Consider the following 45958-nt stretch of genomic DNA (forward strand, 5'->3'; position numbering starts at 1 on the left):
AAATTCCATGACACCCTCGGGAAGCGGAGCGATAAATCCCTCCTGCCGGTGCAGATCCCGCAGTCCGTTGATTCCGGTCACCTCTGCAATCTTTGCAAGATCCTGCGCATGTTTCTCCGTAATGGTATATTTTTCCGAAAAGCGCAGCGGATTTAAGCCCGGCCTGCCAGGCTGCCGTTCCGTCTGGCTTCCCGCCCTGGCTGCATTTTCAAACGTAGAACAGATATCAATCACCGCAATCTGTCCCGCTGTTGTGTCCAGAATGGCAGGACGCGATGCTTCGTAAAGATTTTTGCCTGCTCCGGCATATGCCACATCCTTTTTTTTCAGTTCGCTGATCGTAGATGCAAGTCCTTCGTAGGAATAATCCATCGTATGATTATTCGAAATCCCAAGAAAATTAAAACCGTAACGCAGGGTATCTTCCAGACACTTCGCATCTGCAGTCAGCCATGTTCCGCCGGAATACGCCGATGCGTAACAGCTGCCGTCCGATATCGTTGTTTCCAGATTCGCCATCCGAACCTCTCCCTGCATCAGAAATTCGCGAATCGGCAAAACATCCTGATATCCCGGCAGAAGCCGTTTCATAATCAGAATATCACCCGCCGCCGATACTCTTATTGTTCTGTTCATTCTTTTTTTGCCTCCCGAACGATTCCTGCTCTCTGCTTTTAGAATCGCATCTTTATCCATTCTTATTTTTTCGTAACGGTTCAAAAGTCCCATCCCGGTTTTTCTTTCCTTTTACATGGTTCCAAATCGTTACTTTTTCTCTCTGTATCTGCTGCTTCTTTCTACCAGATCCGCAAAAAGGCGGTTCATCTCCGGCGCTGAGTGGATCAGCCCTTCCGGATGCCACTGTACGGCCACAATCTGTCCGTTGCGGCTTTCTATCGCCTCGATGGTTCCATCCGGCGCCGTTGCTGAAACCACGATGTCCTCTCCCGGCGTACGCACTGCCTGATGATGCATGGAGTTTACCGCATGGGTTCCCGCCCCAAGGATTTCTGCCAGATGGGTTCCCTCTTTAATTTCTACATGGTGATGCAGATACGACCGCTCCAGGGACTGCAGATGCAGAATTGTAGTTTCCTTCTGTGTATAGATATCCTGGTACAGATCACCGCCGCACAGGACATTTAAAAACTGAATTCCTTTGCAGATGCCAAGCATAGGCATTCCCATCTCTTTTGCTGCCCGTCCAAGTGCAAACCATGCCTCGTCGATCTCCGGGCGGATGGTCTGGATCTGCGGTTTTGGCTCTTCCCCATAATACCACGGATTTAAGTCCTCTCCGCCGGGAACCAGAATTCCGTCGCACACAGCAAGTATGCCTTCTGGATCCGCTTTCATGGCAACTGCCGGAATTGCCATAGGAATTCCGCCGTTATTCAGAACTGATTCGATATAATCGCTGTTGACATACATTCTCTCCGCACTTGAAAAAAGTCCCGGCTGTGTTTTATACGTATTTCCCAAGATTCCAATGATCGGTTTTCTCACTTGTAAACTCTCCTTTTTTACCAGATATGCCGAAAACGGCTTCACCTTTCCTGTGAACCCGCTTCCGGCATGCTTTTTCTTTCGTTATCGAATATTTTACAGTACATCCTGATGGCAGATATGACGGATCTTTTCCTCATCTAAAGCACGAATGACATTGGCTGCCATTGCGCTTGCTGCCTCCAGGTCTTCTTTTGCGCAGAAATTGTAATGGCTGTGCGCATAGCGGGATGGAACACCAAGCACCAGACACGGAACTGCTTTTCCTGTCACGCTGATTTTTGCTGCGTTTGTACTTCCGCCTCTTCTTACGCTCTCCTGGTATTTGATTCCGCATTTTGCTGCCACTTCCTCGGCCAGTGAAATAAACTGCGTATTGGAAATATAGCTGTTGTCCAGGATACGAATCTGAACACCCTTCTTCATGCAGCCCTGTGCCTGTCCTGCGCTGATGAAAAAGTCATCGGAAGGAGATCCTTCAAATACAATGGCAAGATCCGGTTTTACAATCTGGCTCGTTACCACAGCACCGCGGGTTCCGACCTCCTCCTGCGCCGCAAAGGCGCCGACAACATTAACTGCAAGAGAAGCCTGCTCCTTTTCCAGCTGTTTCATCGTATCTACGATGCACGCGCAACCGGCACGGTTGTCAAATGCTTTTCCGAAGCAGATTTCATGCTCTGCATCGTATTCAAAGGTTACATCCGGCATCATCGGATCACCGATATGGATTCCGAAAACGTTTTCAACCTCCTCGCGGCTGGTTGCTCCGACATCCACATACATTTTTTCAATTTCCAGAGTCTGACTGCTGCGTTCCGCTGTTGTCATGAAATGAACCGGTTTTGCGCAGATAATACCATGTACCATTTTTCCGGATCTGGTGCGGATCCATACCGCATGTGCCGGAAGGCTGGTCAGATGAAAGCCGCCAAGCATGATAATGCCAAGGCATCCGTTGTCCTGGATATTCTGTACCATGAAACCGCATGCGTCCAGATGGGCATCCAGCTGGATGACCGGACGGGAATCCTGCTTTGTTCCCGGCATCCGCACATACAGGTTATTCATTGCGTCATTTTCTACATCAAATTCTTTGCAGTAATCTGCTATGGTACGGATGACATCCTCCTCAAATCCACTTGGTCCAAATGCATCGGAAAGCTTACCAAACATTTCTATATCCATTGTTTTATCCTCTTTTCTTTGGGTTTCTATCAGATTTATATTCTTAATATACAACAAAGCAGTGTGCTGTGACAATATCCATCCAGCGATCTGTCTCCAGCTTATTTGTGAAGGTATCTACCCTCTGCATTCCCGGATAAAACGACATCGTGTACGCTTTTTTCCAGTCTTTATAGGTTACCTCATATGTAAAGTGCTCCGGAAGAGCCACCTGACACTCTTTTTTCTGTCCGGCAACTGCCTTTTTTACCCCTTCCCGGATTTCGGATATCACTTTTCCTTTCGCTTTGCACCACGTTGCCGCACCGACACCATGCTTCGTTTCCACTGTCGTAATGCCCGGAATCAGTTCTTTGGCCTGACGGCAGATCTCCTCATCTCCGGAAAGAAACAGCACCGGTACGTGATGTGATGCTGCTGTATAGCTGTTCAGCATGCACTCACTCATCACTTTTCCATTCAGATGAATATACAGGCTGTTTCCTGTCGATGTGTGGCTGATCGAAAAATTGGGATCTCCTGCCGGTGCATGGTATCCAAGATACAGTACGCCGTCATAGCTGTCGTCGATACCATACATCATATTATACGGATGACCACTCTTTCCCCGGATCAGGGTGACATACTCCGGCATTTTCAGCGGGTCAATGTTGGATGCATCTCCGTGACCGTCCTTTACGACAATCTCATCCGCGCCCGCTTCATGTGCTGCTTCGCATGCCGCAACGACCTCTTCGGTCATCTCCTCTGCAAATCTCTGGTATACGCTTTCCTTCTTATGTGTTTCATCGGTCAGTGCCACTCCGGCACAGCCCTCGATATCTGCACTGATAAAAAGCTTCATTTCTGCTGTTCCCTTCTTTCTTTATCATAAAGATGACAATATACGTAATGTCCGTCATCCACTTCATACCGCTCCGGTGCCTGTGTTTTGCAGCATTCCATGCATTTTGGACATCTGGTATGGAATTTGCAGCCTGTCGGCGGCTTGTGGGCGGATGGGATGCTTCCCTCAAGCAGAATTCTTTCTCTTTTTGCCGTCGGATCCGGAACCGGAACTGCGGAAAGCAGTGCCTGCGTATACGGATGCATCGGATTGCTGTAAATTTTCTCTTTTTCTCCGACCTCCACGAAATTGCCGAGATACATAACACCGACACGGTCACTGATGTATTCCACAACGCTCAGGTCATGTGCAACAAAAATATAGGTCAGATCCAGGTCATGCTTCAGTTCATTTAAAAGATTCAGAACCTGCGCCTGAATAGACACATCCAGTGCCGAAACCGGTTCGTCTGCGATGATCAGAGACGGTTCTACCGCAAGTGCACGGGCAATTCCGATTCTCTGACGCTGACCGCCGGAAAATTCATGTGGATAACGGTTTGCATGGTAGTCATCCAGTCCTACCCGGTGCAAAAGATCCAGCACTTTCTTTTCCAGATCCGCTTTATCCTGATACAGATGATGCACCAGCAGCGGCTCTGCAATGATATCAAAAACGGACATTCGTGGATTCAGGGACGCATACGGGTCCTGAAAAACCATCTGTACTTTTTTCCGGATGGAACGCATTCTCCGGTCATTGTACTCTGTAATATCTTCGCCATCCAGATACACATGGCCCGATGTCAGATTTTCCAGTTTGCAGACGCCTCTTCCCAGTGTGGATTTTCCGCAGCCGGACTCGCCTACAATTCCGAATACCTCGCCTTTTTTCACCTCAAAGGTAACTCCGTCTACCGCTTTGACGAATTCCTTTTTCCCAAATCCGCTTCCGGCAACCGGATAATAAATTTTCAAATCCTCTACTCTAAGTAATGTATCTGACATCCTAGTCACCTGCCTTCTCTACGTGATCTGTTTTGAGCTGTCCGCTTTCGCAGAGCCAGCATCTGCTGATATGGCCTTCTTCGATCTGGAAAAATCCCGGTTCTTCCTCGCGGCATTTTTCCGAAGCGTATGGACATCGCGGCTCAAATTTGCAGCCTTTCGGCATATATTTCGGGTTTGGAACGTTACCCGGAATCGACTTCAGTTCTTTTCCGGCGTCTCCCAGTCTCGGAATCGATCCCAGCAGTCCCTTCGTATACGGGTGGGACGGATTGGCGAAAATTGTTTTTACATCTCCGCGCTCTACCACGCGGCCGCAGTACATAACGGCAACATCATCGCAGACCTCTGCGACAACACCAAGATCATGTGTAATAAACAGGATGGATGTACCTGTCTCTTTTTTCAGCTGATTCATCAGATCCAGTATCTGTGCCTGAATCGTTACATCCAGTGCAGTCGTCGGCTCATCCGCAATCAGGATTTCCGGCTTGCATACAAGTGCCATGGCAATCATGACCCTCTGTCTCTGGCCGCCGGAAAGCTGGAACGGATACTCCTTCATCATATGTTCCACACGCGGAACACCGGTTTTCCGGAGCATATCTTCCGCCTTTTTCAGTGCCTCTTTTTTTGATATTTTTTCGTGCTGCAGAACACATTCTGCCACCTGGTCTCCAATCTTCATGACCGGATTCAGACTGGTCATCGGTTCCTGGAAAATCATGGAAATTTTGCTTCCGCGCAGCTTTCTCTGCTGTTCCTTCGTCAGCTTTACAATGTCATCGCCATCCAGCAGGATTTCGCCATCAGCAATTTTTCCTTTCGTTCCGGTCAGTAATCCCATCACAGAGAGGGATGTCACGCTCTTTCCACTTCCCGACTCACCTACGATGCCAAGCGTTGCGCCGCGTCGAAGCTCCACATCGACACCGTCTACTGCTTTGATCACGCCGCCATCGGTATAGAAATACGTATGTAAATTTTTTATCTCAAGTACGTTATCAGTAGCCACTTCTGCTCCTCCTTATCAATCGGAAAGTTTCGGATCGAGTGCATCGCGAAGTCCGTCGCCTAACAGGTTAAAGCTCAGTACGGTAAGGAAAATCGCAAGACCCGGGAAAATCGTCACATACATTGCACTTGCCATATAGTTTCTTCCGTTGGAAAGAAGCAGTCCCCATTCCGGTGTCGGCGGCTGTGCGCCCATTCCCAGGAAGGAAAGGCTCGATGCTGTCAGAATGGAAGATCCAAATGACATGGAATACTGTACAATGATGTCCGGAATGGCTCCCGGCAGAATATGGTGAAACAGAATTCTTGCATCGGAAACACCGATGTTCCGTGCCGCCAGGACAAAGACGGAATTTTTCAGGCTCAGCGTTTTGCTTCGGACAAGTCGTGCGAAGGTCGGTGTAGAAAAGACAGCGACCGCAATCACAACGTTTGTCATGCCGCTTCCGAGGATTGCCACGATGGCGATTGCAAGAATCAGTCCCGGAAAAGCGAACAGGACATCGCAGATTCTCATAATAATAGAATCAATCCATCCGCCGTAATATCCGGCCAGAAGTCCGAGAATGGTACCACAGACTGCACCGACCGTAACAGCGCCGAATCCGACTGCAAGTGAAATCCGGGTTCCACAGACGATACGGGAAAACAGATCCCGTCCAAACTCATCCGTTCCAAACAGGTGCTTCATACTTGGTCCCTGCAGAATCGCATTGTAATCATACTCATTGATTCCGTACGGCACAATTTTGCTTCCGAAAAACGCAAGGAAAATGAGAAAAATGATAAAACAAAGCGCAACTACTGCATTTTTCTGTTTTTTAAATTTTCGAACCATCTCAGAAAACGGAGTTTTAATTCTCTCCTGGTTCTCGGTCTGTACTTTTTTCTTTTCTTTCATTCCACTCATCTCCTACTGAAGTTTAATTTCCGGATTCAGAACCGCATAGAGGATATCGACAATCAGGTTGATGACGATAAACTGCAGCGAAAAGATCAGAATCAGGGACTGGATTGCCGGATAATCTCTGTAATTGACCGATTCAATCAGAAGGGAGCCAAGGCCAGGATAGGCAAATACCGTTTCTGTGACAACAGAACCTCCCAGCAGAAAGCCGAACTGCAGACCCACAACCGTCACGACGGAGATCATGGAGTTGCGGAAAACATGCTTCCAGATCACAACCTTTTCTTTGATTCCTTTTGCTCTTGCTGTTCTGACGTAATCTTCTTTTAAAACCTCAATAATGGAGGATCTTGTAAATCGTGCGATCACGGCTGCAATTCCGACGCCGAGCGTGATCGACGGCATAATCAGACTTTTCAGGCTTGTTCCGCTTGTTGTCGGCAGAATTCGCAGTTTTACCGCAAACAGCATAATCAGCAGAAAGCCGATCCAGAACGAGGGGAGTGAAATACCCGAGACCGCAATCGTCATTCCGGTATAATCCTGCCATTTTCCCCGGTGTGTTCCGGACCACACACCAAAGAGCACACCAACAACCGAGCTCCACAGCAATGTGACAAATGCCAGACGGACGGTATTTCCGAATCTTCCCGCAATTTCCTTTGTAACCGGCTGCTTTGTTCGAAGGGAGGTTCCGAGATTTCCTTTTAAAAGTCCTGTCACGTAGGTAACATACTGTGTCGGAATGGATTTATTGAGGCCAAGCTCTTCTCTTACTGCCTCTACGTCATCCTGTGTTGCCTGCTCTCCTGCAACGAGTCTCGCCGGATCTCCCGGAATCAGGCGGACAAAGAAAAATACAAATGTAACAACAATAATCAGTGTGGGGATCGTACCCACAATACGCTTCAGTATATATTTTGGCATATTGTATCTCCTACTTTCATGCTTATCCTACAGGTACAATCCCACGGATCACTGCCTGCTTTCCTGTTTGTAAGAAACCGGCGCCCTCTTTTGATGGAAGGACGCCGGGGTCTTTTTCATATCCTTATTTCAGTCTGCCGTTATTCGGCTGCCATTCTGGCATTTCTCATGCCGATGCTTCCATCGCCTAACAGATATACTCCGGTAATGTTGTTGCTGGTTGCCCAGATGTTTTTATCACTTGCGATGCAGAGCAGCGGAAGATCCTTCCATACAGTATCCTGTACTTCTGCATAGATCTCACCACGTTTGTCTTCATCTGCTGTTGCAAGACCATCTTTGAGAAGCTGATCTACTTTTTCATTCTCATAGTAGCTGATATTGAAGCTCATCGGCGGCTCAGACTCGGTTGCCAGCATCGGGCGAAGTCCCCAGTCAGCATCACCGGTGGAAGTAGACCATCCGCTTAAGTAGCAGTCTACCTCGGCATCTGCTCCTGCGCAGTCAGCTCCCTGAACCTTTTCATTCAGAACGGCATTTTCCATTCCGTTCAATTCCAGATCAATACCAACCTCAGAAAGCTGCTGTTTGTAGAACTCTGCTTTTTTCTGATTTGCTGTCGTGTTGCTGTACATCAGTGTTGTGGTAAATCCATCCGGATATCCTGCTTCCTTTAACAGCTCTTTTGCTTTTTCCGGATCGTAGGAATACGGATCATTTCCTTTGTAGTGCTGTACTTCTTCTCCTACCATAGAAGTTGCCACAGAACCGTAACCGTTCATAACGACCTGGATATATGCCTCTTTGTTGATTGCATAAGCCATTGCCTCACGAACCTTAACATCGTTGAACGGTGCTTTCTGTGTATTCATGAAGAAGTACCATACGGCGATGCTGTCGCCCATTCCAACGGATACGTTGCTGTCACCTTTTAAGGTGTCAACGCTTTCGGTCGGTACAGACCACATAATCTGTGCGTCACCTGCCTGAATTGCAGATACACGGGTAGCACTTTCTGCAACCGGTTTGAATGTGATGCTCTTAAATCCTGCATCCGCATCTGCCAGAGCAGTTCCGCCGCAGACGTCTGCATCATATCCCCACCAGTCTTTGTTCAGCTCTACTTTCATATGGTCACCGGCAACCCACTCAACAAATTTGTACTGGCCGGTTCCTACCGGTGCCTGTGCACAGGCATCTTCTCCTGCTTCAATCTGTTTCGGGCTCATGATCAGCGTAGCCGGATGTGCCAGGTTGCTGATGAAAGCACCGAATGACTGTGATAAATAGATTTTAACGGTATAATCATCTACCTTCTCTGCATGATCCAGAACATTGCAGAGGAATGTAGTACGTTTCAGTCCAAGGCTCTTATCTGCCCATTTGTTTACGTTTGCAATCAGGGCATCTGCATTCCACGGAGTTCCATCGGTAAAGCTTACGCCCTCACGAAGATGGATCGTATACTCGGTTGCTTCATCATTTGCTTCGTAGCTGGTTGCCAGCATCGGAATGATCTGCATATTCTCATCAAATCCAAACAGACCGTCCATCATCATTCGCTGTACGCCACCGGAAAGTGTATCGGAAGTATCCATCGGATCCATGGTGGTAAAGTCTACAGCTACCATTGCCGTAATATCAGAATCCTGGGATACCGACTCGCCTGCCGGAATCGTGATGGTATTCTCCGTACCTGCTTCTGAACCGGATGAGGTCGATGCAGCGGATGCTGTTGATGTGCTCTTACTTGTGTCAGAAGAACCTGTCGATCCACATGCTGTCAGTGCCAGTGCCGTTGCTGCTGCAACCAGAGCACGCATTACATGTCTTTTTTTCATTGTTGTCTCCTCCTTTTCTGCAAGTGTTGCTGTTTTCTTTGTTCTTTCTTTTCACAGATAACAGAACCATGATATAAAAAAGAGCAAAGATGCCTTACCTTTTTTTTACAGCCCCTTTGCTTAATCGGTATTATAGATGTAATGCGTCACTATGTCAAAGCATTCTTCCTGATTTTTTCTTTTCTTTTTTGTCTTTTTGCATTTAGGTTGTTTATTTTCGTCAAAAATGATATAATTATCCTAATTTTTAACCCATTACCACTTTTTAGCAGGAAAAGAGGTCCCTTTATGAACAGAAAACAAAAGCTTGGCAACGTATTGATCATTTCTTCCCGGAAACGAATGCTTTCCGAATTTCAGTCTTATCTTCACTCCGTGCTCGGTGAATATCTCACCTTCAACACCCTTTTAAGAGAGCAGGCCACAGACCCCTCTCTCTTCCGGGGATACCAGTGCGTCCTTTTTCCAAGCGTCCGCGCCATGGAAACCTTTCCGCTTACCCTTGACTCCTCCATTTTGCAGCTCCCCTGCGACCGCGTTTTCAACCATATGTTCCTGGATAAAATCATTCAGATTCCGCCGCACGAACGTGTCTATCTGGTAAACGATGATAAATATTCCACGCTCGCTATCATTTCCCAGCTTGAGGAATGCGGCATCACACAATATGACTTTGTTCCGTTTTATCCCGGATGCAAAGATACCGAGTCTGACATTCAGTTTGCCATCACCGCCGGCGAGCCGCAGCTCGTTCCTTCCCGCATTCCCAATGTGCTGGATATCGGCAACCGCATCATCGATATTTCCACTATTTTACAGCTCTGCGAATATTTCAACATTCCTCTGCAGACCGTAAACCGTGTATCGCGCAATTATGTCAATCAGATTCTTCACACCGTCAAGACCTCAGAAACTTACTATACAAATTATGTACAGACCGAACAGCTCATGCAGGTGATCCTGTTCTCTCTTCCCATTGGCATCTGTCTTTTTGGTGCGGATGGCCGCATTCAGTTCATGAACGCTAAATTTGCACATGCCTTCTCGCTTCCTTCCTCCAACTTTGAAGGACAGCCTTTTTCGGAATGTCTTCCGCCTGCCTACGCGGACACTGCTTTCGACCGCAACGGTGACTGGACCATTCTCCTTTCGGATCAGAAAACACAGATCACGTTAAGCGTTCTCTCTATGGTTTTTCCGGATACAGAGCCTGTTTTTCTTGCGTTTCTTCCCGAGAGCAGATCCACGGAAATGTCGGTACCGAAAGACGAAAAAACGGAAGAAAGCACTTTTTTCGCTTCCTCCCGTACCTTTTCCCTTTCCCTGTCCCACGCAGATTCCGTCCAGAATCTGACGGCGCAGGCCAGACATCTTGCACTTTTTGATTTTCCGATTCTGATCCAGGGAGAAAGCGGTACACAGCGCAGGACACTCGCACGTGCGATCCACAATTTTTCGCGCCGCCATCATTATCCGTTTTCCGTTCTTCATTCTCCGGGAAATGATCTGACCGAAGCCTCCCTGCTCCGGCTTCTTGCCGAAACCAACCATGGCACACTCGTCCTTTCCCAGGTGGACCGTTTTCCGCTTTCCATTCAGGATCTGCTGGTCAATGTTCTTACCAATGTTCATGGTAACTTCTTTTCCGCACCGGAAACCCGCCGTTTCGATGTGCGGATCATTGCTATTGCGGATGATAACCTTTACAAAAAAGTAGAAAAAGGAACCTTCCTGCGGGAACTTTTTCACCTTTTAAGTGCTTCAGAGCTTCAGACAGTCCCGCTCCGCAGACGCAGGGAGGATATTCCCGATCTTCTGAATTACTTTCTGCTTCAGTTTTTCCACAACACCGATATGACCTGCGACCGGATCTTTTCGGAAGGGCTTCTGCGCTTTCTGAAGGAATATGCGTACCCCGGAAATATTCATGAGCTGTACAATCTGTCCTGCAGCCTGTTTACCCGGTACAGCAGCCATAAGCTGCAGCTTTCCGATCTGCCGACGTACCTCCGCTCCCGCCAGATGGCTGACGTTTCCCTCACCGACCTTCAATATCAGGTTCTTTCTTTCGTATCGACGCATCCGAAAGCAGGCCGCCTGGCAATCAAAAACGGACTGGCCGACGGAGAAACCTTTGTATCCGAAGCGGCTCTGCGCACCGTACTCGGAGAGCTTTCTTCCGCCGGTTATCTCATCGTGCACCGGACAAAAGGCGGATGTGAAATTTCCGAGCTGGGGCGTATGGTTCTGGAAAAATAATTTATTTCAGAAATCCCGGTATTTCCAGAAATTCTGCAAGGCTGCGGTATCTGGCTCCGTCCAGGCCTCTTTTTTCCTTTGCGGTTACCATAGAGTTCAGGATCGCTTCCTCCACAGCCTCTGCCGCTGCTTCAAATGCCTCGTTGATTTTTTCTTCTTTTATCCGGGCACACACTTCCACCTCACATGTACTCTTTGTGTCTACGCGGTTTGCTGTTGTAAATCCGATCATGATTTCACCGCTTCCGTGGCCGGTGTAGGCTCCTGTTCTGGCGATTCCAACTCCACAGCGGCGGATAATCCGGTACAGCTGCCGCTCTGATACCGGAAGGTCTGTTGCCAGAACCGTCATAATTGATCCCCGGTCTTCGGCGCTGCTTCCGCATTCTTCCTTCCGGATCCGCTCCAGAATCTTCTCTCCTGCCGGTTTTCCACTGATTTTCAAATCTCTGGTTGCCCCGAAATTTGACTGTACCAGAACACCAATGGTATATGTTTTTCCGTCAAGCACCAGCGTGCGGGATGCTGATCCGATTCCCCCTTTCAGCCCATAGCAGATCGTTCCTGTTCCGGCACCGATATCACCTTCCGCAAAGTCTGTATCCGCCTGCTCCAGTGCATGATACAGCTCTTTTTCCCCCACTACCCGGTTACAAATCTCATTGATTCTCGAATCATTACATTCTCCGACAACCGGATTGATGGAAAAAACATCTTCCCCTTCTTTTCGGGTCTGCTGTATCATCCATGAAATCATGGCATCCGCCACTTTTCCGACATTCAGTGTATTGGTCAGGGCAATGGGCGTTTCAAGAGTTCCGAGCTCCTGTACCTGCACAAGACCGCACGTTTTCCCGAAACCGTTATGCACGTAGGCAGACGCCAGGTACTTTTTCAGAAACGGATTGCCTTCTCCCGGCACAATCACCGTCACTCCGGTATGCTGATTGCCACTTTCCACCGTCGCATGGCCTACCCGCACACCGGGCACATCCGTAATTTTGTTTCGCGGTCCATTTTCATGATGTCCGATCCGATATCCGTAATCACTGATTCTTTTCTGTTTCATCCTGTTTCCTCCTCTTTTTATGATGTACTCCCGGAATTTTTCAGCTCACGCAAATACAGGCACAAAAAAGACTCCGAAGATACATTTTTCTCTCACTTTACGCTCTCTTCTCTCTTCTGTCCATACCTCTTCCCACAATTTTTCTTCTTTTCTTTATATTTTTTCCATTTCTTTTAGAATTTGGACACACTTTGCTCACATATTCCTTTTATAATAAAGTTCGGATAGTTGATAAACCACTCACTATCTCCCCCCTCATAAAAAGATGGCGATATACTTTTGTATATCGTCATCTTTGTTTTTACTGACAAAAACGCCCCCGGGCGGAAAACGTAACCACTTCCGTTTTCCGCCCGGGGGCATTCTTTCTTCCTTTTTGCTCAGGCCTCTGCAGCAGCTTCCTCTGCTTCCGCTTCTGCCATCGCCTGTTCGTACTGTTTCAGGATAATGGTCTGAATTTTTTCTCTGGTTCCGGAGTTGATCGGATGTGCGATATCGCGGTACTCCCCGTCCGTAGCCTTACGGCTCGGCATTGCGATAAACAGTCCTTTTTCTCCTTCAATCACCTTGATATCATGTACAACAAATTCGTCATCGATTGTGATAGACACAACCGCCTTCATTTTTCCTTCTTTTGTTACCTTGCGTACTCTCACGTCTGTAATGTTCATAAACTTTTATGCCCCTTTCACCCCATAATCAGATGGCGTATCTTTCGTTTTTTTCGACAACAATTTTGATGCCGTCCTCCCCACAGTGATAGGAGTTTGCACGGATGGTGTCCCTGCTCTCCACAATACAGTTTTCAATGTGAGTGTTGTCTCCGAGATATACATCATTTAAGATGATAGAATTTTTAATCACACAGTTGTTTCCAACATATACCTTCTTGAACAAAACAGAGTTCTCAACCTGTCCGTTGATGATACAGCCGCTGGATACAAGAGAATTTTTCACTGTGCAGCCAGGATTGTATTTTGCCGGCGGAAGATCGTCGATCTTGGAGTAGATGCCCGGATACTGTCCGAAGAAGTAATCTCTTACCTCCGGTTTCAGGAAATCCATGTTGGTTCTGTAATAGGAATCTACGGTAGCAATGTTGCTCCAGTAGGTATTGATCTTGTATCCGTAAATCCGTTTCAGGTTTTTGTAACGGATTAAAATATCCTTTACAAAGTCGTAGCGGTCTTCCTGTGCGCTGCGCTCAATCATTTCGATCAGCTGGCGACGGCGGATGACATAGATACCGGTAGAGATCACGTTGGAGCTCGAAACCATCGGTTTTTCCTCGAACTCCTCGATGCGGCAGTCCTCATTCATCTTCAGGACGCCGAAGCGGCTGGTATCTGCTTCCTTGGAATCCGTGCATACCACGGTAACATCCGCACGTTTTGCAATATGGTATTCCAGTACCTTATTGAAATCCAGTTTGTATACGCCATCTCCCGATGCGATGACTACGTACGGTTCATGGCTGTTTTTCAGCCATGTCAGGTTCTGACTGATCGCGTCTGCCGTTCCACGGTACCACCAGCTGTTATCTGATGTAACGGTTGGAGAAAATACAAACAGACCGCCATGTTTTCTTCCGAAATCCCACCATTTGGATGAGCTCAAATGCTCGTTTAAGGATCTGGCGTTGTACTGTGTCAGGACAGCCACCTTCTGAATATGAGAGTTTGCCATACTTGACAGCGCAAAATCGATGCTGCGGAAGCTGCCTGCGACCGGCATAGCTGCAACGGCTCTTTTATTGGACAGCTCTCTCATTTTGTTGTTGTTACCGCCTGCAAGAATAATTCCCAATGCTCTCATATTACTCACCGTCCTTTTCTACAATTGCTCCGCCGGACGGAAGTATGCCATCCGGGTAATCTTCAAGGGAAGTTTCGCCGGAAATGCAGACATTCTTTCCAATGGTTACGCCATCCGGAATGACTGCCTTTTCTCCAACGGTCACAAGTCCGAATCCGTAAATATTCGGTTTTAAGACGTTCGGCGCTTCCTCGCCAACGCCCATCACAACATGTTTGCCGACATGTACGTTTTCTGCAATAATGGCCTTATTGACCTGGGTTCCCTCGCCGATTGTGCTGTGGCGCATAATAATAGAATCTCTTACAACAACACCCTTTTCAATGCGCACATCCGCACCGATGACGGAATTATGTACCTCTCCGTAGATTTCAGCGCCCTCGCCGATAATACAGCGGTCGATGACAGCGTCCCCGGAAACATACTGCGGACGGATGATATCACCTTTGGTATAGATCTTCCAGAACTCCTCATATAAATTGAATTCCGGAATAATATCGATCAGCTCCATATTTGCTTCCCAGTATGAGCCAAGCGTTCCGACATCTTTCCAGTAGCCGTTGAACTCATACGCAAACAGACGTTTTCCATTGTCGCGGCAGTACGGCAGAATGTGTTTTCCGAAGTCACAGCTCGGCTGATCCTTCAAGGCTGTCAGAGATTCCTTTAATGCTTTCCAGCTGAAAATATAGATACCCATAGAAGCGAGGTTGCTTCTCGGGTGCTCCGGTTTTTCTTCAAATTCGGTAATTCTTCCGTTTCCGTCTGTGATCATGACACCGAAACGGCTTGCTTCTTCGATCGGTACCGGCATACATGCGATGGTCACATCTGCGTGGTTTGCTTTGTGATAGTCAAGCATCACCTCGTAATCCATTTTGTAAATGTGGTCGCCGGAAAGAATCAGAACATATTCTGGATTGTATGTTTCCATATAAGCCATGTTCTGGTAAATTGCATTTGCAGTTCCTGTATACCATTCGCTGTTTGTACTTTTTTCATATGGCGGCAGAACGGTTACGCCGCCTTCGTTTTTATCGAGATCCCACGGAATACCGATTCCGATATGGGTATTCAGCCGCAGCGGCTGATACTGGGTCAGTACGCCTACCGTATCAATTCCTGAATTGATACAATTACTGAGCGGGAAGTCGATGATTCGATACTTTCCGCCAAATGCTACTGCCGGTTTTGCCACTTTCTCCGTGAGCACACCGAGACGGCTTCCCTGACCGCCTGCCAGCAGCATTGCTATCATCTCTTTCTTAATCATGCAATCACCTCTTGTCGTATCTAAAGATTTGCAGTAACTGTAAGAATGTACGGTTCTACGCTTACCGTTCACCGCTTTTCCGCGAACGGTAACCTTCGCTGCCCCCCTTCAGGCTTTGCCTTGCAGGAAGGGGCTACTTACACCTGAATCACTTTCTCACGCAGCGAAACAGCACCTGTCTCCCTGTGTACGAAACAGCAACCATGCTGTCGGTTCTGGTTTTTCATATCCACGCACTTCTTTGATAACTACAATTAAAATTATATCACACTTCCGTCTCATTGTGAACATTTTTTATAATTTTTCTTTTATTTTATCTTATATTTTATTGATTTTGACTATGCATTTTATTTGTGTCAAAAATCGTATCATGATTTTCTACAATTTTCGACAGCGTATTCATTTATTTTTACCAGTTTTTGTTACATTTCGTTCATTTTAGTTTGCAATATTTCTTTTTGCATATGTTCTGGTTTATAATACTTATCCATTGTTTTTTATTTCATTTTCGAATTCATCCGCTTTTTTTCTTTTACTTTTCCGGCAAATACGTGTATACTATTAGCCAGAACAGTTCCAGCCGGATTCCGGGGAACCGGCGCTGCATTTCGTTCTGTTCTTTCCTATATTAATTGAAAAATATGTATTGAGAAAATTTCCCCATTTTCAGTGAAAAGACACATTGAAGGAGATACCATGTACGAAGTAGATTTCAGCAAACCAATCCATATACATTTTATTGGCATCGGCGGCATCAGCATGAGCGGCCTTGCCGAGATTCTTTTAAAAGAAAGCTTTACAATTTCCGGTTCCGATGCAAAAGAAAGTGACCTGACCCGCCACCTGACTTCTCTTGGCGCACAGGTTTTCTACGGCCAGAAGGCGGAAAATATCATTCCTGGCATCGACCTTGTCGTTTACACCGCAGCGATCCACCCGGACAACCCGGAATTTGCCGCCGCCAAAGCTGCCGGCATTCCGATGCTGACCCGTGCTGAACTGCTTGGACAGATCATGCGCAACTACGATACACCGATCGCCGTTTCCGGTACACACGGAAAGACGACAACAACTTCTATGCTCTCCCACATTCTGATGGCCGCTGACTGCGATCCGACTATTTCTGTCGGCGGTATTCTTCCGTCCATCGGCGGAAATATCCGTGTCGGCCATTCCGAAACCTTCCTGACCGAGGCATGCGAGTATACCAACAGTTTCTTAAGCTTCTTTCCGAAAATCGGCATTATCCTCAACATGGATGCAGACCATCTCGATTTCTTCAAAGATATCGACGACATCCGCCACTCTTTCCGTGCGTTTGCCCGTCTGCTCCCGACCGACGGCATGCTGATTATCAATGCCGATACGCCGAAATACGATTACGTGACCGAAGGTCTTGGCTGTAAGGTTGTCACCTACGCGCTGGAGAATCAGGCTGTCGCTGATTATACCGCTGCCAACATCACCTACGATGAGTTCGATCACCCGTCCTTCGACTGCATCTGCCGTGGCGAGCTGCGCGGTCGCTATACGCTGATGGTTCCGGGACTTCACAACGTTTCCAACGCCCTGGCTGCCATTGCACTGGCCGATGAACTGCAGCTGCCGGAAAACGCTATCCACGAAGGCTTTGCCACCTTCCGCGGAACCGACCGCCGTTTCCAGTATAAAGGTACATACCACGGAGCAAAGGTGATCGACGATTATGCGCATCATCCAACCGAAATCCGTGCAACGATGGAAGCCGCTGAAAACTGTGCGCACAGAACACTGTGGTGCGTCTTCCAGCCGCATACCTACACCAGAACGAAAGCGCTGCTCGATGATTTCGCCGCCGCTCTTTCCCTGGCAGACCATGTGGTTCTCGCCGATATTTACGCAGCCAGAGAAACCGATACGCTCGGCATCTCCTCCAAAGATATCCAGGAGCGCATTGTAAAACTCGGCACTGCCTGCGAATATTTCCCATCCTTTGCGGAAATCGAAAACTATCTGAACGAAAATCTTGCCGAGGGCGACATGCTGATCACCATGGGTGCCGGAGACGTTGTAAAAATCGGTGAGGAGCTTCTTGCTTCCGAAAAATAAAATCATTCTTTCGCTTTACCTGCTCCCTGTGGAAAATGGAGTTTTCCTTTTTTCCACAGGGTCTTTTTTTGCTCCGAATCCACACAATCTGTCTTTTCGCCAAATAGTTACGCACATTTTTATTCACAGCTATTTTCCTGTATTTTCGCCTGTTTTCAGAGTTATCCACATTATCCACAATTTTATACACATTTTTACGATCCACACAATGTGGATTTCCTGTGTATAACTTTGTTTACATAACGATATCACCAGAAAGTCCTATACTTCCCTGTTTTCCTCCATTTTTCAACATTTTTGGTAGATGATAATATTTCACAAAACGGATTTCTCCACATTATCCACATTGTCCACAGTCCTTTTTCATCCACCGTGCCTTTTTCCCGGAATGTTTTTTCCGCAAAACACCTATTCACTTGTCGAAAATACTGTGTTATACTTGATTGTGTATGAGAAGGCAAGACGTATAATAAAAAACAGATCGCTAAAAGTAAAAATCTGCCGCACGATAAGAACAGGATGGTGTAATTTTGAGTATGCTGACATTAAACAATGACTGCCTGGCCAGTGTGACTGCTGTGCCGGATCTTTTTCTGGAACAATATATGCCCGCAGCCAACGGAGAATTTGTAAAAGTGTACCTTTATCTGCTGAAGCTGGTCAAAGACCATCAGCAGGATTCCACTCTGTCATCGATGGCAGATTTTTTTTCCTGCACGGAAAACGATATCGTCCGGGCGCTGAAATACTGGGAGAAGCAGGGACTCCTCTCGCTCTCCTACACCGCCGGGGAAAGCGTTCCGACCGGAATCGCCTTTCTGCCGCTTGTCCGGAAGGAAGAAAGCGGAATCCTTCCAACACCGGAATCCTCGATTTCCGGCCCGATTGCGGCTGCACCGGCTGTTTCTGCTGTATCCGTTGAAATCCCGCAGACGGAACAGACCCCGGCTCCATCACCACAGCCGGCCGTTTCTGCCCCATCTGCCTCTTCTCCGGCAGATGATCTTTCCAGTTCCGGTATTTCCGGACAGTCAGTAGAAAAAAAACACGCTCCCGGCAGCCGCGAAGAACTGCAGCACGTTCTTTACGTTGCGCAGACGTATTTCGGTCATCTTCTGTCGCCAACGGAAATCGAATGCATCATGTTTTTCTATGATGATCTCCACTTTTCCGCGGATCTTCTGGAATACCTGGTGGAATACTGTGTTTCGAAGGGAAGCACCAGCATCCACTACCTGAAAAAGGTAGGACTCGCCTGGCAGGAAAGCGGAATCCGCGATGTTGCCTCTGCCAAACAGGAGACCACGACATTCAACAAACATTACTACACAATTTTGAAAGCATTCGGCATCCGCAACCGCGCACCGGTGGAAAAAGAAGCCGAGATGATGGACCGCTGGCTGAATACCTACGGTTTTACGATTGATCTTATCATCGAAGCCTGTCAGCGCACCGTTTCCAAGATCGGCCAGCCGAGCTTCCAGTACGCGGAAGGCATTCTCTCCAAATGGAAGGAACAGGGCGTCCGCTCCATGGCAGACGTCGAACAGCGCGATGCGGAGCACCAGAAAAGGAAGAAAACCGCTTCTGATCAGAATGCGGCACGAAAAACCGCTCCTGCTGCTTCAAGTAACCGCTTCAACAATTTCCATCAGAGAGAATACGACTACCAGAAGTTAGAAGAACAGCTTCTGAAATAACGCCCGGAGGACGAAACAACTATGGCACTGACAAACCCGCAATACGATGCGATTATGCGCATGTACAACGAACGGCAGCTCCGCCACCAGAGAGAACAGCAGGAGCACATCCGCATTGCTTATGAAAAGATTCCGCGCCTTGCGGAAATCGACGCCGAGATTGCATCCCTCTCGGTCCGGAAAGCAAAAGCGATGCTGAACGGAGACGCTTCCATGGATCTCGACCTGAATGCTGCCATCCGTGACCGTTCCCAGGAACGCGCGGCGCTCCTTTCCATGCACGGCTACCCGGCAGACTATCTCGAGCTGACGTATGACTGCCCGCTCTGCCGCGACACCGGCTACATCAACGGCACGCAGAAATGCGCCTGCTTCAAAAAAGCTGCCGTCGATCTTCTGTACCGGCAGTCCAACGTGGAGGAGCTTCTGAAAGCCGAAAATTTCAGCCAGTTCTCTCTGGATTACTACTCGGACAGCCTGACCAGTACCGGAACACCGCTCACTTCCCGCGAGGCCGCTGCTGCCGCGCTCGAAAAAAGCCAGGCGTTCGTCCGCAATTTCGGCTCGTCGTTTGAAAATCTCTTCTTTTACGGCGACACCGGTGTCGGAAAAACGTTTCTTTCGCACTGTATTGCCCGCGAGCTGATCGAGCAGTCGTTCTGTGTGATTTATTTTACTGCATTTGATCTGTTTGACCTGTTTGCACGCTACACCTTTTCCAGTTCAGAAGAAGCAAAAGACGCTCACGCCAATATCTTTGACTGCGATCTTCTGATCATCGATGATTTAGGTACGGAACTGACCAACAGCTTCGTCTCTTCCCAGCTCTTTCTCTGCATCAACGAACGCATCCTGCGGAAGAAATCGACGATCATCTCCACGAACCTGCCCCTTGACCGCTTCATGGAGACGTACTCGGAACGTACCTTTTCACGAATTTCAAGTAACTACACCATCATTAAACTTTTTGGAAACGATATTCGGATCCAGAAAAAACTTTTGGGAGGAACCAAAGCATGAGTAAGGGAACTGAAGGACATTTTGACACACTGCCAATCGGAAGACTGGGACTGATCCCGCTGAACAGCAGCGCCGCACTTGGAAAAAAGGTCGACGATTATCTGGTCAGCTGGAGAAAGGGACGCGGCAATGAATTTGCGGAAAAATATGTCGCTGCCTATGAAGGATATGAGCGTGACAGCTACATTATCCAGTCTCAGGTTCCGCGTTTCGGTTCAGGCGAGGCAAAGGGTATCATCAACGAATCTGTCCGCGGTGACGATATCTACATTCTGCTCGATGTCTGCAACTACAGCCTGACCTATTCTCTGTGCGGCTACACCAACCACATGTCTCCGGACGACCACTTCCAGGATCTGAAGCGTGTCATCGCAGCCATCGGTGGAAAAGCCCGCAGAATCAATGTCATTATGCCATTCCTGTATGAGAGCCGCCAGCACAAGAGATCTGGAAGAGAGTCTCTCGACTGCGCACTTGGTCTGCAGGAGCTGACTGCTATGGGCGTAGAAAACATCATCACCTTCGACGCTCACGACCCGCGTGTCCAGAACGCGATTCCGCTGCATGGATTTGAAACCATCCAGCCGGCTTACCAGTTCATCAAAAACATCCTGCGCAATGCACCGGATATGAAGCTCGACAAGGATCATCTGATGGTCATCAGCCCGGATGAGGGCGGTATGGGCCGTGCTATCTACATGGCAAACAACCTCGGTGTTGACATGGGTATGTTCTACAAACGCCGCGACTACTCTACCATCATTGATGGACGCAACCCGATCGTTGCCCATGAGTTTCTCGGTGCTGATGTCAAAGGTAAGGATATGATCATCATCGACGATATGATCTCCTCCGGCGAGAGTATGCTGGAAGTTGCCAAACTCTTAAAGGATCGTGAGGCACGCAACATCTACATGTGCTCGACCTTCGGACTGTTCACCAGCGGACTGGAGAAATTCGACAAGGCTTATGAGGAAGGACTCTTCACAAAAGTTCTGACCACCAACGTCGTATACCAGACACCGGAGCTTCTCTCCCGCGAATATTACATCAGCTGCGACCTGAGCAAATATATCGCTCTCATCATCGACAAGCTGAATCACGACGCCTCCATCAGCGGACTGCTGGATCCGGCGGATCGTATTCAGAAAGTCATCCGCAAATTTAAAAACCGCGAGAAGATCTGATCTTTTCTGTGAATATCTCACAAATGCCGAAGCCGTTACGAAAACGGTTTCGGCGTTTTTTTATATTTTTAGCAAATTCTTGCTAGTTTTTTCTTTTTTCGGCTGTATAATGAAATTACATTGTACGACGAAGGAGGTATCACACATGCAATTTGGACATTTTGATGATGCGAAAAAAGAGTATGTCATCACAAGCCCGAAGACTCCGCTTCCGTGGATCAACTATCTGGGATCTGAGAACTTCTTTTCTCTGATTTCCAATACCTGCGGCGGATACAGCTTCTACAAGGACGCAAAACTTCTGCGTCTGACCCGTTACCGTTATAACGATACGCCGCTCGATCAGAACGGACGCTACTACTACATCAAGGACGGCGATACCGTCTGGAACCCGGGCTGGCAGCCGACCCAGACGCCGCTCGATTCCTACGAGTGCCATCATGGCCTTGGCTACAGCCGCTTTGTTTCTTCCAAAAACTTAGTTGCCGCTGAACTGACCGCTTTTGTTCCGCTGGCAGATTCCTGCGAAGTAAACCGTCTCATGCTGACCAACAACGGCACCGAAGAAAAAACACTGACTCTGACTTCTTTTGTAGAGTTCTGCTTCTGGAACGCCGTGGACGATATGACCAACTTCCAGAGAAACTTCAGCATCGGCGAAGTTGAGATCCAGGGTTCTGAGATTTACCACAAAACTGAGTACCGCGAGCGCCGCAGACATTACGCTGTTTATGCAGTCAACTGCCCGATCGACGGATACGATACCGACCGCGACGCTTTCCTTGGCGCTTACCGCGGAAATGACCGCCCGGAGACCGTTCTGCGCGGCACTGCAGGCAACACCGTTGCCAGCGGATGGGGTGTGATCGGTTCCCACCACATCGACGTTACCTTAAAACCAGGCGAGTCCCGCTCCTTTATCTTCGTTCTCGGCTACTGTGAGAATGCAGCGGATGACAAATGGGAAGCTCCTGGCGTGATCAACAAAAAGCCGGCAAAAGAGATGCTCTCCCACTATCAGACCGACGAGCAGGTTGACGCAGCACTTGCAGAGCTTGCTTCCTACTGGGAAGGCCTGCTGGCAAAATATGCGCTCTCCTGTGCAGATGAAAAACTGGGACGCATGGTCAACATCTGGAACCAGTATCAGTGTATGGTTACCTTCAACATGTCCCGTTCCGCATCCTACTTTGAGTCTGGCACCGGCCGCGGCATGGGCTTCCGTGACTCCTGCCAGGATCTGCTCGGCTTCGTTCATCTGATCCCGGACCGCGCAAGAGAGCGTCTGCTCGATATTGCCGCTACCCAGTTTGAAGACGGAAGCGCATACCATCAGTACCAGCCACTGACGAAGAAAGGAAACATGGATATCGGAAGCGGCTTCAACGATGACCCGCTCTGGCTGATCGCCGGATGTGCCGCCTATATCAAAGAGACCGGAGATTTCTCTATTCTCGACGAGCAGGTTGATTTCGACAACGATTCCACCAAGGCACAGCCTCTGATGGAGCACCTGAAACGTTCCTTCGACTTTACCGTAACCCATCTCGGACCGCACAAACTGCCGCTCATCGGCCGTGCAGACTGGAATGACTGTCTGAACCTGAACTGCTTCTCTGCAGAGCCGGGCGAACCGTTCCAGACGACAGGACCTTCCGAGGGACCGGTTGCTGAGTCCATTTTCATCGCCGCTATGTTCGTGAAATACGGCAAAGAGTACGCAGCCATCTGCCGCCGCAGAGGCAATGAGGAAGAAGCTGTTTACGCAGAAAAAGAAGTCGAAAAAGTTTACCAGGCAGTCCTTGATGCAGGCTGGGACGGCGAATGGTTCCTGCGTGCTTATGATGCAGCAGGCGAAAAAGTCGGCTCCAATGAGTGTGAGGAAGGTAAGATCTACATCGAGCCGCAGGGCTTCTGTGTTCTTGCTGAAATCGGTGTCAAAGAGGGACTGGCTGAAAAAGCACTGACTTCTGTCAAAAATATTCTGGAAACCAAGTATGGCGTTGTTCTTCTGCAGCCGGCTTACACCAAGTATTACCTGAATCTTGGTGAGGTTTCCTCCTATCCGCCGGGATACAAAGAGAATGCCGGTATCTTCTGCCACAACAACCCATGGATCTCCATCGCTGAAACCGTTGTCGGCCACGGAAACCGCGCCTTTGATCTGTACCGCAAGATCTGCCCGGCTTATATCGAGGACATCAGCGAGATCCACCGCACCGAGCCGTACGTCTACTCTCAGATGATCGCCGGAAAAGACGCTGCCCACTTTGGTGAGGCAAAGAACTCCTGGCTGACCGGTACTGCCGCATGGACTTTTGTCAATGTTTCCCAGTACATACTCGGCATTCAGCCGGATTACGACGGACTGACCTTAAATCCGTGTATTCCGTCCGATATGGAAGAGTTCAAGATCCGCAGATACTTCCGCGGTGCATGGTATAACATCACCTTCCAGAATCCGGAGCACAGGGAGAAAGGTATTTCTTCCCTCACGGTAAACGGAACCGCAGTAGAAGGAAATCTGATTCCTCTCACCGAAGGCTGCACCGAATATGATGTTGTTGCCGTAATGTAATTTTTCAAATTTCAAATCTCCATAAACACAAGGCGAGCCCCGGAAAGCACAACTGCTTTTTCGGGGCTCGTCCCTTTTATTCTTATTTTTTACTGCAGCTGCCGTCTCTCTCTGACACCGGAAAGATCTTTGATGACCTCTCCCGCCAGAATCAGTCCTGCTACGGACGGCACAAACGCTACGCTGCCCGGGATATCACGCCGCTCCGTGCATTTTCTTGCAGCTCCCGGAGGACAGATACAATTTGTCCGGCAGCTGATGCTCATATCCTCAAGCGGACGGAGGGATTTTTCCTCTGAATAGACCACTTTCAGTTTCTTCACGCCGCGTTTTTTCATCTCACGCCGCATGACCTTTGCCAGCGGACACATGTTCGTTTTATAGATATCCGCCACGCGGAACTTCGTCGGGTCCAGCTTGTTTCCAGCTCCCATGCAGCTGATGACCGGCACATTGCACGCTTTGGCGCGCATGATAATCTCAATCTTCGCTGTCACCGTATCGACAGCATCCACCACGTATGAATACTTCGAAAAATCAAAATCGTCCGCATTTTCCGGCAGATAGAAGCATTTGTATACCTCTACCTCCGCTTTCGGATTGATATCCAGAATGCGTTCTTTCATTACGTCTACTTTATATTTTCCGACACTGCTTCTCGTCGCAATAATCTGACGGTTGATGTTGGTGAGGCAGACCTTATCATCGTCTACCAGCACAAAATGGCCGACACCGCTTCTTGCCAGCGCCTCCACGGTATAGCCGCCCACGCCGCCGATACCGAAAACGGCAACGGTTGCATCCGCCAGAAGATCCATGCTCTCCTGTCCGAGCAGAAGCTGCGTTCTGGAAAACTGATTCAATGCCATTTGTTTTCCTTCCTCCTTGTTTATAATCTCTACTACAATAATAGGTTATTTGCTTTTGTCTGTCAACACCTTACGGAACCAGCTCTGCGGAAACTCAAAAACAAAGAGAATGCCAAGTACAATCGCAACTGCATCCTTCAGTGTCAGAAATCCTCTTGCACCGGCGCGCTCCAGATCATTGGTTACCACGTAAAAAGCAGTCCAGTAGATGCCGCTTCCCGGCACCAGCGGGAAAATACCCGCAATCAGAAATACCGTTACCGGGCAGCGCTTGTACACCGCAAAGCTGCGCGACAGAAGGATGACGAGCACCGTTGCAAAAAAGATGGACACCGGCTCTGTCGTATGCGGGAGGATCAGTTTATAGCAGATCCAGCCGCAGGCACCTGCCAGTCCGCAGTACAGGTAGTATTTCCGCGGCACCTGGAACAGCAGCGCAAACGCAATCGTTCCGACGCAGGCGGCAAAAAATTCCGCAATTAAACGAATGGTATCACTCATAGCTGCAGCCCTCCCGCCAGTTGATGATATCCTGTGATAATCAGTCCGACGCCGAGCGCAATGCAGAACGTCACAAGCAGTGCATCGAGCATCCGCACCGAGCCCGCGATGTAGTCCTGATCCGCGATATCACGAATAGCATTCGTGAAATTGACCCCGGGCACCAGCGGAATAATCGAACCGATGATGACCTTGTCCAGATGGTGCCCAATCCCCGCCTGATACAGAAAAACGGCAATCAGCGTGACAAGCGCGCCGCCGGAAATATTCGTCGCAATTTTTGACATTCTGCCGCGCAGCAGGTACAGCAGATAGAAGTACAGAACAAAGCCCGACAGAAATGCTACCATGCTGTCCACCACATCGCCGCCGAACAGAAAACAGAAGCACGCGCTTCCGACACCGGATGCAAGTACCTGGTGCCATCTTGGTTTGTCCGGCATCCGCTGAATGTCGAGCAGCCAGGCCTTCGCCTCCTTCGGCGCGTGCAGCCCCTCCTCGATTTCGCGGGAGAGCTGGTTGACTGCCGTTACCTTGTCGAGCCGCGCCGCCGACAGCGGAATGTGACGCACGCGGGCAAATTCCTGCTTTTTTCCGCTCTCAGCAGTCAGGAAAATACCACTGCTCAACACAAACGCATCGCTGGAGTTGACGCCATACGCCCGCGCAATGCGGTCGATCGTCTCCTCCACACGGAAGATTTCCGCGCCGCTCGCCAGCAGGATGTCTCCCGCCAGCGATGCCACATCAAGCGCTTCTCTCGTCGATTCTGCGTTCATCCTTATTTTCCTCCTTTTTCAAAGCCGTATACCCATTTTCCTTTCAAAAACAGATACAGGAAAATGACAGAACTGATACTCCAGGTCAGCGGGTAAGCCCAGAAAATCACGCGGATATCCGGGATCAGCCGGACCGTCACGGTAATGTAGCTGACGCGGAACAGGCACCAGACGCAGAGCATGACAACCATGGGAACCGAGGCGTGCCCGGAACCGCGGAGCACAGCCGCGATGCAATGAGAAAATGCCAGCAGAAAATAAAACAGTGCAATCGTTCTCGCCTGCATCACGCCGCAATGGACAACGGCCGGATCGCTGTTAAACGCCGCAATCAAAGTCGGTGCGGCTGCATAGATCACAAATCCGATCAGCTCGGCGATGGTAACGGAACAGAGAATGCCAAACCGCGCTCCTTTTTTCGCCCGGTCATACTGTTTTGCACCGAGATTCTGGCTGACAAACGTCGTCAATGCCATCGTAAAGCATGTAACCGGAAGGAATGCAAAACCCTCAATTTTTGCATATGAACCGCAGCCTGCCATCGCCATTTTCCCGAATGCATTGATGTTCGTCTGCACGAAAACGTTTGCGATCGAAATAACCGAGTTCTGGAAACCGGACGGCACACCGTTGCGGATGATTTCACCGAGCACTCTGCCGTCGAAGCGGATTTTGCGGATGGAAAGACGATACTCTTCCTTCGTCCGCAGCAGATGGATCATACAGAGAATCGCACTTGTAAACTGGGAAATTACCGTTGCAAGCGCTGCCGTACCGACCCCAAGGCCAAGGCCGCCGATAAAAAGCAGATCGAGCGCAACATTGATGCACGATGACACGATCAGATAGATCAGCGGGTGGCGGCTGTCGCCGACGGACTGCAGAATGCCGACGAAAATGTTATACATGATAAAACCGAGAGAGCCTGCAAAATACGTACGAAAATATTCGACCGACTGCGGCAGAACATCGGACGGCGTTCCCATCAGCACGAGGATTTTCGGCGCCAGATACATGCCAAGCACAGTCAGCGCTGCACCGGCCGCCAGGCCGAACGCCACGGTCGTATGGATCGCTTTCTGCAGATCTTCCCGGTTTTTCGCTCCGTAATACCTTGCAATCACGACACCGGCGCCCATTGCGATACCGTTAATAAAACCAACCATCAGAAAGATCAGATTGCCCGAAGAGCTGACCGCTGCCAGTGCATTGCTTCCCAGAAAATTTCCTACAATCAGCGAGTCGGCCGTATTGTACAACTGCTGGAACAGATTGCCAAGGAACAGCGGGATCGCAAACAGAATCATCTTTTTTGAAATACTGCCCTCCGTCATTCTTGTTTTACTGTCTGTACTCATTCGTAAAAACCCCCATTTCTTTTTCGTACAGTCAAAACCGGTCATCCGCAGGTTCCCGCCCGGTGCGTGTCCAGCCTTCTTTTCAGCAGACACGCACCGGAACTCACCCGAGATGACCGGTTTGGAAATATCCTTTTTTCTATTATATCGAACCTTCTCTGGAATGACAAGCCACAAATTCATGCAGAATGGCTTCGACACGTTCCAGCATCTCCTCTTCCGTGCAGAGTTCTTCCGGCCTCATGGATTCCAGGTAATCGTAGAATGCCGTGAGCACGCTTGGTTCCCGGATACTGAGGTAAATCAGCCGCTCTGTCCGCGTCTGGAACAGAAGATAACCCTCGTTTGCATTGACCGAAATATTCAGCGCATGCTCTGCTCTCTCTTTCGTTTCCCGGATCATACGAAGATTTGCGCGATCCCGCAGCGCCAGAAAGCGGCGGATCAGGGCGATACGCTCGTCAAAGTCCAGCGGAGAATAGCACTCTTTTGGATACTCATCCACGCGCCCCGTTTCCAGGAAACTTTTGATGCCATCCTCTGAGAAAAACATCGTCGTTTTTTTATCCAGCACCTGTGTCTGCATCACCTTTGCGTACTGTGCAACCGCCCGTATCATCTGCTCACGCCCCGGCATTTCTTTTACGAGATGGCGCTCCAGCATTTCTGCTGTCAGAAGGCCGGAAAGACACGGCATTCTCTGGAAGAAATACCGCGGGGAATCTGATGCGATAAAGTGACGAATCAGTGTTTCCGTATAGCCAAGCTGGGACTGTACCGTGTCAAGACGTTCAAACAACGGCTCCGACTGTTTGAAATAGCCTTCAAACATCTCGCGCATCATCCGCAGCGTCGTCTCCTCCCGGAACAAAAGTGCATTCTGGTAATCGGCGCTGAAAGCAAGCGCACAGTGCTCCGTCAGGATGAGGTACGGGAAAAGGCGGAACTCATTCAGCCGTGCCGTCACATTGTCGTAGTAGTACCGCGCACGGTAATCGCAGCCGCAGGCACAGATCGGGAGAATTTTCTGCAGACAACTCAGGTTGTAATTTTTCCGCATCGAAACCATCTTCTCGTTGTTGTTCATGCAGAACAGATGTTGAATCGTCAAATTCGGGTTCTGTTCCCCGAATACCTGCAGAAGTTCCATGGCAAAATCGAAGTCCGGCTGGACCAGAACGGAAATTTTTCCGTCTTCTTTTACAGCTTCACCGAAAAACAGCTGCAAAATTGCATGCCGCACATGCACTGTGCCCCGAAGGGGAATCTCTCCGCTACCCCCCCCCGTTCAATTCCAGTTTTGCAATCTCCGCCTCATGGAAGATATATTCCTTTTTCCCCTCGCGGTGGCTGAACGTTTCAATCAGTTCTCCGACCGATTTGCGCCGGTAATAAACCTCTTCACCCATCTGGGTAATGTAAAATGCATCCATGAAATCTGTTTTTTCCCGTGGCGTCAGCTGCATGAACTGCGCCATCTTCCGCACAACATCCTCTCCGGACGGATTTCGTTTTCCATTGATGATCTTATACATGAAAGAACGATCGAGTCCGCAGAACTGTGAAAGCGGGTAAACCCCGACATCCTTCATGGTGATATATTCGGATAATAAATCTGAAAAAACTGACATAGAGCCTCCTGTATCTCAATATTTTGTGTCGATTCTTTTCCAATATAGGTAAAAGTTTACCATGTTCAGAGAGACTTGGCAATTCTTCCGTTCGGCTTTGCATATCGTTTTTCTTTTTTTTACAGGATTTTCACACTGTTATGGAAAAACCGACGGAAAATTCCGCCGGTTTTTCTCTCTTTCGACCTGTTTAATCTTTTTTTATTCCAAATACAGTCAGTGCCTGACGTGGTGAAATACCGAGTCCACCGACACTAATCAGCGTATCCTCTGCCTCCAGCAGAAGATTTTCCTTCTGGAATCTGACGATCATGCGGCCACCACTCAAACCGTCCATCCGCCGAATCTCCATCTCGAGCGTATTTAGCGTACGCCATGCAGCAGAACCAGCATAAATATGGCCATCCGCTTCACTATAGGCAAAATCCCGGCGCATGGAGAGGACAAATTCCTTTTCTTTCCCGCCTTCTTGTACTTTCCAGTACATCTTATCGCTGCCAAAGGAGAATCGCATCTCCTGAATCGGACTTGTCTCCAGCGAAAACAGACCGCTTCCGCCGATCAGAATTTCTGCGGAATCCGGCAGCTGCTGGTTCCCCATCAGCGGGGCAGATACATAAACATGCTTGCTTACCTTCTCTTCCATAAACGGATTTCTCGTTCCTCTGCGCGGCGGCAGAGCCAGATCTGCGGTACGCTCTTTTACTGCACCGGCAAGTGGGGACGGTGGCAGCTCTCCTGCCTCTTTCTTCACATACGGGATCAGTTCCTCCTGCAGTGCGCTCAGTTCCTCCTGTGTCTGCTCAGTTGCTGTTGTCAGAATCACAATCAGATCGAGATCCGGGAACACAACGCCGAACTGACCGTACGCACCATCTGCGCGGAAGGAGCCCGGATAACGGCACATCCAGCACTGATAGCCGTAGCTCTGCGCCCAGTCTTTTACGTGGCCTTCCGAATCGCCCTCCGTCTCAATCTGTTTGCGGCAGGCGCGTTCAAACCATTCTTTTCGAAGCAGCTGTTTTCCTTCCCACTCGCCCTGTCTGGACAGAAAATACGTGAATTTTGCCATATCCTCCGTCACCATCTTCATACCGCCTCCACCGAGCTCCGTTCCGTCTCCGAGCAGCGCACAGGTAAGGGATGTGATGCCAAGCGGCTCCAGCAGACGGGATTTCAGAAACTCTGTGACGTTCTGTCCCGTTTTTTTCCTCAGAACGGCAGCCAGCATGTTAGTTCCGGCTGTATTGTATTTATAAAACGTTCCCGGCTCATGGAGCACTGGATGATGAAGAAAGGTAGAAATCCAGTTTTCGGAATTGTCCATAATCTCCGTCTCGTGACCACAACCCATAATCAACAGGTGATGCAGCGTGATTTTTTTGAGATTTTCGGATGGATTTTCCGGCAGCAGGTCCGGAAAGATATCGACAATTTTCTCATCCAGCGATAAGATTCCCTCCTGCTCTGCAAAACCAATCGCCGTTGCTGTCAACGATTTGCTGAACGAATACAGTGGATGACGAAATTTTTCATCATACGGCTTCCACCAGCCCTTCGCTGCACACTGTCCATGGCGGATCACCATAAAGCTGTGCAGCTCAATCTGGTTCTCTTCGATTCGGTCGAGAAAATTCAAAATTCCTTTGGAGCTGATTCCAGCTGATTCCGGTGTCACATCTTTAAAGTATCCCATTTTGCTTTTCCCCTTTCTCGCAGCCCTTATGCATCAATTTCGTAAAGTTCAACAGAAAGATCACCCTTCCAGCTTATACGGTCGTACGGTGTCTCCGGATAAACCACTGTAGAAATAGCATCTACGCCGTCCTCAGCAAACAGTTCCAGAATGGAAACATCAAAAACAAGCTCCAGATTCCATGCTCCGTCTTTCTTTCTCGCTGCGGTGCTGATGGAATATTTTTCCGTCATGAAGTGCTCACTGAATTCTTTGTAGCCCGCCATGGTACGGTCAACCGTGATTTTGGTGTCAGTTACATAAATCTTCAATTTCTGTCCCACTGAGTTTTTCAGACAGATTTTCGCATCTCCTTTTCCGGAAACCTTCAGTCCAAAGGTCTCTGTGCGGATCGTTGTGTGATTCTCGATCGGATAGCTGCTGTGGCGGAATTTTTCCAGTCCGGCCGGAGCAGCCGCAAGGGTCAGAGCACCATCTACTTCTGTCAGGGACAGTTTTCTTGCCAGAGTTGCCTGTCCACAGTACCCTTCTGTCGGAGTCTGCGCTGCATACTGCCAGTTCATACCCCATCCCATCAGCAGAACATCTTTCGCATTCTGGAATGTAACGGCTGCATAGTTGTCGAAGCCTTCATCCAGCCATCTTGGCTCATCGGATGGATAGGTGCAGAGGAATTTTTCTCCATCGAAATCACCCAGGAAATACTGCATTTTGCAGTGGTCATCTTCGGAAGCTTTCGTCATGCTGACAACGAGAACCCATACATTTTTTCCTTTATACTCAATCGGGAACAGATCCGGGCATTCCCATACACCCTTCACATGGTTTCCTTCCGGTCCGAATTCTCCAGTTTTCTCCCAGTTTTTCATATCCTGGGATGCGTAGAAGAAGACACGGTCCTGCGCTGCAAGAACAAGACTCCAGCATCTTCTGACCGGATTCCAGAACGCTTTCGGGTCACGGAAATCGGAAATTCCCGGGTTTTTGATGACCGGATTCAGATATGACTTTTCAAAATGCCGGCCCTTATCATTGCTGTATGCAATACTCTGCTGTTCCAAACCGTCCTTGTGATGGCTGGTATAAATAGCAATGATTGGCGGATTTTCATTGGTACCATACTCAGAAGAATTCTGCGTATCATACACAGCACTTCCCGAAAAGATAAATCCAAGTTCATCCGGATAAAGTGCGATTGGCTGATGCTCCCAGTGAATCAGGTCGCGGGATGTTGCATGCCCCCAGTGCATCGGTCCCCAGCTGGTATCATACGGGTACTTCTGATAAAAGAAGTGGTACACGCCATCTACATAAACCATGCCATTCGGGTCGTTCATCCAGCCTTCTTCCGGTGAAAAGTGAATTTTCGGTCTGTAATCTCTTTTTTTCATCATTTTTGTAAAACCTCCCAAGATAAACAACGGTCTGCAAAACCACTTCCATCGGCTTTGCAGACATCCGTCGTTTTTATTTATAGTAACGCTTCAGAGTCCCATCTCGATTCTGCCATGCTGCATCGTTACCGTTTATAAATGTTCCATCCCCTATTTTTTAATAGTGTACATTTTCACTTCCAGATCTCCGTCTGTGGAAACCACCTGATACGGAGCATCCGGGTAAACGCATACGGAAGCGGTCTCCAGACCACCATCTGCATAAATCTCCAGATAGGAAACGTCAAAAATAATCTCCATGTTGACATTTCCGCGCATGTAACGTTTTGTTGTAGATACCAGCAGATCCTCTTTTTTGAAGAGCTTCGGATCTACATCATCAAAGTAACTAAGGTCGCCGCTCTTAGAGCGGTCCACCGTGATGCTGTCCACCGTTACCTCGATGACTACTTCCTCACCTCTGCTGTTTTTCAGCGCAATTCTTCCGAAATTGCCCTGCACGAGAAGTCCAAAGCTCTCGGTCAGCAGCGGCTTCTGATTTCCGATCGGGAAGGCACCCGCACGGTACTCATCGATCCCGAACGGTTTTGTTTTCAGGCGGTAGCCCTCCTCGGTCTCACAAAGTGAAAGTTCTCTTGGCAGTGTCATCAGACCGGAATACTCACCGGTCGGAACAAAGTTCGCGTAGAGCGGATTAACGCCCCATCCAAGGTAAACCGGACGGTCGTAGTTTCCATACGTTACACCGGCATAATTGTCGAATCCGAAATCAATCCACAGCGGCTCGTCTGTGATCTCGGTGCACTGGAAGGTATCTCCGTCAAAATCACCGACGAAATACTGTATATTGGCACGGCCTTCGGTTCCCGGATGTATCATGCTGACTATCAGAATCCATTTGAATCCGTCAAATTCATTTCCTGTTTTAGCACGGATCAGATCGGTGCATTCCCATACAGTCGGCACTTTATTGACACCGACACCGAACTCGCCTGTTTTCTTCCAGTTTTTCAAATCCTGGGATGCGTAAAACTCTGCGTGGTCGCCGGATGCCAGAACAAGGCTCCAGCAGTCCTTTTTGTCATTCCAGAAGACGCGTGGATCACGGAAATCCGGTGTGCCCGGGTTTTCGATCACCGGGTTGCCATAATATTTTTCAAAATGCTTTCCCTGATCCAGGCTGTATGCAATACACTGCTGCTCCAGGCCCGTTTCCATATTGTGCGCCGTGTAGACAGCCACCATCGGTTTCTCACCGTATTTCGCAAATCCGCTGGTGTTATTTTCATCGTATGCCATACTTCCGGAGTACATCGTTCCGATCTCATCCGGGTACAGGGCGACCGGCAGATGCTCCCAGTGAATCAGGTCTTTCGATACTGCATGACCCCAGTGCATCGGTCCCCATACAACGTCATTTGGGTTATGCTGATAATACAGATGCCAGATACCATCGATATAAATCAGTCCGTTCGGATCGTTGTTCCAGTTTTTCTCCGGTGTAAAATGAATGTTCGGTCTAAAATCTCTTTTTCCCTGTTTACTCATAGGATCCCTCTTTTCCTGTTCTCTCTTTTCCTATTTTATCTTTTTCCATTTGGAACTTCAACAAAAAAGAAATAAGAACGAAATAATCTTCTTTTTAAATATGGCCATGTTATATGGGATACAACATGGCCACATTTGGAATTTCTTTAGTTATAGAACATTAATTGCAAATCGTTTACGTTACTGTTTTTTCGTAATCGCTTTTCGCCCGATTTTTAGTTTGCTGCAGAAGCTGCTCGATCTACTGCGCCCTGGTAAATCTCAACCAGTTCGCTCAAACCAGCGCCCTCAAGCTCTGTCTTATAGGACTCCCAGCTTGCATCATCAACGCCGCCGGTTACCCATGTAGTGATGTAACGGTCAACGATATCGGAGACGGTCGGCTGAATCTGTGCCAGACGCTGAATCTCTTCCTGGGTCATCAGAACACGCGGAATGGTGTCATACTCTTCCATGATGTCATCTTTACCGTTTTCTTTCTGCATCTCGAGAAGTTTTACAGCATCGAAGGTGTAGCCGCAAACGGTGTCATAGTACTCGTTCTGAACGATCATAGAACCACGGCAGGTTGTGGAGTTTACACGAGCCTCACCAAAGTTCTTATATTCCGGATTCAGAGGTTTGTAGTTTCCGTTTTCATCGAGCGGTGTACGAAGAACGCCGTCTTCGTCTTTCTCATAGTTGTATCCGATTGCGCCCCAGTTAGATGTAACAGAGATTTCCGGATCGCCTACCATGTAATCTACAAATCTTGCAACAACGTGCGGGAATTTGCAGGTCGTTGTGATTGCTGTATCGGAAGAATCCTGCAGCTCAGAGTAGTTGCACTCGAAACCGGTCATACCGTCTTCGCCCTGCAGTCTCGGAACTGCTACGTACTGATCATGTACTTCCTGGTTTGTAATTTCCTGATCGCCCCAAACACCGAAGGAACCGATCTTTGCAACATTCTCTTTGATCAGAGAAGATTTGAATGACATACTTTCATCTGCCTCGAAGGAACCGTTCCAGATCAGTCCTTCTTCATACAGCATGTTGAAAAATTCTGCTGTTTTCTTGAATGCTTCGTCTGTTGCAGTGAACGTAACTTTTCCGTCAACCATTCTTAAGTGATCCGCATAGGAGTTTCCTCCGCAGTAGGAGTCAGCGCATCCGAATGCACCTGTGAAACGATAGAACAGGTTGTAGGAACCAAAGGTATCGGTTGCGCCGAACCAGGTTGCCATCGGGATTTCATCGTCTTCGCCGTTTCCGTTCAGATCGCCGCCGTCGCGGATTGCTTTCAGGCAGTCTACCCACTCGTCTACGGTTGTCGGCACTTCTTTGCCTACTTTATCCAGCCATGTTTTGTTGATCACGAATGGTCCAGGTGTTAATACAAGACCTTTCATTTCCTCTACGTACGGGAATCCATATTTATGGCCGTTCGGAGCGGTGATCTCAAGCTGATACTGCTCATTGTCATCGAGGAATGCTTTCAGGTTCGGCATATACTCTTCGATCAGGCCTTCGGTCGGAAGGAATACATCCTGGTCTGCGTACTGAACTACGGTGTTTCCGGATTTACCATCGCCGAAGTTCCAGAATACATCCGGAAGATCCTGTCCGGAAGAAAGCATCAGATTGATTTTCTCTGTTGCGCTCTCCTGCGGGATCGGCTGCCAGTCAAACTCTACTCCTGTGTCCTCGAACCATTTCTGGCACATAGCCAGGTCGCCTACTTCTACAGTTCTGTCTGCAGAGTTTACGATCAGAGCGGAAATTTTTCCGTATTTCTCTTCGAATTTTGCCGGATCTTTGATGATCGGAAGGGTACCGTCGAGCTGGATGATTCCCTCATCTACTGCTTCCTGCTCTTCTGCTGTGAGACCTGTGTCACCTGCTTCTGTACCGGATGCAGAGGTGGTGTCTCCTCCTGTGCTTCCTGCACCGGAGCTGCTTGAGCTGCCGGAGCTGTTTCCACAGCCTGCGAGCATGCTGGTTACCATAAGGCTTGCCAGTAATACGGATACGATTTTTTTCTTCATATTGTTCCTCCTTTATTTTGCTGCCTTTTCCGGCAGTGAAATACGTTAGTATTTTTGTATTCCTACACATAAACCATGTCTGCTATATCCATGAATTCTGCAACAATAAATTTTCTGTTCTGCATCAGCCCTTGACTGCACCGATCGTAACACCTTTTGCGAAGTATTTCTGCAGGAAAGGATATACGCACAGAAGCGGGAATGCGGAAACAACTACGACACAGTATTTTAACTGCTCAGCCAGTTTCTGTTTTGTTACCATCTCAGAAGCACTACTTCCCATCTGGTTGGACTGGTTCATCAGTACCAAGTTTCGAAGAACGACCTGAAGAGGCATCTTGCTGTCATCCTGCAGGAACATCAGTGCGTTGAAGAACTGGTTCCACATTGCGGTTGCATAGAACAGACACATAACTGCGATGATCGTTTTCGACAGCGGAATTGCAATTTTGAAGAAGAATCCAAAATCGCTGCAGCCGTCGATTTTTGCTGCTTCGAGAAGCTCGACCGGAATACCACTTTCAAAGAAGGAGCGGCATACGATCAGGTTGTAAGCGGACACTGCTACCGGAAGGACCATAGCCCATGTTGTGTTGTAGATGTGCAGCTGCTGTACGGTTAAGTACATCGGAATCATACCGCCGCTGAAGAACATCGTGAAGGTGAACAGGAACATAATCGGTTTTCTTCCTACCATATCGTATCTGGAAAGTGCATAGCCGGCCGGAATGGTGCAGACCAGGGAAATCAGCGTTCCTAATACGGTATATTTGATGGTGTTTGCATAGCCGGTCCAGAGCGGCTGGTATTTCAGTGTGGTTTCATATCCGTTGGTGTACCACGCTTCCGGATAGAGAAGAATTTTACCGGAGCTTACAACAACCGGGTCTGTAACAGATGCCAGAAGCACGTAATACAGAGGATATACAATTGCAATACAGACAAGGATCATGATGACGGTATTGATCACGGTAAAGACCTTGTCTCCCGTACTCATTTTTACTTTTTTCTTTTTCACAGTGTTATTATTTGCCATTTTTCAAGCCCCCTGACTCTTAGAAAATACTGATATCGCTGGTCTTCTTTGCAACTGCGTTTGTGATAACCAGAATAATGAAGTTTACAACGGAGTTAAATAAGCCAACGGCTGTCGCAAAACTGTACTGTGCGGTCTGGAGACCTACTTTGTATACGTATGTCGAAATGATCTCACTGACGGTTGTGTTGGTACCGTTCTGCATCAGATAAGCTTTCTCATATCCCACGTTCATAATGTTACCTACCTGAAGGATCAGCATCAGGATGATGGTCGGCATAATCAGAGGTAAATCAATGTAAAGGATCTTCTGAAATCTGGAAGCACCATCCATCGTTGCTGCTTCGTAATATTCCGGGCTGATTGCGGTCAGTGCTGCGATGAAGATGATGGCGTTGAATCCCATCGTCTGCCAGATGTTACTTCCGATGAAGAGTTTGCGGAAGTACTCCGGAAGGCTGGTGAACATGATTGCTTTTCCGCCGGCTCCCATAACTGCGTGGTTTACAAGACCGTTTGCGGAAAACAGTACGGAAATCAGGCTGACTACAACTACGTTTGACATAAAGTACGGTGCGTAGGAGATGGTCTGGATGATTCGTCTCGGTCCGCTTCTCTGTACCTGGTTCAGTAAGAGTGCGAAGATAACCGGAATCGGGAATCCGATGATCAGGCTCTCCAGACTGATGACGATCGTGTTCTTGATTGCCGTCATGGCAATACTGGTACTGAAGAACATCTTGAAATACTTGAAGATCGGATCTGCCCACGGACTTCCCATGATTCCCATGCGGCCTTTAAAATCTTTAAAGGCGATGATCAGGCCGTACATTGGATAGTAAGCAAAAACGATCAGCCAGATCAGTGCAGGAATCAGCAGGATGTACAGCTGCCAGCACGAGAGCGCTTTTTTCAATTTTCCACTTTCTGCCGTTTTCGGCGATGACGTTTTTTTCTTCATAGTTCCCTCCTTATTTCTCTAAAAGCTTTACCAACCGCTTTTCGTTCCACATTTGCATCGTTTCCGTTTTGGCACTTTGCCTTGTGGAACCTGTTCCATACCTGTATCATAGTACGCAGTTCGCCCAATGTCAACAAATCATCAATATTTTTTCGTCATTTTCAATATTTTCACAATTTTTATTTTGTGTTTTTGTGCAATATGCATCCTGTTTTTCATAAAATTCACACTTATCTTCTTTCTTCTTCCATTCTCCTGTTCCACATGTTCCGCTGTTCCATGCTTTTCCTGTTCCATATGTTCCACTTTTCCGTTTTTCACTATTTTTTCGACAATTGCAACTGTTTCAGCAGCGATTTCATATCCTTTTGCTCAGTCTTTCTGCCCTTTTGCCGTATATAAGTTGGTTTTATTTCATTTTTATTTTATACATGAAAAAGAGACACCCTTTCTTTTCAGATCGAGTGTCTCTGATATCTGTTCTTCTTCTGTTCTATCGCAATCCCGGAAAATGATGCAAAATTCGGTAATTCCCTGTTTTGTTATCTTCAGGTACTTTCTCCTTTTCGGAAGGTCACATCCACAATCTGCTCCATCTCCTCAATCTTCTTTCCGTCAATCATGCGGATGATTGTGTCCACGCTCCGCTTTGCGATTTCCGGCACATTCTGACAGACCGTCGTCAGCTCCGGTGTCAAAAAGCGGGTAAAATCCAGGCCGTCGTAGCCAACCACCTTCAGTTTTTTCGGAATCTTGATTCCTTTTTTCTGCAGCATCTTCATGCACGCTGCCGCTGTGACATCGGCTGTAAAGAGTCCATCAATTCCATCAAAATGGCTGATGTATTTTTTCCAGATCGTCGGGCCGCTCTGAAAATTCAGAATCTTGCTTCCGGCATCAATCGCTGTAATTTTACATTTATGCTGTTTGCAGACTTCCGCAAACCGTCGGTAACGATCCATGGAGCAACCACGCTCTGTTGCACTCGATGCAAAATAGAGCACATTCTTACATCCTGCGCTCAAAAGCGCCTGCGCCGCAAGCTCACCGCCGCGCTTATGGTCGGAATGTATACACGGAATCCCTTCGGTGACGTAGCGGTCAATCATGACAATCGGACGGTGAATTTCCGCCAGGCTGACAGAAGACGGGATATCCGCACAGCAGATAATGCCGTCCATGACATTTCGCTGCAGCATTTCCACAAATTCCTCGATGCGGTTCGGATTGTCCCCAACCTCGCAGAGCATGCACTTGTAGCCATTGGTGTACAGATTATTCTCGACATGTTTCACCAGAGATGCCATAAACGGATGTGAAAGATTCTTAACAACAATTCCGATAAAACCGGACTTGTTGCGGAACAGGTTCTGGGCAAGCTCATTTGGTTTATAGTTCAGTTCCTCCACTGCCTGCATGATCTTCTGTTTTGTTTCATCGGAAATATACCCGCTCCCATTGAGTGCACGGGATACCGTTCCGATTCCTACTCCCGCTTTGATCGCGACATCTCTAATACTTGCCATAGTTTCTCCTAACTCCTATTCTGACACTGGGCTGTTTTCTCTGACTCGTTCCGGCTTTTCCCCCGCTGCCGGTCTGTGGAGCCCGTTCCACAATGCTTGATTACTTTTATTTTAAAGCACCGCAATCTACAAATCAAGTTAAAAGCTGAAAATTTAAGTACAAAAAAACAAGCGACTGTTTGGATCATTTCCCTTTTTCTGGTGAAACCATCCAAACAGCCTCCTGTGTTTTTGTCACTTTTGTCTTATTTTCCAAAAACGCTCATTCATGCGGGCATGCTTTGCGATTTTTCTGGAATTTCATATGTCCCTGAACATTCAGAAACGTTTAATCGTTTTCCAACGAGATATCACCATCCTTTGTCATCAGTGTGATTCTGCCCGCTGGCTGATCCGGTACATAAGAAAAGCTCTGCTCGTCCTCCTCTTTCTGCATCAGATTCTCCATGGTATCCGGTACATCGATCTCCCCAAAATCTGTCTTTGCCGTAATTTCCAGCCGTTCCAGATCTTTTTTACCCAGTTCAAGTTCAATATCGCCGTAGGAGTTTTCCACCGACACATCTCCGGAAAGCTTCGTATTTTGGATTTTCGCATCGCCATCCTCCAGCGTGATCGACCCATTCTCCCACGTTCCGCTCTTCAGTTCCACATCACCGTAATCTGCTTTGCATTTGATATTCTGCATGTCACATCCGAAAAGTGTGATATCTCCATCCGCATTTTGCAGTCTTCCGCTTTCCGCCTGGATGCCATTCATCTGCACATCACCGAATCCCATCGTTACCTCTATTTTTTTCAGTACCTTCTTTTCCGGTACATACAGAATCACTCCTGTTTCCGACTGTTTACCGCCACTTAAGATTTCTTCCGTAAAGTCAATATTAATGTAAATCGTATCGGACACTGCGCTTGTCTCTTCGATGCTCAGAACACCGTCCCGCACGCGATATTCCACTGCAGTCTCTCCTTTTTTCGACGGAATCCGCCAGGCGAGATAACAGGAATCGTCACCGGACGGAAGGATGTTCAGGTCGCCGATCGTAAGGTCTGCCTGCAGTTCATCAAAATCATCAAGTTTTATCTTTTCCTGTGTGGAAATGCCGTCTTCCTTCTTCGCAGAACCGCTCATCGCATTCAGATCATACGTTTCCGCGTATGCTTTTCCGCCGCTTGCCCATCCGCTGAACGTCAGCACTGCACCGGCAATACAGCAGGCACATCCTGTCAGTAATGCTGTTTTTGTCCATTTTTTCATGATCTGCTTCCTCCTTTTTTCGTTACCTTACGTGTACACCACACGAACAGCCGTCCCATCCATTTTGCAAAGTATACGCCGAACACCGCGCACAGAATACTGATTCCCAGCATGAAAACGCCCATTCCGGTAATAAAGCAGAATCCGCCGAAGGAAACCGAGACTGCCAGAATGCCGCGCAGCAGCATCTTAATTCCGGCGGCCACGCCGACAACTGCAATCAGAAAGACGCTCATATCAAGCAGTGCCGCACAGAGGGCCGCGCAGAGCAGAACGATGAGAATGCTGATCAGAATCGGGGCTCCGATCGGGGCTGCAAACAGGGCGAGAATCGCGATCCAGACGACGTTGGCGCCTGTCGTTTTTTTCTTCTCTTTCTGTTTTTCTTCCTTTTCCATTGCCTCGCGTTCATCTACTTTTTTGTCCAGAAGATTCCGCATCAGCTCGGCGGCTGCCTGTTTCGGTGTTCCGAGTTCTTTGATCACGGCCTGCTCATTTTCCGGACCGGCATCTGCAAAATACTCGGTGAAGTATTCCATCGCATCTTCATAGTCGCTCTGCGGAAGCTTCCTCAGATACTTTTCCAATTGTTTCAGATATTCCCCACTCGTCATTCTTTTTTCCTCCACTCGATGATGTTGTCAATGGTGTCACGATAGGACTTCCATTCGCCCTGCAGGTACGCCATCTGTGTTTTTCCTGCTTCTGTGATCGAATAATACTTCCGTTTTCTGCCCTGGTACTCTGCGGAATACGTCGTCACGTAGCCCGCCTTTTCCAGTTTTTTCAGGATCGGGTACAGTGTCGACTCTTTGATGTCTGCAACCAGTTTGATCGTCTGGCTGATTTCATATCCATAAGAATCTTCCCGATTCACAATCGACAGGATCATAAATTCGATCAGCAGTGCTGATACCGGAAAATACATAAAAAACCACCTCCGTTAGTTTCTGATATGTAAAATATTTATATATATAATTTATACATATCATAAGACTATGGAGGCGGTTTGTCAAGGGGAATATATAAAATTTTTACATATTCGCTGTCATGTCATCATCTGTGTTTATTTCAGGGCTTTTCCGGAACCGAATGCGTCGCCGACTTTGTCGCCCATGGCGAGATAGGTGTTGTTGACCGGGTCGAAGGCGATTGGTTTCAGTTTTTTCGGGTCGATCTTTCCGTCGGTCAGAACGCTCTCGTCTGCGCAGACGTTCACGATCTCGCCGACCAGAATGCCGTTGTCAAAGCTTTTCACTTTGCACTCCAGTGCCATCGGAAGCTCGTCGATCAGCGGCGCGTTGACGAATTCGCTCTTCGTTGCATGGAAACCGGCGCGTGCAAATTTATCCGGAACTTTTCTGCCGGACTCGATGCCGACGTAATCGCAGCCAACAACAGTATCCTCGGTTGCCATGCTGACGGTGAAGGCACCGGTTGCGGCAAGGTTGTCTGTTGTCTTGTGGTCGCCCATGCTGATGGAGATCTCATTGAAATCTGTGACTACACCCCATGCAGCATTCATGGCATCCGGGTTGCCATCTTTGTCGTATGTTGCAATAATCAGAACCGGAAGTGGATACATGTTTGGTTTTGCTCCAAAATTTACTCTGCTCATGGTTGTTCCTCCTGTTTTGCTTGATTTTCTTTATTATAACGCTTACAGCAAACTTTAACACAAGAGATTTTCTCTGCAAATTTTCTTAATCGTTTAATTTTCTCGTCATATCATGCCATTCCTCGCCGCCCCAGGTGGATGCGGAGATTCCCTCGTCGTGGAAATTCATCTTTTTGTACATCTCCACCTTATCCTGCAGGCAGGTCAGAATGAGCTGTTTTCTTCCGTTTTTCTGTTCCCGGCGGCTGTACTCTTCCATCAGCGCGCGGGCGATTCCCTGGCCGCGGTATTCCGGCAGGACACTGAGACCCAGCAGCATGACGTTTTCTCCCTTCGGGTCGTACAGACTGATTTCATCGAAAAAGGCATCACGGAATTTTGTCTCGTTTGTTGCAAGTCCGTTCAGCGTTCCGGCGATTTTTCCGGTTTCTTTGTCTACTGCCGCCAGAAACAGCTCCGGCGCGTACTGCACCCGCTCGCGCATGCTCTTTTCGGAGCACGCCTCATTCGGCGGAAAGCACGCCAGCTCAATGGCAACGCCCTGTTCCATTTCATCCTGGCGGATGGTTCGAAGTTCATATCGTTCCATTTTATGGTATTCCTCCATTGCCCGCTCAAAAAACTGCAGAAAACCGTCTTCCACGGCAAGCTGATCGAGCGCGGCTTCTTGCTCATTCAGATCGTAATAATATTTTCCGGTCCGCAGATCGATCGACAGACGGTCGAGCGGAAAGCCTTTTTTGCTCATCGGATGGGGTGTGCTGACCATGCGGAAAGGAGCGCTCTCCATTGACGGGTCCATCGCGTCATAGCGGTGGTCCGCATCAAGAATCAGCGAAACTGCGTTTTTGTAGCGTCCCGTCAGGCCGCCGTACTTTTCTGCAAGGGCGGCGTAATGCGCGGTCATTTCTTCATCGGACAGATACTTTCCGTTCACGGTCCGCACATGGACGCCGGGCTGGTCGTCCTCTGCCACGTTGTCAAAATACAGACCGGAATCACAGGAGAACACCGGCATATGAAGCGCGTTGAAATACGCCTCCGCCTTTTTCCTGGCATTTTCCAGCGGCGTTTTTCCATCCTCGATAATCTCTGGCTGCTTAACACCGCCAAGATCTTTCAGCCCGATCAGCTCAATCCCAAGACCGGCAAGGCGGTGACGCATCGCGTCGAGTTTTGCCGGGTTGCCGGTTCCGTACAGTAACTTCATTTCTGCCCCCTTCTATGCCTCGATGCCGAACTCTTCCGGGCGGAAGCGCGGGCAGACATTTTCCGACGATGTGATGACGGATGCAGCAAGACGCGTACCGATTTCAACTGCCTTGCCAAGCGTTTTTCCATAGGTCAGACCGGCGGAAACACCTGCGCAGAACGCATCACCGGCTCCTGTTGTATCTTTTACCTGTACTTTCTGCGCCGGGCAGAAGCCGCTCTCTCCGTCTGCTTCCGCATAAACCGCTCCGTCGCCGCCCATTGTTACGACCATGGCCGGAACATTTGCCGCTTTCAGACGCTCGGCGAGAATCTTTTCCATCTCGGCCGGTGTTTTTTCGCTGTAATCATCGGAGAAGAAAACGCCTGCCTCGATCTGGTTGCAGATCAGGCAGTCAAATTTCTGCAGAAGATCTCTTCTGCTGACTGCGATGTTCATGTTGCTGACAACGCCGTACAATTTTTTATCGTATTTTTCACAGAGCTGTACCAGCTTTTTGATGATCTCTTTGTCCATATCGATCTCTGCCACAATGGAATCGCAGTTTTCGATAATTTCATCTCCGTTTTCTTCCAGAATATCGAGAATCGGCATCAGGTTCGGGCGCTGGGAAATGGAGCCCGCCAGGTCACCGTTGTGATCGAAGACAGCAAGCCATGTTCCCATACCGTTCGGGATTTCTTTCATGTATTCGGTATTGACTTTGTGGCGCTGCAGTTTGCGCACAACATCCTCGCCGAGTGCGGTATTATCCACGATTCCAAGGAAGGTCGGGCGCAGTTCCAGGTTTGCGATATCCTCCACCACGTTTCGGCTCACACCGCCGTGGATGTATTCGACATGGCCGGCGTTTCTGCCGTACGGGACGTAGATGTCCTCTGGAAAACCTTTGATATCCACAAAAACTGCTCCTAATACTACGATTCCATTTTTATTTACTGCCATGTTTCTTTTTTCCTCTCCTGTTTTTTCATTCCTTCTTTTTTCAGACAAGCCTCTTCGTCTGTTTCACGAAATTTCTGTCTTATCAGCATCCAAATAATGCAAGGCACTTTTACATTGCTGCTCTCTGCTACTGTCTCGACAGTTGAGACAGTGAAGAACGCTCAACTCCTACACAATCCATCCGCTCTGACCTCTGATTGGCCATACACTCGCAGGGAGTTGAGTTGCCGGATTTCACCGTCTCGACCTGGAAGCTGGTCCTTATTTCTTTGTTTTGACATCAAGACTACCGTCTCAACGGTACTTTCGTTGTTCCAACAAAGTTCCTGTATTTCCCTGTCTCCAAAATACACCGGGAAGCGGAACTTTATGTGCTTCAGGAATCTGCCATCCGGCTGCTCCTGCTCATAAATGTCCACCTGTTCTACAAAGCTGTTAAGAAATTCTTTCTTCTCCAGGTCGGTGAACTTATCATATAGTTTATCAAAATATAAAAGAAATTGATAGACGTTTTCTTCTGATATTTTCTGTTGCTGAATATTCAGCAGGCGATTCTTGACTTCTTCTATACTGTTCTCCACGCCTTCAATCTCATCATACAAACGGTATAACCTTGTCTCCATATCCTGATATTTCTTCTCATAAAATTTATCCATGATATCCAGACTATCCATCTGCTGTCCGAGTCTTGCTTTTGCTCCTGTCAGCTGCTTATGCTGCTTTTCTAATCCTTCAATCTCTTTTTCTATTTCTTCTGTATCTATTCTTGAACCGATTTTATTCAGAATTGCTTCTTCGAATTTAGGATTCTTCACCAGCTTCCGAATAACTTCTTCCACTGCATTATTAATCTTCTCCTCGCTCCATTGTTTACGATATCCACATTTATGACCGTCTACCAGGCGACGATGTTTGCAGGCATAATAGAAATAATCCTTATATAAGGTTCCGTCTTTCTTTTTCTTTCGGTTCACATTCCCATACATACCGCTTCCACATAACGGGCATCTCAATATTCCGGATAAAATATGCTCATGCTCGAGACTATGTGTCTTTTCATATTTCACACCTGTTTTTTCCCGTTTTTGATGTGCCAGCTCCCAGTCTGTTTCCGAAATGATTCCTTCATGGATACCATCGTGTAACATATAATTTTCCTGCTTTACAATACGGTATTCATTTCTTGTACCAGATACTTTCTCATTCTTCCTTCGTCCATAAGCCAGCTTTCCACAGTATACCGGATTATCCAGAACGCCTTTTATAAATGAAGCGGCAAATGCGTCCAGTGTATTATTCTGTCGTTTTTTCTTTTTATATCCATGCTGGTTCAGCCATGCAGCAATCGCAGAAATTCCCATATTTGTATGAATAAATTTATCATAGATCAGAC

The 45958-nt window shown here is 48.2% G+C and carries 40 protein-coding genes (1 of these 40 running past the window's edge); 6 read left to right on the forward strand and 34 right to left on the reverse strand.

The window, feature by feature from the left end:
* The 9 genes from DWX26_RS10570 to DWX26_RS10610 all read right to left on the reverse strand — a co-directional run.
* Window positions 1-636, reverse strand: partial view of a CapA family protein gene (locus DWX26_RS10570; RefSeq protein ID WP_158580603.1) — the start only. Its footprint begins 675 nt before the window's first position; the window shows 636 of its 1311 coding nt (coding positions 1-636); the start codon lies at window positions 634-636; its stop codon lies beyond the left edge, outside the window.
* Between the two features lie 129 nt (window positions 637-765).
* Window positions 766-1506 (reverse strand): gamma-glutamyl-gamma-aminobutyrate hydrolase family protein, encoded by a 741-nt coding sequence (locus DWX26_RS10575; RefSeq protein ID WP_055219249.1) that lies wholly within the window; start codon window positions 1504-1506, stop codon window positions 766-768.
* A gap of 96 nt (window positions 1507-1602) precedes the next feature.
* Window positions 1603-2694, reverse strand: a complete 1092-nt coding sequence (locus DWX26_RS10580) for a M42 family metallopeptidase (RefSeq protein WP_117802602.1) — start codon at window positions 2692-2694, stop codon at window positions 1603-1605.
* 43 nt (window positions 2695-2737) lie between these two features.
* Entirely contained in the window at window positions 2738-3538 is an 801-nt protein-coding gene (locus DWX26_RS10585; RefSeq protein ID WP_117802603.1) for a M55 family metallopeptidase, read from the reverse strand.
* A complete protein-coding gene (locus DWX26_RS10590; RefSeq protein ID WP_055219243.1) occupies window positions 3535-4527 on the reverse strand; it encodes an ABC transporter ATP-binding protein in 993 nt (330 codons plus the stop codon). Before DWX26_RS10590 ends, DWX26_RS10585 begins: the two co-directional genes overlap by 4 nt.
* 1 nt (window position 4528) lies before the next feature.
* Window positions 4529-5542: an ABC transporter ATP-binding protein gene (locus tag DWX26_RS10595; RefSeq protein ID WP_055219240.1), complete on the reverse strand. Its 1014-nt coding sequence runs from the start codon at window positions 5540-5542 to the stop codon at window positions 4529-4531.
* 15 nt (window positions 5543-5557) lie between these two features.
* Window positions 5558-6442, reverse strand: coding sequence for an ABC transporter permease subunit (locus tag DWX26_RS10600; protein ID WP_055265632.1), 885 nt, complete (start codon window positions 6440-6442; stop codon window positions 5558-5560).
* A 12-nt stretch (window positions 6443-6454) separates the two neighbouring features.
* Entirely contained in the window at window positions 6455-7375 is a 921-nt protein-coding gene (locus DWX26_RS10605) for an ABC transporter permease (protein ID WP_022463233.1), read from the reverse strand.
* A 140-nt stretch (window positions 7376-7515) separates the two neighbouring features.
* A complete protein-coding gene (locus tag DWX26_RS10610; protein ID WP_118601396.1) occupies window positions 7516-9216 on the reverse strand; it encodes a glutathione ABC transporter substrate-binding protein in 1701 nt (566 codons plus the stop codon).
* Between the two features lie 288 nt (window positions 9217-9504).
* On the opposite strand from DWX26_RS10610, the gene DWX26_RS10615 reads away from it, so the two are divergent.
* The gene (locus DWX26_RS10615; RefSeq protein WP_158580604.1) at window positions 9505-11475 is read left to right on the forward strand and encodes a sigma 54-interacting transcriptional regulator; all 1971 of its coding nucleotides are present in this window, start codon (window positions 9505-9507) and stop codon (window positions 11473-11475) included.
* A 1-nt stretch (window position 11476) separates the two neighbouring features.
* Here the strand turns inward: DWX26_RS10615 and DWX26_RS10620 are convergent, their stop codons facing one another.
* The 4 genes from DWX26_RS10620 to DWX26_RS10635 form a co-directional block, all read right to left on the reverse strand.
* Window positions 11477-12544: a P1 family peptidase gene (locus DWX26_RS10620; RefSeq protein ID WP_118601398.1), complete on the reverse strand. Its 1068-nt coding sequence runs from the start codon at window positions 12542-12544 to the stop codon at window positions 11477-11479.
* Between the two features lie 380 nt (window positions 12545-12924).
* Complete coding sequence (spoVG, locus tag DWX26_RS10625; protein ID WP_022463229.1) at window positions 12925-13215, reverse strand: septation regulator SpoVG; 291 nt, start codon at window positions 13213-13215, stop codon at window positions 12925-12927.
* Window positions 13216-13243: 28 nt separating this feature from the next.
* Window positions 13244-14359: a glucose-1-phosphate adenylyltransferase subunit GlgD gene (glgD, locus tag DWX26_RS10630; RefSeq protein ID WP_022463228.1), complete on the reverse strand. Its 1116-nt coding sequence runs from the start codon at window positions 14357-14359 to the stop codon at window positions 13244-13246.
* 1 nt (window position 14360) lies between these two features.
* A complete protein-coding gene (locus tag DWX26_RS10635) occupies window positions 14361-15632 on the reverse strand; it encodes a glucose-1-phosphate adenylyltransferase (protein WP_118601399.1) in 1272 nt (423 codons plus the stop codon).
* A gap of 696 nt (window positions 15633-16328) precedes the next feature.
* Between DWX26_RS10635 and murC the strand changes: the two genes are divergently transcribed.
* The 5 genes from murC to DWX26_RS10660 all read left to right on the forward strand — a co-directional run bounded on the left by murC (window position 16329) and on the right by DWX26_RS10660 (window position 24205).
* A complete protein-coding gene (gene murC, locus DWX26_RS10640) occupies window positions 16329-17720 on the forward strand; it encodes a UDP-N-acetylmuramate--L-alanine ligase (protein ID WP_118601400.1) in 1392 nt (463 codons plus the stop codon).
* A gap of 536 nt (window positions 17721-18256) precedes the next feature.
* Complete coding sequence (locus DWX26_RS10645) at window positions 18257-19420, forward strand: DnaD domain protein (RefSeq protein ID WP_118601401.1); 1164 nt, start codon at window positions 18257-18259, stop codon at window positions 19418-19420.
* 21 nt (window positions 19421-19441) lie between these two features.
* Window positions 19442-20440, forward strand: coding sequence for an ATP-binding protein (locus tag DWX26_RS10650; protein WP_055219220.1), 999 nt, complete (start codon window positions 19442-19444; stop codon window positions 20438-20440).
* Complete coding sequence (locus DWX26_RS10655) at window positions 20437-21627, forward strand: ribose-phosphate pyrophosphokinase (RefSeq protein WP_118601402.1); 1191 nt, start codon at window positions 20437-20439, stop codon at window positions 21625-21627. Before DWX26_RS10650 ends, DWX26_RS10655 begins: the two co-directional genes overlap by 4 nt.
* 145 nt (window positions 21628-21772) lie before the next feature.
* Window positions 21773-24205: a GH36-type glycosyl hydrolase domain-containing protein gene (locus DWX26_RS10660; protein ID WP_118601403.1), complete on the forward strand. Its 2433-nt coding sequence runs from the start codon at window positions 21773-21775 to the stop codon at window positions 24203-24205.
* A gap of 89 nt (window positions 24206-24294) precedes the next feature.
* Here DWX26_RS10660 and DWX26_RS10665 read toward each other — a convergent pair whose 3' ends face one another.
* From DWX26_RS10665 to DWX26_RS10760, 21 genes are all read right to left on the reverse strand, one after another.
* Window positions 24295-25074, reverse strand: a complete 780-nt coding sequence (locus tag DWX26_RS10665; RefSeq protein WP_118595278.1) for a tRNA threonylcarbamoyladenosine dehydratase — start codon at window positions 25072-25074, stop codon at window positions 24295-24297.
* A 45-nt stretch (window positions 25075-25119) separates the two neighbouring features.
* The gene (locus DWX26_RS10670) at window positions 25120-25575 is read right to left on the reverse strand and encodes a threonine/serine exporter family protein (protein ID WP_117761736.1); all 456 of its coding nucleotides are present in this window, start codon (window positions 25573-25575) and stop codon (window positions 25120-25122) included.
* A complete protein-coding gene (locus DWX26_RS10675; protein ID WP_055265622.1) occupies window positions 25572-26354 on the reverse strand; it encodes a threonine/serine exporter family protein in 783 nt (260 codons plus the stop codon). Before DWX26_RS10675 ends, DWX26_RS10670 begins: the two co-directional genes overlap by 4 nt.
* A 2-nt stretch (window positions 26355-26356) precedes the next feature.
* Window positions 26357-27712, reverse strand: coding sequence for an MATE family efflux transporter (locus DWX26_RS10680; protein WP_118601411.1), 1356 nt, complete (start codon window positions 27710-27712; stop codon window positions 26357-26359).
* Window positions 27713-27854: 142 nt separating this feature from the next.
* Complete coding sequence (locus tag DWX26_RS10685; RefSeq protein WP_147398121.1) at window positions 27855-28955, reverse strand: hypothetical protein; 1101 nt, start codon at window positions 28953-28955, stop codon at window positions 27855-27857.
* Between the two features lie 31 nt (window positions 28956-28986).
* Window positions 28987-29343 carry a helix-turn-helix domain-containing protein gene (locus DWX26_RS10690; RefSeq protein WP_055226705.1) on the reverse strand — a complete coding sequence of 119 codons (357 nt, stop codon included), beginning with the start codon at window positions 29341-29343 and terminating at the stop codon, window positions 28987-28989.
* 190 nt (window positions 29344-29533) lie between these two features.
* Window positions 29534-31039: a serine hydrolase domain-containing protein gene (locus DWX26_RS10695; protein WP_118601405.1), complete on the reverse strand. Its 1506-nt coding sequence runs from the start codon at window positions 31037-31039 to the stop codon at window positions 29534-29536.
* Between the two features lie 26 nt (window positions 31040-31065).
* Window positions 31066-32433 (reverse strand): glycoside hydrolase family 32 protein, encoded by a 1368-nt coding sequence (locus DWX26_RS10700; protein ID WP_117802615.1) that lies wholly within the window; start codon window positions 32431-32433, stop codon window positions 31066-31068.
* A gap of 150 nt (window positions 32434-32583) precedes the next feature.
* Window positions 32584-33981 carry a glycoside hydrolase family 32 protein gene (locus tag DWX26_RS10705; RefSeq protein ID WP_022461557.1) on the reverse strand — a complete coding sequence of 466 codons (1398 nt, stop codon included), beginning with the start codon at window positions 33979-33981 and terminating at the stop codon, window positions 32584-32586.
* 215 nt (window positions 33982-34196) lie between these two features.
* On the reverse strand, window positions 34197-36008 hold the full coding sequence (locus tag DWX26_RS10710) for an extracellular solute-binding protein (protein ID WP_022461556.1): 1812 nt from the start codon (window positions 36006-36008) through the stop codon (window positions 34197-34199).
* Window positions 36009-36132: 124 nt separating this feature from the next.
* Window positions 36133-37044: a carbohydrate ABC transporter permease gene (locus DWX26_RS10715; protein ID WP_082426161.1), complete on the reverse strand. Its 912-nt coding sequence runs from the start codon at window positions 37042-37044 to the stop codon at window positions 36133-36135.
* A gap of 19 nt (window positions 37045-37063) precedes the next feature.
* Window positions 37064-38005, reverse strand: a complete 942-nt coding sequence (locus DWX26_RS10720) for an ABC transporter permease (RefSeq protein WP_022461554.1) — start codon at window positions 38003-38005, stop codon at window positions 37064-37066.
* A 141-nt stretch (window positions 38006-38146) separates the two neighbouring features.
* Window positions 38147-38302 (reverse strand): hypothetical protein, encoded by a 156-nt coding sequence (locus DWX26_RS16755; RefSeq protein WP_158565053.1) that lies wholly within the window; start codon window positions 38300-38302, stop codon window positions 38147-38149.
* A 251-nt stretch (window positions 38303-38553) separates the two neighbouring features.
* Window positions 38554-39531 (reverse strand): LacI family DNA-binding transcriptional regulator, encoded by a 978-nt coding sequence (locus DWX26_RS10725; protein WP_022461553.1) that lies wholly within the window; start codon window positions 39529-39531, stop codon window positions 38554-38556.
* Between the two features lie 328 nt (window positions 39532-39859).
* On the reverse strand, window positions 39860-40789 hold the full coding sequence (locus DWX26_RS10730) for a DUF4097 family beta strand repeat-containing protein (RefSeq protein ID WP_118601406.1): 930 nt from the start codon (window positions 40787-40789) through the stop codon (window positions 39860-39862).
* The gene (locus DWX26_RS10735) at window positions 40786-41403 is read right to left on the reverse strand and encodes a DUF1700 domain-containing protein (protein ID WP_022461551.1); all 618 of its coding nucleotides are present in this window, start codon (window positions 41401-41403) and stop codon (window positions 40786-40788) included. The genes DWX26_RS10730 and DWX26_RS10735 overlap by 4 nt, the downstream gene beginning before the upstream one ends.
* Window positions 41400-41717, reverse strand: coding sequence for a PadR family transcriptional regulator (locus DWX26_RS10740; RefSeq protein ID WP_022461550.1), 318 nt, complete (start codon window positions 41715-41717; stop codon window positions 41400-41402). The genes DWX26_RS10735 and DWX26_RS10740 overlap by 4 nt, the downstream gene beginning before the upstream one ends.
* A gap of 138 nt (window positions 41718-41855) precedes the next feature.
* Window positions 41856-42407 carry a flavin reductase family protein gene (locus DWX26_RS10745; RefSeq protein WP_055219194.1) on the reverse strand — a complete coding sequence of 184 codons (552 nt, stop codon included), beginning with the start codon at window positions 42405-42407 and terminating at the stop codon, window positions 41856-41858.
* Between the two features lie 85 nt (window positions 42408-42492).
* Window positions 42493-43617: a non-canonical purine NTP pyrophosphatase gene (locus DWX26_RS17540; RefSeq protein WP_118601407.1), complete on the reverse strand. Its 1125-nt coding sequence runs from the start codon at window positions 43615-43617 to the stop codon at window positions 42493-42495.
* Between the two features lie 12 nt (window positions 43618-43629).
* Window positions 43630-44565: a carbohydrate kinase family protein gene (locus tag DWX26_RS10755; protein ID WP_118601408.1), complete on the reverse strand. Its 936-nt coding sequence runs from the start codon at window positions 44563-44565 to the stop codon at window positions 43630-43632.
* Window positions 44566-44726: 161 nt separating this feature from the next.
* A partial coding sequence (locus DWX26_RS10760; RefSeq protein ID WP_243030629.1) for a recombinase family protein occupies window positions 44727-45958 on the reverse strand: 1232 nt, incomplete at its 5' end.

The organism is Blautia sp. AF19-1 (assembly GCF_003479155.1).
GTDB classification, from domain to species: domain Bacteria; phylum Bacillota; class Clostridia; order Lachnospirales; family Lachnospiraceae; genus Fusicatenibacter; species Fusicatenibacter saccharivorans.

What these genes read in the sequence shown, in the direction of transcription:
- DWX26_RS10580 (WP_117802602.1), bottom strand. Translation starts at nt 2,694, where the DNA reads ATGGATATAGAAATGTTTGGTAAGCTTTCCGATGCATTTGGACCAAGT.
- DWX26_RS10585 (WP_117802603.1), bottom strand. Translation starts at nt 3,538, where the DNA reads ATGAAGCTTTTTATCAGTGCAGATATCGAGGGCTGTGCCGGAGTGGCA.
- DWX26_RS10590 (WP_055219243.1), bottom strand. Translation starts at nt 4,527, where the DNA reads ATGTCAGATACATTACTTAGAGTAGAGGATTTGAAAATTTATTATCCG.
- DWX26_RS10600 (WP_055265632.1), bottom strand. Translation starts at nt 6,442, where the DNA reads ATGAAAGAAAAGAAAAAAGTACAGACCGAGAACCAGGAGAGAATTAAA.
- DWX26_RS10605 (WP_022463233.1), bottom strand. Translation starts at nt 7,375, where the DNA reads ATGCCAAAATATATACTGAAGCGTATTGTGGGTACGATCCCCACACTG.
- DWX26_RS10610 (WP_118601396.1), bottom strand. Translation starts at nt 9,216, where the DNA reads ATGAAAAAAAGACATGTAATGCGTGCTCTGGTTGCAGCAGCAACGGCA.
- DWX26_RS10615 (WP_158580604.1), top strand. Translation starts at nt 9,505, where the DNA reads ATGAACAGAAAACAAAAGCTTGGCAACGTATTGATCATTTCTTCCCGG.
- DWX26_RS10620 (WP_118601398.1), bottom strand. Translation starts at nt 12,544, where the DNA reads ATGAAACAGAAAAGAATCAGTGATTACGGATATCGGATCGGACATCAT.
- spoVG (WP_022463229.1), bottom strand. Translation starts at nt 13,215, where the DNA reads ATGAACATTACAGACGTGAGAGTACGCAAGGTAACAAAAGAAGGAAAA.
- glgD (WP_022463228.1), bottom strand. Translation starts at nt 14,359, where the DNA reads ATGAGAGCATTGGGAATTATTCTTGCAGGCGGTAACAACAACAAAATG.
- DWX26_RS10635 (WP_118601399.1), bottom strand. Translation starts at nt 15,632, where the DNA reads ATGATTAAGAAAGAGATGATAGCAATGCTGCTGGCAGGCGGTCAGGGA.
- murC (WP_118601400.1), top strand. Translation starts at nt 16,329, where the DNA reads ATGTACGAAGTAGATTTCAGCAAACCAATCCATATACATTTTATTGGC.
- DWX26_RS10645 (WP_118601401.1), top strand. Translation starts at nt 18,257, where the DNA reads ATGCTGACATTAAACAATGACTGCCTGGCCAGTGTGACTGCTGTGCCG.
- DWX26_RS10650 (WP_055219220.1), top strand. Translation starts at nt 19,442, where the DNA reads ATGGCACTGACAAACCCGCAATACGATGCGATTATGCGCATGTACAAC.
- DWX26_RS10655 (WP_118601402.1), top strand. Translation starts at nt 20,437, where the DNA reads ATGAGTAAGGGAACTGAAGGACATTTTGACACACTGCCAATCGGAAGA.
- DWX26_RS10660 (WP_118601403.1), top strand. Translation starts at nt 21,773, where the DNA reads ATGCAATTTGGACATTTTGATGATGCGAAAAAAGAGTATGTCATCACA.
- DWX26_RS10665 (WP_118595278.1), bottom strand. Translation starts at nt 25,074, where the DNA reads ATGGCATTGAATCAGTTTTCCAGAACGCAGCTTCTGCTCGGACAGGAG.
- DWX26_RS10670 (WP_117761736.1), bottom strand. Translation starts at nt 25,575, where the DNA reads ATGAGTGATACCATTCGTTTAATTGCGGAATTTTTTGCCGCCTGCGTC.
- DWX26_RS10675 (WP_055265622.1), bottom strand. Translation starts at nt 26,354, where the DNA reads ATGAACGCAGAATCGACGAGAGAAGCGCTTGATGTGGCATCGCTGGCG.
- DWX26_RS10680 (WP_118601411.1), bottom strand. Translation starts at nt 27,712, where the DNA reads ATGAGTACAGACAGTAAAACAAGAATGACGGAGGGCAGTATTTCAAAA.
- DWX26_RS10690 (WP_055226705.1), bottom strand. Translation starts at nt 29,343, where the DNA reads ATGTCAGTTTTTTCAGATTTATTATCCGAATATATCACCATGAAGGAT.
- DWX26_RS10695 (WP_118601405.1), bottom strand. Translation starts at nt 31,039, where the DNA reads ATGGGATACTTTAAAGATGTGACACCGGAATCAGCTGGAATCAGCTCC.
- DWX26_RS10700 (WP_117802615.1), bottom strand. Translation starts at nt 32,433, where the DNA reads ATGATGAAAAAAAGAGATTACAGACCGAAAATTCACTTTTCACCGGAA.
- DWX26_RS10705 (WP_022461557.1), bottom strand. Translation starts at nt 33,981, where the DNA reads ATGAGTAAACAGGGAAAAAGAGATTTTAGACCGAACATTCATTTTACA.
- DWX26_RS10710 (WP_022461556.1), bottom strand. Translation starts at nt 36,008, where the DNA reads ATGAAGAAAAAAATCGTATCCGTATTACTGGCAAGCCTTATGGTAACC.
- DWX26_RS10715 (WP_082426161.1), bottom strand. Translation starts at nt 37,044, where the DNA reads ATGGCAAATAATAACACTGTGAAAAAGAAAAAAGTAAAAATGAGTACG.
- DWX26_RS10720 (WP_022461554.1), bottom strand. Translation starts at nt 38,005, where the DNA reads ATGAAGAAAAAAACGTCATCGCCGAAAACGGCAGAAAGTGGAAAATTG.
- DWX26_RS16755 (WP_158565053.1), bottom strand. Translation starts at nt 38,302, where the DNA reads ATGGAACAGGAAAAGCATGGAACAGCGGAACATGTGGAACAGGAGAAT.
- DWX26_RS10725 (WP_022461553.1), bottom strand. Translation starts at nt 39,531, where the DNA reads ATGGCAAGTATTAGAGATGTCGCGATCAAAGCGGGAGTAGGAATCGGA.
- DWX26_RS10730 (WP_118601406.1), bottom strand. Translation starts at nt 40,789, where the DNA reads ATGAAAAAATGGACAAAAACAGCATTACTGACAGGATGTGCCTGCTGT.
- DWX26_RS10735 (WP_022461551.1), bottom strand. Translation starts at nt 41,403, where the DNA reads ATGACGAGTGGGGAATATCTGAAACAATTGGAAAAGTATCTGAGGAAG.
- DWX26_RS10740 (WP_022461550.1), bottom strand. Translation starts at nt 41,717, where the DNA reads ATGTATTTTCCGGTATCAGCACTGCTGATCGAATTTATGATCCTGTCG.
- DWX26_RS10745 (WP_055219194.1), bottom strand. Translation starts at nt 42,407, where the DNA reads ATGAGCAGAGTAAATTTTGGAGCAAAACCAAACATGTATCCACTTCCG.
- DWX26_RS17540 (WP_118601407.1), bottom strand. Translation starts at nt 43,617, where the DNA reads ATGAAGTTACTGTACGGAACCGGCAACCCGGCAAAACTCGACGCGATG.
- DWX26_RS10755 (WP_118601408.1), bottom strand. Translation starts at nt 44,565, where the DNA reads ATGGCAGTAAATAAAAATGGAATCGTAGTATTAGGAGCAGTTTTTGTG.